The following is a 56,665-nucleotide window of genomic DNA, read 5'->3' as shown; positions in this document are numbered from 1 at the left end:
CCCAGAGCATCGAATTCTTCCCAGCTTGCGTCTGCGCCACCGGAATTCCGGTAAGCGCGGCGAACCGCGCCAGCGACTCGGCGGCACCGGAGAATGTGACGCCACCGCCGGCGACGATCAGTGGCGACCGGGCCGTTCGAATCAATGCTGCGGCGTCGGAAATAGCGGAGCGTTCCGGTGGCGGCCGACGAACGTGCCACACACGGTGCGCGAAAAGCGATTCCGGCCAGTCGAACGCCTGCGTTTGGACATCTTCGGGGATGGCAATGGTTGCCGCGCCGGTGTCGACCGGATCGGTCAGCACTCGCATCGCACCGATCAACGCGGCGGGCAGTTGCTCGGGCCGCCACACGCGATCGAAGTATCGTGACACCGGGCGGAAGGCGTCGTTCACGGTGACGTCACCGCTGCCGGGCAATTCGAGTTCCTGTAGAACGGGCGTCGCCACTCGCGTTGCGAACGTGTCGGCAGGAAGGAGGAGGACCGGCAGCCTGTTGATCGTTGCCAGGGCGGCTCCGGTCACCATGTTCGTCGCGCCTGGGCCGACGCTCGTCGTCACTGCCCAGGTCTGCAGCCGGTTCTTTGCTCGGGCATACGCGACGGCGGTGTGCACCATCGCCTGCTCGTTGCGACCGACGATGTACGGCAGGATCTTCGGGTCTTCGAGCTCCGCTGCGAGTAGCGCCTCGCCGAGACCGGCCACGTTGCCGTGGCCGAAGATGCCGAGGCAACCGGCGAACAGGCGTTGCGATTGGCCGTCGCGTTCTGTGTATTGGTTCGACAGGAACCGCACGACCGCTTGACCGACGGTCAGTCGAATAACGTTCTCACCCATCGCTATTTACCGCTCTGCCCAGCGCGGCCGATGGGCAGTCGTGGGTCGACGGCTTGGTCGTCCCAGGTCTGCCGAATCCAGGATTGGGCCGGATCGTCGGTGATCTTCCACGCGCGTTCGGCGCCCGGACCAGCCATCACGTTGAGGTAGTACATGTCGTGGCCGGGAGCCGCGATCGACGGTCCGTGGAAGCCGTGGGGGATGAGCACGGCATCACCGCTGCGCACCTCGGCGAACACGTCGATCGGCCGGTCCGGTGTGCCGTGCACGCAGTGGAAGCCGAATCCTGTTGCACCACTTGCGCCGTCCGCGATCTCGAAGTAGTAGATCTCCTCGAGGGCCGATTCGGTGGCGGACTCGGTGTCGTGCTTGTGCGCGGGATAAGACGACCAGTTGCCGCCGGGAGTGAGGACTTCGCACGCGATCAAGGAGTCGGCCTCGAACGCGTCTGCGGAACCGAAGTTGTGAATTTGCCTGCTGCAGTTGCCTGCTCCGCGTAACTCGACTGCCACGTCGTCGGCTTTGACATAGCGGAACGGCAAGCGCTTCTTGGCTCTGGCCCCGCACAGCGCGAATCGTCCGCCCTCGTCGGTCTCGATGGAGTACTCCGAATCCCTTCCGACGTAAGCGAAGTCGCTGGGTCCGTCGAACACGCTGGCTCGTCCCCGTAGCGTGTAGCGCGTTCCGTCGCAGGTCACTGTCGCCGAACCGGCGAGCGGCAAGATGATGATTTCGTCGTCACCGGTCTCGATATCGATCTCCTCGTCGGCTGCGAGGTTGACAATCCACAGACTCGACTCGGCCCAGCCGGCAGATTCGGGAGTGATGGCAACGGAGAAGTTGTCGTCGGCGGTGGACCCGGCGGGAAGGTAGTACTCAGGCATCGGGATTCTCCGCAAGCTCGGCGACTTCGGTGGCAGTGGGCATAGCGGTCGAACACTCGAGCCGGGAGGCGACGATCGCACCAGCCGAATTGGCATAGCGCAGTGTCCTTTCCAGCGGCCACCCTGCGAGCAGGCCCCGGCACAAGCTCCCACCGAACGCATCGCCTGCGCCGAGTCCGTTGACGACGTCGACGGCAACCGGTGCGACAGTGACGGATTCGTTCCGGCTTCGGCCGAGTACACCGTCCGGTCCTTGCTTCACGATGGCCAGGTCGACGCCGAGGTCGAGCAGCGCGTCGGCAGCGCGGCTGGGATCGGTTTCACCGACAGCGATTTCGCATTCCTCGCGATTACCGACCGCAACGGTCACATATTGCAGAGCCTTCTGCATCTGGGCGGTCGCGTCTGCGGTCGACTGCCAGAACGTCGGCCGGTAGTCGAGGTCCAGCACCGTGAGCGGCCTGCGCTCCCGCGCGTCCCATGCGGTGAAATGCGAGCTGCGACTTGGTTCTTCGCAGAGTCCGGTCGCCGTCGACCAATAGACACCGGCGTCGCGCACCGCGTCGGCGTCGATATCCGACGATCGAATCTGCAGGTCCGGAGCGCTCGGTCGACGGTAGAAATAGATCGGGAAATTGTCCGGCGGGAACACCTCGCAGAACGTGATCGGCGTCGGGAGGTCGTCGTGCGTCGAGACGTATCGGTTGTCGACACCCAGGTCCGCAAGCGCTGTTCGGACGAATCGTCCGAACGGATCGGCGCCGACGCCGGAGATGAGTGCGCTGCGGAGGCCGAGTCGGGCAGCCGCAACCATCACGTTCGCGGCGCTGCCACCCAAATACTTGCCGAAGGTAGTGACGTCTTCGAGGCCCACGCCGGTCTGCAACGGATAGAGGTCGACACCGCACCGCCCAATGCCGAGTACGTCGTACCCGGCGCCGCCTGCCGTCCTCACCTGTCGAACTCCCAACCGTCGTGGTGTTGCGTTCCTATCTTTCTCGCTTACGCGACCTCGAATGTGACATTGCAAAATGAACCGCGGTAGTCACCGCACGATTCGGCGAACCAGGTCTTCCCAGGCTGCTGCAACGCGCGCCAGGTCGACCCCAGGCGTCGTCAACTGCGCCATCACGAGGCTCGCGTCGAGTGAGGCGAGCAGGACATCGGCGAGGAGCGGAATATCTCCGGTGACGCCCGCGGCGCGCATCAGCATCGTGATATGCGCGTGGCAGAGCCGATGCGCAGGGTGGGTGTACCGAGTCTCGGGGGAGGCGTCGGCTGCACGGAGCACTTCACCTTCGACGCCGACGAGCGCGAGACGCGCGCAGCCGAAGGCGATCAGCCGATCGAGTGGCGCCGCTCCTGGGCCGAGTGGCGGCGGTCCGAACATGAAGTCCTGTTGCAACTGCGTCTCGGTGTGATCGAGCAACGCGCGCATGAGTCCGGCGCGGTTGGTGAAGCGGCGGAACACGGTGCCTTTGCCGACTCCGGCTTTGGCCGCCACCTTGTCCATCGTCACCGCGTCGGCGCCTTGTTCGGCCACGAGTGCACCCGCAGCGTCGAGTAGGAGCCGACGGTTGCGCGCGGCATCCGCGCGTTCGCTGGGTTCGTCCCCGGCAATATGCAGCCCTTGGCTCATCACGACAAGGATTCTACTCGGCGGGAATGAAAGTGGACTACGGTCCGTTTAGCATGGTGTACTTGAAGAACGGACAGCATCGAAAGGGTCAATGAAAATGACACAGTCTCGCGTACTCGCACTCGTCGGCAGCCTCCGCCAGGGCTCTGTGAATCGCCAGGTGGCCGAAGCTGCCGCTCATCACGCTCCCGCAGGCGCCGAGATCGTGATCTTCGAAGGGCTCGGTGACCTGCCCTTCTACAACGAAGACATCGACAACCCGGACACCGTCATTCCCGAGGTCGAGGCGCTGCGCACCGCAGCCGGCGATGCAGATGCCGTTCTGGTCGTGACGCCGGAATACAACGGAACGATCCCGGGTGTGCTGAAGAACGCCATCGACTGGCTGTCGCGGCCCTACGGAAACGGCGCCATCGTCGGCAAGCCGACGGCCGTCGTCAGCGTTTCGCCAGTGCAGTACGGCGCCAAGTGGGCCAACGAGGACACCGTGCGATCGATCGGCATCGCAGGCGGCAAGGTCGTCGAGAATGCCGTCCTCACCATTGGCCAGACCGGCGAGAAGTTCGGCGACAAGCACCCGCGCGAGAACGACGAGATCGGCAGCCTGCTCACCGGCGTCGTCGAGGAACTGGTCGGCGCATCGGAGAGCGAACTGCTTTCTGCCTGACCTCTAACAACTGTGCGCGAGTCTCACCCCTGGCGGGGTGAAACTCGCGCACAGTTGTCGTTACGGCGCCTCCTGCAAATTTCTGCGACAGTGGAATTCCCAGGATCTGTGAGGAGGCGCTTCGATGTCGGAGGGCGAACAGGAACGTCGCGAGCGAATCTCTGCGCAGGTCCGCGAGTGGTGCGAACGGCTGGAGATAGACGGTAGGCACAGAGAGCTGTCCGACGAGGCAGCCGTGTTGATCGCGGCCGGCCAGCTCGACGACGTGACCCGTTCGGTGTTGGCGAATCGGCGCCGTGAGGGGAAGGACATTCCGTCGGTCGGGGGGTTCGCTGCGCTTCGCCGTCTTGCCGACGAGCGCGGACGGCTGTTGCGCCGCGCCTCGACCGCCCGGCCCGGACCTGTACAGGCAGTCGTGAAGCTGCGGTGCGCAGACGTCGAGCGGCGGCTGCTGGCCATGCATGCCACGGTCGTGCGGTCGCAGACTCACTACGCAGGCAGCGTCCGAGCCATCCGGCGCGAGCGGAAGCTGGGAATCCACCTCGACCTCGGTCAGCGGGAAGCACTGTTCGCCGCCCTCGCGCGTACTCCGGCGCCCATCTCGTCGAATCTGCTCGCACAGTTCCGCAGCGCGGCGCTGGGTGTGGCGGTCGGCCGGATAGGTGGACTGTCGGAGACCTCTGCCCTTGGTCGCAAAGCTGTCGACTCGTTGACGGGCAAGGCAGGTCGTGAGACCGACTCCTTCGTCGATCGCTACGACACTTTGCTCTTTCTGGCTGGTTCGCTGTACGACCGGGTTGAAGGGTCCGCGGTGTGGCAGTCCGGGCATTTCGCGGTACAGCGTGCGCAGCTCGACCTCGCCGACGAACTGATGCAGATCGCGGTCGACACGGTCGCGCTGCGTGAGCTGCTTGCCGAATTGTCCGCGGCGTCCCACGCGGCGCGGCTCGACTCGGCGCGCAAGCAGATCCGCGCACGTCAGCAGGCGCTGGCTCCCGTCTGGGATCAGCTCGTCGAGCGGGTCGCTGCCCTCGCGCGCATCGGCGACCTGCTGTCCAAGGCCGAGGATCAGTTGCATTCGATGGCGGCAGTCGAGAAGACGATGAGTCTGGACGCTCGGATCGACGACCTCATCGCGCGCTCGGGCAATCGCGAGCTCTCGGCGGCGAACACCCATTTCGTCGGCGATCAATTCGACGACGTCGACGAGCTGCTGCTGAGCTATCAAAGCCTGCTGTACGCGGACATCCTCGCGCTGACATCGAGGCGCTGACGAACTGTGCGCGATTTTCACCCCTGGCGGGGTGAGACGCGCGCACGGGGTCAGGCGGCGGATTCGACTCCGCGCAGGCGCCGGGTCGGATTCGAATCCAAAGTCGGGCTCGGCGGTGCGACGACCAGCGCGGTCGCGTTGTCGGTCCCACCTGAGGCAATAGCAGCGTCGACGAGCGAACTTGCAGGATCGCGGGAGTCGCGCATGATCACGCCCATCACGCCGTGCGGAACGTGTTTGTGCACACCGTCGCTCGTCAGCAGCAACATGATCGGTCCGCGCACGGTCGCCGTGCCGACTTCGATGCGCCCCGCCGTACGGACCGTCGTGGTCACCATGTGCGCCATCCGCGGCTGCACCGGTAGTCCGCGCGAGCCGAAGTATTCGGCGACGCTGTGGTCGGTGGTGAGTTGGGTGAGGGTGTGGCCGTCCCACGAGTACGCGCGGACGTCGCCGGTCCAGGCAATGTGATAGCCATCGCCGTCGTCGTCGGAGAAATGGCGGGCGACGACGAGGCACGCATCGCCTGCCGCGTCGTCGTCGCGGACCGCGACTTGAGCGAGCATGACCGCGTCGACCGGGTCGTCGATGTCGGCGTGGACGGCCGTGGTCGCGGAAAGCTGTGCGGCATGAGCAGAAGGAGCGGAATCGCCCACCCCGTCTGCGAGCGCGAAGACGGAATGAATACGGTTGGAGGCAGCGTCGACACAGGAATCGGTGGCGTCGGCATAGAAAGTGCGAGCTCCAAGCCGTCCGACTGCGCGGGCGGTTGGCAGTGCTACCGACCAAGGACGCATCCGAGTTCCTTTCCCTACATTTGCTCCTACTTCATGGTCCGTCGCAGTTCTGTGGAACCTCTGTGAGATGCGTTAGGGGCTGCTGTGCGGTGTCGTGAGCGCGACACGCGCCCAATGTGATGTGCGACACGCCGGGGAAGATCAAGAATTTTTCGACTTCGAGGCTTACGACCAGGGAATTCCCACGATGTAACTCGCAACATGTCGTGTTCGCAACTTCTGTCGGACACAAGGTGTAGTGTCTTGAGCACTGGGAGACCACAAGGAAGCCGCACCGCAAACGGGCCGAAATCAGCCCGAATTGGGAGGGATTCCTGCGCGCTACCGGTGCTCGGCAACCCAAGGACTCGCAGGAATTCAGCGGAGAAAGAGAGACATCGATGAGCATCACCGTCTACACCAAGCCGGCTTGCGTTCAGTGCACTGCCACCTACCGTGCGCTCGACAAGGCGGGCATCGAGTATGACGTCGTCGACATCTCGCAGAACGCCGATGCGCGCGACTACGTCATGGCTCTCGGGTACCTGCAGGCGCCGGTCGTCGTCACCGAAGATTCGCACTGGTCGGGCTTCCGTCCGGACCGCATCAAGTCGCTCGTGGCAATCGCGTCCTGATCGACCGACTATCGCGGGGTGGTCGCAAATGTCTGCACCATTGGTCTACTTCTCGAGCGCGTCGGAGAACACGCACCGATTCGTTCAGAAGTTGGACCTGCCCGCAACGCGCATCCCGCTTCATGATCGAGACGGGACTTTCCGGGTCGACCAGCCGTATGTGCTGATCGTCCCGACGTACGGGGGAGGGGTTCACGTAGCCGGGCGCCCCAACGGCTACGTACCCAAGCCCGTAATCAAGTTTTTGAACAACGCGCACAATCGTGGATTGCTCCGGGCGGTCATCGCTGCCGGCAACACGAACTTCGGCGATTCGTATTGCTTTGCCGGAGAAGTGATCTCACGGAAATGCGACGTTCCGTACCTTTATCGCTTCGAACTCATGGGAACTGCTGAGGACGTCGCTACTGTCCGAGAGGGATTGGGATCATATTGGCTCCGACAATCACAGACACCGTCGCAACTGGGCGCTTGAACCGCGGTCCGGCACGGGTTTCCGAATCGACCGACGGGCTCGACTATCACGCCCTGAACGCGATGCTGAATCTCTACGGCCCCAACGGCGAGATTCAGTTCGACAAGGACCGGGAAGCGGCGAACCAATACTTCCTTCAGCACGTGAATCAGAACACCGTCTTCTTCCACAACATGGACGAGAAGCTGGACTATCTGATCAAGGAAAACTATTACGAGCGTGAGATTCTCGATCAGTACTCGCGCAACTTTCACAAGTGGCTGATCGATCACGCGTACTCGAAGAAGTTCCGCTTCCCGACCTTCCTCGGCGCATTCAAGTACTACACGTCGTACACGTTGAAGACGTTCGACGGTAAGCGCTACCTCGAGCGGTTCGAGGACCGCGTCTGCATGGTCGCATTGACCTTGGCTGCGGGCGACGAGATCCTCGCGACGCAACTGGTAGACGAGATCATCTCGGGTCGGTTCCAGCCTGCGACGCCGACATTCCTGAACTCGGGCAAGAAGCAGCGCGGCGAGCCGGTCTCGTGCTTCCTGCTGCGCATCGAAGACAACATGGAGTCGATCGGTCGGTCGATCAACTCGGCCCTGCAGCTGAGCAAGCGCGGCGGCGGAGTTGCGTTGCTGCTCTCCAACATTCGCGAGCACGGTGCGCCGATCAAGAAGATCGAGAATCAGAGCTCGGGTGTCATTCCGATCATGAAGCTGCTGGAGGATTCGTTCTCCTACGCCAACCAGCTCGGCGCACGCCAAGGTGCGGGCGCTGTGTACCTGCAGGCGCATCACCCCGACATCTACCGGTTCCTCGACACCAAGCGCGAGAATGCGGACGAGAAGATCCGGATCAAGACGCTCTCGCTCGGAGTTGTCATCCCGGACATCACGTTCGAGCTGGCGAAGAAGAACGAGGACATGTACCTGTTCTCGCCGTACGACGTCGAGCGGATCTACGGAGTTCCCTTCGCGGACATCAACATCACCGAGAAGTACTACGAGATGCTCGACGATCGCCGGATTCGCAAGTCGAAGATCAAGGCACGCGAGTTCTTTCAGACGATCGCAGAGTTGCAGTTCGAATCCGGCTACCCGTACATCATGTACGAGGACACCGTGAACCGCGCGAATCCGATTGCAGGAAAGATCACGCACTCGAACCTGTGCTCGGAGATCCTGCAGGTGTCGACACCGTCGAAGTTTAACGACGACCTCTCGTACTCGCATGTGGGCAAAGACATTTCGTGCAACTTGGGCTCGCTCAACATCGCGAAGACGATGGACTCGCCCGACTTCGCGAAGACGATCGAGACCTCGATCCGTGCCTTGACCGCTGTCTCGGATCAGACGCACATCTTCTCTGTGCCGTCGATCGAGCAGGGCAACAACGACTCTCACGCGATCGGGCTCGGGCAGATGAACCTGCACGGCTATCTGGCGCGCGAACGGGTGCTGTACGGATCCGAAGAAGGCATCGACTTCACCAACATCTACTTCTACACAGTGCTGTTCCATGCGCTGCAGGCGTCGAACAAGATCGCGATCGAACGAGGCACGTACTTCAAGGGTTTCCCCGATTCGAAGTATGCGTCGGGTGAGTTCTTCGACAAGTACACCGACCAGGTCTGGGAGCCGGCGACGGACCGAGTCCGCACGTTGTTCGCCGAAGCGGGCGTGAGCATTCCGACGCAGTCGGATTGGTTGGCGCTCAAGGCATCTGTGCAGCAGCACGGCATCTACAACCAGAACCTGCAGGCAGTGCCGCCGACCGGCTCGATCAGCTACATCAACTACTCGACGTCGTCCATTCACCCGGTCGCGTCGAAGATCGAGATCCGCAAGGAAGGCAAGATCGGTCGCGTCTATTACCCGGCGCCGTACCTGACCAACGACAACCTGGACTACTACCAGGATGCTTACGAAATCGGGTACGAGAAGATCATCGACACCTACGCTGCGGCAACGCAACACGTCGATCAGGGTCTGTCGCTGACACTGTTCTTCAAGGACACGGCCACGACCCGCGATATCAACAAGGCGCAGATCTACGCGTGGCGCAAGGGCATCAAGACGCTGTACTACATCCGTCTGCGTCAGATGGCCCTCGAAGGTACCGAGGTCGAAGGTTGCGTCAGCTGCATGCTCTAGCTGCTTGTGAGTCTTTTAGGAGTCCAGGGACTCCTAAAAGACTCACAACCCCCGTACGAAGTGAGGAAGTCAGATGGTCAAACTGATCGATCGCGTGTCCGCGATCAACTGGAATCGCGTGCCGGACGAGAAGGACGCCGAGGTGTGGGATCGCCTCGTCGGCAACTTCTGGCTGCCGGAGAAAGTGCCTGTCTCCAACGACATTCCGTCGTGGGGCACGCTCACGCCCACCGAGCAGAAGCTCACGATGCGGGTGTTCACCGGCTTGACGCTGCTGGACACCATCCAGGGCACGGTCGGCGCCGTGAGCCTCATTCCCGACGCGATCACCCCGCACGAAGAGGCGGTGTACACCAACATCGCATTCATGGAGTCGGTGCACGCGAAGAGCTACAGCTCGATCTTCTCGACGCTGTGCTCGACCCGCGACATCGACGACGCGTTCCGCTGGTCGGAGGAGAACCCGAACCTGCAGCGCAAGGCCGAGATCGTGCTCCAGTACTACAAGGGTGACGAGCCGCTCAAGCGCAAGGTCGCTTCGACGCTGCTGGAAAGCTTCCTCTTCTACTCTGGCTTCTACCTGCCGATGTACTGGTCGAGCCGGGCGAAGCTCACCAACACCGCCGACCTGATCCGGCTGATCATCCGCGACGAGGCCGTCCACGGCTATTACATCGGCTACAAGTACCAAAAGGGCTTGGAGCTGCTGACGCAGCCGGAGAAGGACGACCTCAAGAACTACACGTTCGAGCTGCTCTTCGAGCTGTACGACAACGAGGTCGAGTACACGCAGGACCTCTACGACGAGGTCGGGCTGACCGAGGACGTCAAGAAGTTCCTGCGCTACAACGCCAACAAGGCCCTGATGAACCTCGGCTACGAGGCGTTGTTCCCGAAGGACGAGACGGATGTGAATCCCGCGATTCTGTCGGCACTGTCACCCAATGCCGACGAGAACCACGACTTCTTTTCGGGATCCGGCTCCAGCTACGTCATCGGCAAGGCAGTCAACACCGAAGACGAGGACTGGGACTTCTAGCCGACTGCGAGCTCGTCGAAAACGTAGTCACCGAGGTCGTAGCGCGCACTCTGCCACATCGTCTCCAGCGTGAGTGCAGGCCGGAACGGTACGTCGCCGTGCTTGTCGAAGTAGTAGCTGTTCGACGCGGCGCAGCTGTCCTGGAAGAACACCTGACGGTGGCGTCGGTCGAGCATCGCGGCGAAGTAGTCGGCGTTGGCTTCGGCGGTGACTTCGACGCGCGTCGCGTTGATGCGGCGCGCGTGGCTCAGACAGCGGGTGATGTGGTTCATCTGGGTTTCGATGAGGTTGAAGTACGACGACCCGTTGTAGCCGTAAGGCCCGAGAATGGTGAACAGGTTCGGGAAGCCGGGCACGCTGACGCCTTGGTAGGCCTGGTAGCGGTGTTCGTCCCACCAGGTCTCCAGATCGAGCCCATCGGTCCCGGTGATGGGGAACGGTGGCATATTGCCGGACTCGAAGACCTTGAAGCCGGTCGCCAGGATCAGCACGTCGACCGTGTGTTCCGTGCCGTCGGTCGTCCGCACGCCATTCGGTGTGATGGCGTCGATGCTCGTCGTTTCGAGCAGCACGTTGTCGCGGTTGAAGGTGCGCAGGTAGTCGTTGGACGCGCTCGGCCGTTTGCAGCCGAGTGCGTAGCGCGGCGTCAGCTTGTCGCGGACGACCGGATCGTGGACCTGCCGTTTCAGGAAGTCCCGGCCAATGCGTTCGCCGATGCTCGCAGTGGGGACGAGCGTGTGGAAATGGGCGGCGAGCGGGAAGGTCGCCTCGACAAAGGCCTGACTTGCCAGGCGGGTGAGTCGACTCACTCCCGGCAACCGCATCGCCAGCCGGACCGGAAAGTGCAGCCGCGTATCGGGTTTCGGTAGGCACCAGATCGCGGTGCGCTGGAAGACGGTCAGGTGCTCGACCTCCGGCGCGATCGACGGGATCACCTGGACCGCGGAGGCGCCGGTGCCGATGATCGCTACCCGCTTGCCCCGCAGGTCGACGTCGTGGTCCCAGCGCGCGGTGTGCATCACCGTGCCGACGAAATCGTCGAGACCCTTGATTGCCGGTGGCTTCGGTTGCGTCAGTACACCGGTGGCCGACACAACGTGGCGTGCGCTGATCTCGTCGCCGTCTGCCGTGGTCAGCCGCCAGAAGTGGCCATCGTCGTCGAAGCGGGCCGCGGTGATCTTGGTGTTCAGCCGCAGGCGGTCGCGCAGACCGTATCGCTCGACGCACGAGTCGGCGTAGGCCTTCAGTTCGTTCCCCGGGGCGTACACCCGCGACCAGTCGGTCCGCGTCTCGAACGAGAACTGGTAGCTGAAGGACGGGATGTCGACCGCGACTCCTGGATAGGTGTTCCAGTGCCAAGCTCCGCCGACACCGTCACCCTCTTCGACAATCAGGTAGTCGTCGAAACCGGCGTCGTCGAGCTTGATCGCCGCCCCAATGCCGGAGAACCCGGCGCCGATGATCACAACGTTGTGCATGGCGTCTCATTTCAGATGCGTGGAATATCTGGATGCACAGAGTATCCTACGACGCATGGCAAGACTGACTCGCACGGCGAGCCAGGCACGCACCCGGCAGTTGGTCATCGAGGCGGCGACCGAGCTGTTCCTGCGTGACGGGTTCCGGACGACCTCCCTCGAGCAGATCGCTGAAGCAGCAGGCTTCACCCGCGGTGCGGTGTATTCGAACTTCGCGAACAAGACCGAGATGGGCATCGCTGTCATCGACGCGCTCTACCAGCGCGAGGAGCACCGCGCGATCGCGGAGGTCGAAGCTGTCGCCGCGCAGGGGCCGCAGGCGTGGTTCACCGCACTCGCCGATTGGGCGCAGGGCAGCTTCGGCGACCCGCGTTGGGCTCGGCTCGAGATCGAGGTCGCGGCATTCAGCAACGGCGACGGCAAGCTTCGCGCAGCCACCGCCGCACGGCAGAAGCGAATCCGGGCTCGCGGCGCCGAATTGGTTGCTGACCTCTGTCGGAGCGCTGGATACGAGCCACCCGCCGACCTCGACACGCTGAGTCTCGGGATCGTCAGTCTCGCGCTCGGACTCGGCATGCAACGCGCCTCCGATCCCGAGATTTCGGGCGCGGCGTTCGGCTCGATCCTCGCGCTGATGTTCGCGCCGCTAACCCGTCACGTAGCTGTTGAGAGTCTTCCGTAGATCCTCGACGAGGCTGCGGGCTGCGACCAGGCCGTTTCCGTTCCAGATAGCGTCCTCGACTGCGAATACTCGACGGTCCTTGGAGGCGCCGAGGTCTTCCCATGCGTCGCTGTCCAGCACGCTCTTGCCGTGCGTTAGGCCGCGATCGCCCTCGAAGCTGACGTAGATGATGTCTGCTTCTGCCTTGTCGAGGTCGCTGGTCGACACCGTGAACGATGCGCCGCGCTGGTAGCCGGGCCGTCGGACACCCGTATCGGTCAGGATCTGTCCCGCAAAGGATTCGGTGCCTTCGACCAACGCGGAGTCGGCGCTGAACCGCACGATCGACGCCTGCGTCTGGTAGGAATTCAGCGCCACACCGGTGTCGCGCGCGTCTTGTTCGTAGGCCGCGACCGCGCCGATGGCGGTGGTCCCGCGCCCGAGTGCTTGTGCGGCAAGTCCGAATTGGCGTTTCCAGCCACCGTCGACGGCGTCGAAGACGGTGGGCGCTATGGCTTTCAGCCGGTCGGCCAGCGCCGCGTCGGGCACCGCCGATCCGAGGATCAGGTCCGGATGCAGTGCTTCGATCTGCGCCGGATCCGGCGCGCCGACGACGCCGATGCCCGGGATGAGGGCAATTCCTGTGCCGAGATACTCCGGCTGCGCGACGGGACCGTCCAGCGTCGCGGCCCCGACCACTCGTTCCCACAGTCCGACCGCGCACACACTGTCGAGGGCCTGCGTGCTGAGGACGACGATGCGCTTCGGATCGGCAGGGACGACGGATTCGCCACCGGCGTGGGTGATGCGCCGCGTCGGGCCGTCGGCCGGATCGGCGGGCGCTGCAACGGGGCAGGCTTTGCTCGTGTCGCGCTCGATCCCGACCACTCCGGCGCCCGCGATCAGCGTGGTCGTGCGCGCGATCTCGTTGGCAGCATCGTCGTTGGCAGAGTTGCCGCAGCCGGCAATCGTGAACAGGGCGATCGCGGCCAAGGGCACCGCCACAAGAGCGGTCAGCTTCCGGACGGGCATGTCGAGGAGGGTACTAGCTCGCCCGGACAGGCATAGACCGCGCCGCGATCACCGATGCTGCTGGGGTCCAGCGACGTACTCGCGGAAGTTCGAATTTCGGGGTTCCATGGGGGTGACAACGAGAGGATCCGGCGATGGCGACGCAAATGTTCGAATTACTGATGCGTGGGCACAACGACCTTCGCTATCAGCCGGTCCAGAAGCGAGTGCGCGCACTGCTCGGCGGCGACACCGTTGTCGACACAGCCGGTGCTGCGCTGGTGTGGGAGCCACGTCGGGTCGTGCCGTCCTACGCCGTACCGATCGCCGACGTATCGGGTGAACTCGTCGAAGCGGCGAGTTTCCTGGCGGAGGAACACGCGGTGTCGTTGGCCGACGGCGGACCTCCCGCACTCGATCCGAGTACCGGATTCGGGTTCCACACGACGCCGGGTTTGGAGCTGATGGTTCGGTCGGGCGAGTTCAGCGGTGCCGCGTTCCGGCCCGACGACCCCGAGCTGGGGTCCATGGTGGTCCTCGATTTCGACGCGTTCGAGTGGCTCGAAGAGGACGAACCCATCTTCGGTCACCCTCGGGACCCCTTTTCCCGCATCGATCTCCGGCAGAGTTCGCGCCATATCGAGGTGGAAGTGGCAGGCACGGTCGTCGCCGACTCCCACCATCCGTTGCTGCTGTTCGAGTTCGTGCTTCCCTCGCGCTTTTACCTGCCCAAAGCCGATGTCCTCGTCCCCTTGGAGCCGAGTACGACATCGACGGTCTGTGCGTACAAAGGGCACGCGACGCATTGGTCGGCGGTCGAACTCGGCGATGCCGGCCAAGACATCGCCTGGAGTTACGAAAGTCCGCCGCCGGAGTTGGTCCAGATCACCGGGTTGATTTGCTTCTATCAAGAACGGGTCGACATGGTCGTCGATGGAGTGCGGCTGGAGCGGCCGATCACGCCGTGGTCGGCACCGCCGAATAGCGCTTAATTCGGGCAACTTCGGGTCATTGGGTGCACTGACACCGGGCAAGAGAGTTTAATTGCGACACAGGGTAGGACCGGGTCCGCCCAGTGGCGATGCAACGTCTACGATTCGATGAGCGCAAGCCAGCGATCGTTCGCTTCGCCGCATGGATGGACGCCGGAGCGGAGCCTGCGGAGCGACCAGATGGCACATCAGGAGGATTAGTGACTGCCGTAGAGCCCAAGCCAGTCCCTCAACTCGAAGGTAAACGGCCTTACCCGCCGCGAGTGGGACCTAAGGGTTCGTACCTGTGGAAGATGCTCACCACGACCGATCCCAAGGTCCTCGGGATCATGTACCTCGTCACGTCGGTGGGCTTCTTCTTGATCGGCGGCCTCATGGCGCTGCTGATGCGTACCGAACTCGCCGTACCCGGCCTGCAATTCCTGTCCAACGAGCAGTACAACCAGCTGTTCACCATGCACGGCACGATCATGCTGCTGTTCTATGCGACACCGATCGTCTTCGGCTTCGCAAACGTGGTGCTCCCGCTGCAGATCGGCGCTCCCGACGTGGCGTTCCCGCGTCTGAACGCGTTCAGCTACTGGCTGTACCTCTTCGGCGCGACGATGGCGACCGCCGGCTTCATCACCCCCGGTGGCGCTGCCGAATTCGGCTGGACCGCGTATTCACCGCTCACCAGCGGCCTGTACTCGCCCGGCATCGGCGCCGACCTCTGGATTCTGGGTCTTGCCGTCTCCGGCCTCGGCACCATCCTCGGTGGCGTGAACATGACGACGACGGTCATCGTTCTCCGCTGCCCAGGCATGACCATGTTCCGGATGCCGATCTTCACGTGGAACATCCTGGTCACCAGTGTTCTTGTGCTGCTCGCCTTCCCGCTGCTGACGGCTGCCCTCATGGGTCTGGCTGTCGACCGCCACCTCGGCGCACATATCTACGACCCGGCGACCGGGGGTGTGCTGCTATGGCAACACCTCTTCTGGTTCTTCGGCCACCCGGAGGTGTACATCATCGCGCTCCCGTTCTTCGGGATCGTGTCCGAAATCTTCCCGGTGTTCAGCCGAAAGCCGATCTTCGGATACACCACGCTCGTGTACGCGACGCTCGGCATCGCGGCGCTGTCCATCGCGGTGTGGGCGCACCACATGTACGCGACCGGCGCGGTCCTGCTGCCGTTCTTCTCGTTCATGACGTTCCTCATAGCCGTGCCTACGGGCGTGAAGTTCTTCAACTGGATCGGCACGATGTGGAAGGGGCAACTGACCTTCGAGACACCCATGTTGTTCGCGGTCGGGTTCTTGGTGACGTTCCTCTTCGGTGGTCTGTCGGGCGTCATCTTGGCGAGCCCGCCGCTGGACTTCCACGTGACCGACTCGTACTTCGTGATCGCGCACTTCCACTACGTGCTCTTCGGCACGATCGTGTTCGCCACCTACGCCGGTATCTACTTCTGGTTCCCGAAGATGACGGGCCGGATGATGGACGAGCGGCTCGGCAAGTGGCACTTCTGGGCCACCCTTGTCGGCTTCCACACAACGTTCCTCGTCCAGCACTGGCTGGGTAACGAAGGCATGCCGCGTCGGTACGCCGATTACCTGCCGACCGACGGCTTCACGACTCTGAACATCGTGTCGACCATCGGCGCGTTTATCCTCGGTGCCTCGACCCTGCCGTTCGTGTGGAACGTCTTCAAGAGCTTCCGCTACGGCGAGGTCGTGACCGTCGACGATCCATGGGGTTACGGCAACTCGCTCGAGTGGGCGACGAGCTGCCCGCCGCCGCGCCACAACTTCTACGAGTTGCCGCGCATCCGGTCGGAGCGTCCCGCATTCGAGCTGCACTACCCGCACATGGTCGAGCGGTTGCGGCACGAGGCGCACGTCGGCTGGGGCTCGGACAAGCACACGGCAGAACTGCTCGAAAAGTCTGGCGTGAAGTCGAAGTAGTTCACACGTAGAAACGCCCCGCCGAGCTTCTCGGCGGGGCTTTCTGCTGCTCAGGCGGGCGATCCCACCTGGTAGGTGAGCAGAACGTTGTCCGAGCCTGCGATGGTGCGAGCGTCGATCGGGCGCAGGGCCGGTGTGCTGTCGAAGGCTGGCGTGCCGTCTCCGACGGCCGCCGGACCGACCATCACATGCAGTTCGTCGATCAGTCCGTTCGCGAGCAGGTCGTTCCACAGCGTGCGGCTGCCGAAGATCAAGATGTCGCCGCCGTCCTGGTTCTTGAGGTCGGCAATGTGGCTGTGCGCGGCTTCGCGCGTGACGATGGTCGTGTTGTCGTGCCAGGGGAGGCTCTCATCGGGAGCGGCCGTATCGGAGACGACTACTTTATCGATGGCATTGTCACGACGCGAGATCTCGCGCTGCGCAGGAGTCGCGTCCGGATTGTCGACCACTGCGGGCCAGAATCCTCGGAACATCTCGTAGGACGTCCGACCGAGCAACAGAGTGTCGGCTGTACCCAACCGCTCCGCGCAGTACGAGTCGAACGCGTTGTCCATGTTCATCGCCATCACGTTGTTGCCGGGTCCCGCCGTGTAGCCGTCGAGCGAGGTGATGGTGAAAACGATGACTTTGCGCATGTGCTTCTCCTATTTCTGTCGAGCATTCGGTGACTTCTACTGGTTATGAGCTCCCTCGCGGTCAGAACTAATCGGTCCCGGGCAAAAACTTTTGAACGAGGTTGACACAATAGGGAGCCAAGGCTGACGACACGGCCGCATGCGACGAACGGAGTTCTCTCGGTGGGATCAACCGACGCCACTGTCCTCGTCACCGTCACAGGTAGAGACAAGCCCGGCGTGACGTCTGTTCTGCTCGCAGCGTTGTCGAGGCACGCTGTGTCACTGCTCGACGTCGAACAGGTCGTCATCCGCGGCCAGCTGACTCTCGGCGTCCTGGTGTCGTGTCCGAACGACCCCGAAGCTCTGCAGGAAGAGCTCGAAGAGGCGATGAACACCGTGGGGGTCCACGTCGACGTCGAAATCGGCGCTGACCCCGTCGGTCGCGCCAGCCTCTCGACGCACGCGGTGGTCGTGATCGGCAGTCCTGTCTCCGCGCGTGCGTTCAGCGCGGTCTCGCGGGTTCTTGCACGTCAGGGTGCCAATATCGATTCGATCCGGGGGATCGCCGACTACCCGGTCACCGGTCTCGAACTGCTGGTGACGGCGACCAACACCGGCGCGGGGGCAGACGCACAGCTGCGGACCAGCTTGGCTGAAGTCGCGGTTGCAGAGAACGTCGATGTCGCTATCGAGCGCGCCGGACTGGCCCGCCGGGCGAAGCGCCTCATCGTGTTCGACGTCGATTCGACGCTTATCCAGGGCGAAGTGATCGAGATGCTCGCTGCGCGCGCCGGTGTAGAAGCCGAGGTCCGCGCCGTGACCGAGGCGGCGATGCGAGGCGAGATCGACTTCGCCGAGTCGCTGCATCAGCGCGTCGCCACGTTGGCAGGCCTGGACGAGAGCGTGATCGACGACGTTGCCGAAAACATCCAGTTGACCCCTGGAGCCCGGACGACGATCCGCACACTGCGCAGGCTCGGCTTTCACTGCGGTGTCGTGTCCGGCGGCTTCCGTCAAGTCATCGACGACCTTGCACACGACCTAGAACTCGACTTCGTCGCCGCCAACACCCTCGAGATCGTCGACGGCAAGCTGACCGGTCGGGTGCTGGGCGAAATCATCGACCGCGAGGCCAAAGCCATTGCGCTGCGCAAGTTTGCGGCCCAGGTCGGCGTGCCGATGGAACAGACCGTCGCGGTCGGCGACGGCGCCAACGATATCGACATGCTCAACGCCGCAGGTCTCGGTATCGCGTTCAATGCGAAACCCGCGTTGCGCGAGATCGCCGATGCCGCGCTGTCGCACCCGTACCTCGATGCCGTGCTGTTCATCCTTGGCGTCACGCGACACGAGGTGGAGGCGGCAGACGCCTTCGACGGGATGGTCCGGCGCGTGCCGCTGGAAGAGCTTCCCCGCCTGTGAGCGAAATTCACCCCGCTGAGGGCGAGACTCGCACACGGGCAATGCCGTTGATCCTGCATATACCGAAAGTCGATCCGCCCCTGCGCAGCGCGTTGCTGTCGGCCGCGGCCGTCGCGACGGTGGCGCTCTGCTACGACGAACGTGTGGCCGAGGGCGGTCCGTGGCACGACGAATTCAGGGCCTGGGCCGACGACCGCATCCGCAAAGTCGCTCGTCGTGCCCGCGGTGCGCATTGGGTCGCTGCGCAAGAGGTCGACGGTGTGACCGTCGAGGTCGGCGGCGCGCAGGCTCGCGCGCTCGTGCCCGGACCTGTCGACGAACTCGATCCGCGCATCAAGCGGCTCCAAGTCGGTGGCACCGACCTCGACCACGACGATCCAGGACCGCCGGAGCCGGATGTGCCGGTGTTGTGGGTCAATTCGTCGCTGGAGATGACGGTCGGCAAGGCGGCCGCTCAGGTCGGCCATGCGTCGATGCTGTTGGGAATGGCGATGTCGAAGGCTCAGTTGGCGCAATGGGCAGCAGCGGGATTCGCCTGCTCGGTGCGGGACGCGACCGCCGCGCAGTGGGCGCAATTGGAGCGGTCGGTTGGTAGCGGTCGTGGTGTGGCGGTCCGCGACGCCGGATTCACCGAGGTTGCCGCTGGTTCGATGACGGTGATTGCGGTTCCGACTGAGGTGAGGCGACGGCGTTGGACCTGGCGCTAGCGCAACAGCGATTCGCCGCCGCCCGGGTGGCGAGGCTTGCGACCGTGGGGGCCGACGGACGTCCGCACATCGTTCCCGTGGTGTTCGCCGTCGATGCTGGGCAGGTGTATCTGACTGTCGATGCAAAGCCGAAGTCGACCCGCGATCTGCGGCGGCTGAGCAATATTGCCCAGACCGGGCACGTCAGCCTGTTGGTCGACGAATACGACGACGACTGGACCCGATTGTGGTGGGTTCGGGTCGACGGCGACGCCGTGGCTGCCGACGCCGACGCTCCCGATGGACGACGTGCGATCGATGCGTTGGTCGCGAAGTATTCGCAATACGCGGCCGAGCGCCCGGCTGGGCCTGCTGTGATCGTGACGACACTGCGGTGGCGCTCGTGGTCTTACTCAAAGGTCCAGTAGTTGCCGATTGGCTATGGTTTCTAGGGCCAGTTCTGCGCACGATGGACCAATGCTGGTACGTAGATTGATCGCGCTGTACACGGGTCTGTGGCTGTACGGATTCTCGATGGCCATGATGATTCGAGCGAATCTCGGGCTCGACCCATGGGACGTTTTCCATCAGGGCGTGGTCGAACATGTACCGCTGAGCTTCGGCCTGGTCACTGCGCTCACCGGTGCCGTCGTGTTGCTCGCATGGATCCCGCTGCGCCAGATGCCTGGCATCGGAACCGTGAGCAACGTTGTGGTGATTGCGATTTCGGTCGACGTCGGGCTCGCATGGCTACCCGATTTCGACGACATGGCGGTGCGGGTGCCCGCGATGGTGGGCGCCGTCGTGCTCAACGCAATCGCGTCGGTGCTCTACATCGCCGCAGGCATGGGACCAGGTCCGCGTGACGGCCTGATGACAGGTCTGGTCGCCCACACCGGGCGCTCGGTTCGGTTGGTGCGCACCGGAATCGAGGTGATGGTGCTGACGACCGGATGGCTTCTCGGTGGCAGCGTCGGTGTGGGGACCCTCGTGTATGCCCTTGGGATCGGTCCCTTGATTCAGCTGTTCATCCCGTTGGTGTCCGGATTCCTGCCGGGGTTCGGCGCGCGGAAGGCGAGCACTGTCGGACCGGTCACTGCGATGGTCGAACCAGGTTTGTTGGGCGTGACGTCGGTCGGCAACCCGTCTGCGGTTGTCGAATCGAAGGCGGGAGTTATCTTGCCTGCGAACCAGTCCGGACCCGCGAGCGTGACCCCCGTAGCCGTGCCGGAGTGAAAGACGAGTAGCCAACTGGAGTCCGAGCCCGGCACGCCGCCGGTCCGGACGTCGGAACCGTCGATCCACGCCTGCAGCGTCGTTCGCGAATTGTCGTGCCACCCGTCGTGATCGAGCTCGATTCCGTCGCCGCCGAACCACACCAGGTCCGGATGGCCGGTCGGAGTGGCGCGGCCTTCGAAGAATTCGGGTTGGCGTAGCGCGGGCGCGGACCGTCGAAGTTCGGTGAGGCGAGCGACGAACACGATCAAGGCCTCGTCGGCACTCGGCCAGTCCACAGCCCAGGCGTCGGCGGCCGCCGCGTCGGCCGGCACGCAGTAGGCATTGTTGTTGCCGGACTGGCTATGACCTTGCTCATCGCCCGCGAGCAGCATCGGGACGCCGGTCGACAACAGCAGGGTCGCAAGCAACGCGCGGACGTGGCGAGCGCGCGCCTCGACGACACCAGGGTCGTCGGTCGGACCCTCGACGCCATGGTTGACCGAGAAGTTATGTCCCGCACCGTCGTTGCTGTTCTCGCCGTTGGCATCGTTGTGCTTGCTGCTGTAGGAGACGAGGTCGGCCATCGTGAACCCGTCGTGCGCGGTCACGAAGTTGATCGACGCAAGCGGCGTTCGCCGGTGAAAGATATCCGCCGAACCCGCTATCCGCGAGGCGAATTGGCGGATTCCGGTCTCGCCGATCCAGAAGCGGCGCACGTCGTCTCGGTAGCGGTCGTTCCATTCCGACCACAGCGGGCCGAAGTTGCCGACCTGGTAGCCCGCCTTGGTCGCGTCCCACGGCTCGGCAATGAGCTTGCGGCGCTGCAAGATCGGGTCGGCGGTGATCGCCGTCAGCAGCGGTGCGCGTGGGTCGAACGGTCCGCCTGCGTCACGGGCAAGTGCGGGGGTGAGGTCGAATCGGAAACCGTCGACCCCCATATCGGTGGCCCAGTAGCGCAGGCTGTCGCAGACCATGCCGACGACGACGGGGGAGTAGCAGTCGACGGTGTTGCCGCACCCGGTGAGGTCGATATCGGCGCCGTCGTCGGTGAGCTGGTAGTAGCCCGGTGCGTCGAAGCCACGCCAGCTCACAGTCGGTCCGGCGATGCCGAATTCGCAGGTGTGGTTGTAGACGACGTCGAGGATGACCTCGATGCCTGCTGCATGGAGTGCGTCGACCATGGCTCGAAACTCGGCGATCTCGCGCCCGGGTGTCGTCGCGTAGCGCGCAAGGGGCGCGAAGTAGGCGCCCGTCGAGTAGCCCCAGTGGTTGCGCATGCCACGCGCCCGGACCGCCGGCTCGGTGAGGAACGCCTGCACGGGAAGTAACTCGACGGCGGTAATGCCAAGGCGCTGAAGATGTTCCACGACCGGCTCGGACGCGAGGCCGAGATAGGTGCCGCGGTGCTCAGGCCTGACGTCGGGATGGCGCGCCGTGTACGCGCCGACGTGTAGTTCCTGGATCACCGTGTCTTCCCATGGCGTTTCGAGGCGCGGTCCATCGTTGAGCGGGAGCGTCGCTGTGACGACCGAAAGCGGAACGTGGCCCAGTGAATCGATGTCGGACGGCGCGCCGAACGGATCGTCTGCGTAGCCGAGGAGCGCCTCGGCGTCGCCCAACTCACCGGCCAACTGCCGGGCGTACGGATCGATGAGCAGCTTCTTCGGATTCATCCGATACCCGCGACGCGGATCCCATCGGCCGCCAACGCGATAGCCGTACCGCTGACCAGCGCCGACACCGTCGACGATGCCGTGCCACAACCCGTACGTCTGCTGCTCGAGATCGATCCGGACTTCGCCGCCCGCGTCGATGAGGCAGAGCTGAACCCGGTCCGCGTCGGGTGCGTGGACCGAGAAGTGGGTACCGACACCGACCGTCGAAGCCCCCAATGGGAACGGCGATTCTGCGCGTGTGAGCGACACGAATCCGATACTGCCGTGAAAGGGCCACCGATGTGGGTAAAGATGGGCTCGTGCCGCAACCCGATCCCGACCTGCTCATCGATTTCAACGACGTACTCATTCGACGGTCCGGGGTGACGTTGGTCGGACCCGTCAGCTGGCAGGTCGAGCTGGATGAGAAGTGGGTTGTGCTCGGACCGAACGGTGCCGGCAAGACGTCGTTGCTGCGGATCGCCGCCGCCGAAGTCCATCCGACATCCGGTACTGCCCACGTGCTCGGCGAGGTGTTGGGTCGGGTCGACATCAACGAGCTGAAGCCGCGGATCGGGCTGTCGTCGTCGGCGCTCGCCAGTCGGGTGCCTGCGGACGAAAAGGTCAGCGACCTGGTTGTGTCCGCTGGTTATGGAGTCTTGGGTCGTTGGCGGGAGCGATACGACAAGGTCGACACCGATCGCGCGCTCGACATGCTGGAAAGCCTGGGTGCAGAACATCTCGCTGCCCGCGCATACGGGACGCTCTCGGAAGGTGAGCGCAAGCGGGTGCTGATCGCGCGAGCGCTGATGACCGACCCCGAACTCCTGCTGCTCGACGAACCCGCCGCCGGCCTGGACCTCGGCGGTCGTGAAGAACTTGTCGCACGCCTGACGCATCTCGCGATGGACCCGGACAGCCCGGCGACCGTGCTCGTCACCCACCACGTCGAAGAAATCCCGCCAGGTTTCACCCACGGACTGCTGCTCAAGGAGGGCGAGGTCGTCGCACAGGGTTTGCTCGACACCGTGCTGACCAGTGCAAACTTGAGCGAGGCCTTCAGCCAGTCGATCGCTCTCGACAAAGTCGACGGTCGATACTTCGCCCGGCGCTCGCGGTTGCCCGGTAGGCATCGGCACCGGTAGGCGCCTCGATCGTGGCGAGTACGGTGCCTGATGTGAGCACTGTGCCTGATTTGAACGAGCGCGAGATTCCGGTTAAAGACGCATCAACGGTGATGCTGCTGCGCGACGGTGAGCCGGGCCTGGAGGTGTTTCTGCTGCGCCGCGTGCGCGGGATGGACTTCGCGGGCGGCATGACGGTGTTCCCCGGCGGTGGCGTAGACCTGTCCGACGCGGACGCGAACCTGGCGTGGGCGGGTCCGCCGGTCTCGTGGTGGGCGCAGAAGTTCGGCGTCGACGAGCACCGGGTCAAGGCGCTCGTGTGCGCTGCAGTCAGGGAGACGTTCGAGGAATGCGGCGTATTGCTGGCCGGTCCGACGCCTGACACGGTTGTCGCCGATACCTCGGGTTACCGCGCCGCACGCACCGCGCTGGAGAAGCGCGAGCTCACGTTCGGCGAGTTCTTGACTGCGGAGGGCCTTGTCCTGCGCGCCGACCTGCTGCGGCCGTGGGCGAACTGGATCACGCCGGTCGGCGAAACGACGCGACGGTACGACACGCGGTTCTTCGTCGCCGTCGTCCCAGAAGGTCAGCATGCCGATGGCGACACGTCGGAGGCGGCAGCGGTCGCATGGTCGACGCCGTCAGCAGAGTTGGCCCACTGGAAGGCCGGCGGAAGTATCTTGATGCCGCCGACGTGGTCCCAGCTGACCGCGTTGGCCGGTTACGCCACGACCGCCGAGGTTCTTGCCGCCGAGCAGGTGATCGAGCCTATCCAGCCCGATCTGCTGGTTGTCGACGGAAAATACAAGATCGATTTCCCGGGCGATGAGAACTACCACCTCCCGGCGTCGCTCTGAGGTGCGCCTAGGCTCCGCGTATGGCTGAATTCGTGACGCTCGACGTTACCGACGGCATCGGGACGATCCGAATCGCTCGTCCACCCGTGAACGCCCTCGACCTGCAGACTCATCGTGAGCTGGTGGCTGCGGCACGGGAGGCGGACGGGAACGCCGAGGTCAGGGCCGTGATCGTCTACGGCGGTGAGAAGGTGTTCGCCGCAGGTGACGACATCAAGGAGATGGCGAGTTTCAGCCCTGGTCAGGCTGCGCTGCTTGCCGGCGACGTCCAGACAGCGCTGGGATGCATCGCGACTATCGGTAAGCCGACTGTCGCCGCGATCAGCGGATATGCGTTAGGAGGCGGACTCGAGGTCGCGCTCGGCGCAGACCGCCGCATCATCGGCGACAACGTCAAACTCGGTCTGCCGGAAATCTTGTTGGGAGTGATTCCTGCAGGTGGCGGCACACAGCGGCTGGTACGGCTGATCGGGCCCAGCAAGGCGAAGGACTTGATCTACACCGGTCGTTTCGTCGGCCCGGAGGAAGCCCTCGCTATCGGGTTGGTCGACGAGGTGGTCGCCCCCGATGAGGTGTACAACGCCGCGCGAAAGTGGGCCGCGCAGTTCGTGAATGGCCCTGCCCGGGCGTTGGCGGCGGCAAAAGCGGCGATCGATGGGGGCCTCGCCGGCGACCTTGCATCCGGCCTCGACATCGAACGACGCGAGTTCTCGGCGCTCTTCGGAACCAACGATGTGGAAATTGGAATGCGGTCGTTTCTCGCCGAGGGACCGGGTCGGGCCAAATTCACCGGTGAATGACGATCCTCCTCTAAAAGGTAGGCTGCGCTCATGACTGCAAGTCCCACCGAGCCCACCCGTCGTCTTGCGGCCGTCCCGGATCTGGATCCGGCGCCGAACCCGCACGCCACCCAGGAGGAGGTGGAAGCTGCGCTGAAGGACACCAAGCTTGCGCAGGTTCTCTACCACGACTGGGAAGCAGAGACCTACGACGACAAGTGGCACATCTCGTACGACGAGCGGTGCATCGACTACGCGCGCGGTCGCTTCGACGCGGTCGCCGGTGAGCAGGATCTGCCCTACGAGCGTGCGCTCGAACTCGGCTGCGGCACGGGATTCTTCCTGCTCAACCTGATGCAGGGCGGCGTCGCCAAGCGCGGCTCGGTTACCGACTTGAGCCCCGGCATGGTGAAGGTTGCGTTGCGCAATGCCGACCACCTCGGCCTCGAAGTCGACGGTCGCGTCGCCGACGCAGAGACAATTCCGTACGCGGACAACACCTTCGATCTCGTCGTCGGGCACGCTGTGCTGCACCACATTCCCGATGTCGAGCAGGCGTTGCGAGAGTGCTTGCGCGTGCTCAAGCCGGGCGGCCGATTCGTCTTCGCCGGTGAGCCGACGACGGTGGGCAACTTCTACGCGCGGTGGCTGGGGCGCATCACGTGGGAGAGCGTCACTCGCGTCACCAAGCTGCCGTTCCTCGCCGACTGGCGGCGTCCGCAAGAGGAGCTCGACGAATCTTCTCGCGCGGCCGCGCTGGAGGCCGTCGTCGATCTGCACACCTTCGAGCCGACCCAGCTGGAAGAGATCGCCGTCGCTGCCGGAGCCGTCGAGGCCAAGGCAGTGACCGAGGAATTCGCCTCCGCACTGCTCGGCTGGCCGTTGCGGACCGTCGAATACGCGGTCCCGCGCGAGAAGCTGGGTTGGGGCTGGGCGCAGTTCGGTCTGCAGAGTTGGAAGAAGCTGACCTGGGTCGACGAGAACGTGCTGCGGCACGTCGTCCCGCGTCGCTTCTTCTACAACGCCCTGATCACCGGCGTAAAACCCTGAGCTACGGCTTCACTGAGGCCGACGTCGACTACCTCGTCGGCTCGGCCGGTACAGCGGCGTTGGCCAAGGCCGACGAGCTGGAATTGTCTTCGGCCAGCCTGTTGCGCGACCTCGGTCGAGCCCGTGAGCTGTTCGGAACGTACGCGTCTGCCGTCGTGGAGACGGTCCTGCTGCGTCGACGTTCGGCGGCAAAGATCGCTGACGGTGAACGTTGGTTGTTCACCGACGACGGTCTGCAGCAGGCGACGCCGACCCTGGTGGCCCGGCATCGGGCACAGCGGTTCGCCGGCCGCACGGTCCATGATGTGACGTGTTCGATCGGTGCGGAGTTGGCCGAGCTCGTCGGAGTGGCTGCCGGCGTCGTCGGTAGTGACCTCGATGCGGTCCGGCTGCGGATGGCGGCACACAACGTCCCTGGCGCGAGTCTGGTCCGGGCCGATGCCCTGGCGCCGGTGACCGTGGGGACGGTCGTCATCGCCGACCCAGGACGGCGGTCCGGCGGCAAACGTACGCACGACCCGGCTCAGTTGCAGCCTCCGCTCCCAGACCTTCTCAATGCGTATCCCGGTCGGGATCTGGCGGTCAAGTGTGCCCCTGGCCTCGACTTCGACCGCCTCGGCTGGGCAGGCGAGGTCGAGGTGACGTCGCTCGACGGCGGAGTTCGCGAGGCGTGCCTGTGGTCGGAAGGGCTCGCCACTGCGCGACGGAGGGCCACAGTGCTGAGCTCCGACGGCACCGGGTGGTCGATCAGCGACGCCGAATCCGACGATATTCCCGAGCGGGAACCAGGGGAGTGGATCGTCAATCCCGACGGCGCGGTGGTGCGGGCGGGCTTGGTCCGGCATTACGCGGCCAAGCACGGTCTGTGGCAACTGGACCCGCGGATCGCCTACCTGACCGGCGACTCCGTGCCCGACGGTGTCCGCGGCTTCCGGATCCTCGAGCAAGTCAAGTATTCGGAGAAGGTAATTCGGCAGGAGTTGGCCCGCCGCGATTGCGGGACGCTCGAGATTCTGGTCCGGGGCGTGGACGTCGACCCTGCGGTCCTGCGGCCGCGGCTGAAGCTGCGCGGGTCCGCGTCGTTGGCGCTGGTGATCACGCGCATCGGTCGCTCGGCCACGGCGTTCGTGTGCGCACCCCCCGTGCGCGCGTCTTAGCCGCCCAGGGGTGAAAATCGCGCACAGTTGTTTTAGGCGAAGACGAACAACTCACCGATGAGCGTCGGCGTCAGGACCTCACCCTTCGGCCCGATCGACGTCCCGACCGTGATCCCTTTGGCTCCCGGCAACGGATCTTCATCGACGGTTGCGCCGGTCTCGGTGTCGAAAGTGAGCATGGTGAGGTCCGCGTTTTCGCCGCGACCCTTGCTGACCACTGTGTATCCGGTCGATCCCGCGGTTTGCGCGGGTACGCCGAGCTGAACGAGTTCGGTCCGCTCCCAGACCTTCTCGGCATGATCACCCTTGTCGCGCACTGCGAGAAGATGACCGTCGCGACCGCCGGCCGGGATGATCAACCCATCCGCCGAGACGGATGCACTCCCCAGCGGCGTGAACCCCAGGTCGTAGGTCCACTTCACGGCGCCGGTGGCTGCGTCGACTGCCAGCAGCTTGTTCACGTTGTCGCTGACGTAGACCGTCGAGCCGTCGGCGGAGAGGTTGGGGCTGGTCGCGGACCCGCCTTCCAGGATGTCGGCGTTCCATTCGTAGGTGACCTTCGGGTCGTCGCCGCCGGAGTACTTCAACGCAATCAAGGAGGCGTTCGGGGCGCCCGGGCGCCACAGCGTCACGAAGAATCGACCGGAATCAACATCCAGTGCGGGTGTGTTGGCCACGGGGCAACCCGCCGTGCCGGCGAAACACTCCTGCAGCCCCTGGTCGTCGGGTGGCGGCACCAAGTTCGGGTTTGCGAGGTAGTCGGGATGGCCGAGCAGCTCGAACGGCGAGGTCACGCGTTTGCCGGTCTGGCGCTCCATGACGTTGACCTGGCCGAGCTGCGAAACCGAGAGCACATTGCCGTCGTGCGTGAACTGCGCGGAGATCGGTGTGCCGAAAACCTGTGTGCGCCAACGGGGCTGACCGTGGTCGTTGAACGAACTCATGCCTCCGCTGTCGCCGACGTAGGTGTTGACCGCTGCGTCCACGATCGGCGTCGACGCGACGACGCCCGGGTTGAGCCGGTTGCAGAAGCGCATGCGACCGCTGTCCATCTCGTAGGAGAAGAGGTTGCAGCCGTTCTCGGTTTTCGTAGTGACGAACAACTGGCCCGTCGACGCGATCGACGCATACGCAGCGACCGGTCCGCCGATCGGCCGTGACCACTTCAACTCGATCGACCGCGACCCAGTGACCGAGCTCGTGTCGCTGTTGCGCGCGTCTGCATGGATGCCGGGCCAGCCTTCGTCGGAGATGCCGACAGACGAGCTGGTGCTTGCACCGCAGCCGGTCATGACGAAAGCCGCGATGATTGCCAGCACCGCCGTCGCCGACCGAGCGACCCCGTACCGACCTGAAACGCCCCGCATGCACTCTCCTTATCAGGATGTCTGCCCCCGAGAGACTATCCCGCCCGCTTCCACGCTCGGGTATCGGACGAGCCGACTGAGGACGAAAGTAGGCTGACTCCCCATGACCAGCATGTGGGGCGCGCCTTTGCGCTCGAGGTGGCGCGGTTCGCGGCGCCGCGACGCCGACCAGGCGAAGTTTTTGACGATCGATTCGTTGCGGTGGGTGATCGCGAATCGCGCGTGGACCCCGTGGTACCTCGTTCGGTACTACCGCCTCGCGAAGTTCAAGGCGACGAACCCGCACATCATCCTGCGCGGCATGGTCTTCCTCGGGAAGGGCGTCGAGATCCACGCGACGCCGGAACTGAGCCGCATGGAAATCGGGCGGTGGGTGCACATCGGCGATGGCAATGCGATCCGTTGCCATGAGGGTTCGCTCAAGATCGGCGACAAAGCGGTCTTCGGCAAGGACAACGTCGTCAACTGCTACCTCGACATCGAATTCGGGGAATCGGCGCTGGTGGCGGACTGGTGCTATATCTGCGACTTCGACCACCGCATGGACGACATCAACATGCCGATCAAGGACCAGGGCATTCTGAAGAGCCCGGTGCGCATCGGTCCGGACACCTGGACTGCGGCCAAGGTGACGATTCTGCGCGGCACCCGCATCGGTCGCGGGTGTGTGCTCGGTGCCCATGCCGTGGTCAAGGGCGAGATTCCCGATTACAGCATCGCTGTCGGTGCGCCGGCGAAGATCGTGAAGAACCGCAAGGAATCCTGGGAAGCCGGCGCTGCCGAGCGCGCCAAATACATTGCGGCGCTGGAAGATATCGAGCGCAAGAAGGCTGGGCTCCCCAAAACCTCGTGAGTCTTTTTGGAGTCTATAGACTCCAAAAAGACTCACGAGCAGGTCGGCTATGGGCCGAGGGTGGAGGTCGGATCAGCAGTGTCGGCGATCGTTCGCAATACGTGTTTGAGCGTCGACATCCCGTCGCGGCCGATGGCCTTCTCATACCCGGCTTCGATGTCGGCCATCTCGCGAAGCGCGTCGTTCAACAGTCGCCGACCGACGGGCGTGTGGCGGACCAGTGCCGCGCGACCGTCGTCTGGATCGGGCGTGCGCTCGACGTAGCCGCGGCGCTCGAGTTCGCTGACCAACTGACTGACCGCTTGGCGGGTTGTGCTGACCCGTTCCGCAAGGACGATCAGTCGGGTGCCCTCGGTGTCGACGTTGCCGAGCAGTCGAATGTGGCTCGGTTGCACGGCCTCGTGGCCGAGTGCGTGCAATCGGCCGGCCAGTTGTTCGGTCTCGATCTGCGAGACTCGAAGCAGTAGCCGCAGCAAGACACTCTCCCGGTGGATTCTTATCTCGGTCGGCGACATCTCGTCGAACGACGGCACTAGGCTTCCCCTCCATTTTAGGCAAGGCACTTGACAATAAAAGGCAAGTCACTTGACAATAGATGAGTCCGATCAGAATGGCGAAGGAATGCAGATGAACACCCACTCCGTCCGATCAACTGTTGTCGAGACCACCGTGGCCGGCTTTCCCGCGCTGCATGGGGCGCCGGGCTCCAAGACGGAGAAGCCGCCGATTCTGTTCCTGCACGGCGCCTTTGCCGACCACTTCACCTTCGAGAGGTGGGTCGGCGCATTTGCCGACCTGGGTTACGAGACCTTTGCGCCTGCCCGACGTGGTCGAGCGGGCGTCGGCCCGGACCGCGCGGCCGGACTCGACTTCGACGACTACGTCGACGACACCCGTGCTGTACTCGCCACCCTCGACCAGCCGCCGATCATCGTGGGTCACAGCCTTGGCGCGCTGATCGCGCAGCGGCTCGCCGCCCAGGGCGCGGCCCGCTCGATCGTTCTTCTCGCACCGGCCCCGCCTGCAATGCTCACGGCACAAGCGGTGGCTTTGCCCAAGTTCGGACCGCAGATGCCGAAAATCATGGCTGGGAGGCCGTTCGTCGTCGGCAACAACGCCTGCTCGGTCCTAGCGCTCAATCGGGTTCCGGCGGACGCGCGTCCGCCGATCCATGCACGACTCACCCACGAGTCGGGCAAGGTGTACCGCGCTCTCATGTTCGGGACCGTACGAGTCGACGCGAGCAAAGTCGCCGTCCCGGTCTTCGTCGCAGGCGGCACCGACGATCGGATCATCTCGACCGCACTCACTCGCAAGACGGCCAAACACTATGGCGTGCAAGCGCACATCTATCCCGACCACGGTCACTGGATCGTCGACGAGCCTGGCACCGACGCGGTGATCCGCGACGTCGCCGACTGGCTCGCATCCCATTGGTCGTGAGTCTTTTTGGAGTCCCTGGACTCCAAAAAGACTCACGAGGGGTCAGGTGCCCGGGGACAGGACGACCACCGAGTTGTGACCGCCCAACCCCAGCGACGACTTCACCGTGAGCCCGTCGAAGCTTCGGGTCAGCCCGTCCAGCAACTGGGGATGAGCGTCCGCGACGATCGGCGGCGCGGGGATGACGCCTCGCTCGTGACTCAGGACCGTGACCGCTGTCTCGACGGCGGCTGCGGTGGCCTGGCAGTGACCGGTGAGGGGCTTGACGGAGAAGACGCGGGTGGTCTCGGGGAACATCGATGCCAGAATCGCTGCCTCGGCGGCGTCGCACTGCGCCGTGCCCGGACCGTGCGCATTGAGATAGGCCACGTCCGCAGCGCCGACGCCGGCCGAGAAGAGCGCCTCATCGAAGCAACGCCGAACATGGGTCAGCGACGGATCCACCGAGGTGACGTGGAAGCCGTCGTGCGACATTGCTCCGCCGAGCACCGTCGAATACGCATTACCCGTTCGATTCGACAGGACGTAGCCGACCGCCGCTTCGCCGAAAACGAAGCCGCGGCTACCACTTTGGAACGGTCGGCAGGCATCGAGCGGCTCCGCATCGGTGATCGCGACCCCGAGCCTGACGAACACGTCGACGACGTTCGGGGTCGCCGACAGATCGGTCGTGACGAAGACGACGTCGTCGACGAAGCCCGCGTCGAGCCAGAGCTTGGCAGTCAGCAACCCAGCCGTTCCGGACGTGCACATCGCCGACACGTTCATCGCCGGACCGTGGAATCCGTACTCCTGCATGAGCAGCGATGCCGGTGTCGACGGAAACACGCCGAGATGCTCGCGGACCGACAACGGATGTAATGGATCGGGCTCGGTCGAGCGAATGAGCTCAGGATCGCCCATGACGACAGCGTGCAGCAGCCCCACGCGCCGACCAGGGACCCAGCCGCGGTCGAGTGCGTCGTCGATCGCTTCCCGTGCGGCACCGCGCATCGCGCGAGCGAAGCGGGTTGTGCCGTCGGCAGGTTTGCCGCCCTCGGGAACGCGCACGATCCAACCGGGCTCGTCGACCGTGGAGCCGTAGCCGCCGACGAGTGTCGCAGCAGGCTTGCCCGACAGCAATCCGGTCCACAATTGTTCGCGTCCCCAGCCGTAGCCGGTCACTGCGCCGACGCCGACGATGCCAGTGTGCTCAGTGTTCATCGATGGTTCCTTTCCTGAATCGAGCTGATTGCGTCAGACGGCGGTGCCGCCAGCCCCTGTCGGAGCCCCGAGTTCTGATACGTTCGAATCTCGAGCCGTGCAGTTAGGTTCACCTACCTAGAGCGGACCACCTGGCGAGGGGGTTGCTGTGCAGGATCACATCTCCCCGATTGTTGTCCCAGCGGAGGTCAGCGGCCTCCCGGCGGGAACAGTCGCCGAAAGTCGGGCGCTCGCCGACCTGGCCGAGCGGTATCAGCTGCTCGTGGAATTGAGTCCGGATGCCATCGTCGTGCACGAGGGCGGCCGGATCGTCTACATCAATCCGGCAGGCGTGCGGTTCTCCAGGGCGCCGTCGCGAGCGTATGTCATCGGACGCCCGATCACCGATTTCGTTGCGCCGGAAACGATTCCCGATATGGTGCAGCGGCTCGTCAAATTGACCTCGCCCGGATCGGCCACCGAACCCGCGGACGCGGTGATGCTGCGCGCCGACGGCGAGACGGTCGTGATGGAGGTCGTCTCGGTCCGGACCGTGTGGGAGGGGCGTCCTGCGTTCCAGGTGATCATGCGCGACAAGTCGGTCCAGAAGGCCGCCGAGGAGGCTGTCCGGTCGAAGGCGGCGCTCGTCGAGAACGTCAGCGACGCGATCATTGCGGTGTCGGGCGACGGGCTCGTCCAGTCCTGGAACCCGGCAGCCGAGCGCGTGTACGGACGTAGCGGTGCCGAGGCCGAGGGGCGTGCCGTCGGCGAGCTGGTCGGAGCCACGCTCGATCCGGCTGCGATCGTGGCGCAAGGTGGCGTCATCGAAACCACGCACTACAGGGCCGACGGCGCGGCTGTCGAGGTGCGGGTTTCGGCGGCGGAAATGGCAGGCGGCTACGTCCTCGTCTGCGCGGACGAGACCATTCGGCGTCGCGCCGAACAACGATTCGGCACGGTCGTCGCGTCGATGCACGAGGGCGTCGTCGTGGTCGACGGGAACGGCGTTGTCGAGTCGGCGAATCCGGCGGCGGTCCGGATGTTCGGTGGCGCGATCGTCGGAATCGCCGTGACACGCCTGGCGCTGTGCGATTCGGAAGGTCACGCCGTCGCCGAAGGCGAGCAGCCGATCGCGAAGACGCTCGCCACGGGTGAATCGGTGACCCGCCAGATCCTTCGGCTGGATCCAGGCGGACGAAATCTGTGGCTGTCGGTCAGTTGCCGCCAACTCGATCCCGGCGAGACCCACTCGGCGGTCGTCATGTCGTTTGCCGACATCACCGAGCAGACGATTGCGGGGGAGCGCCTGCGGTACGACGCGACACATGACGCTCTCACCGGTCTCGCGAACCGCGCGACGATCGTGTCGCTGCTCGACGCGGTGTTGGCCGAAAAAGACCGAACTGCGCTGATCGCAGTGCATTTCATCGATGTCGACCGTTTCAAGATCATCAATGACTCGCTCGGCCACAGCACCGGCGACGAAGTGTTGCGCATCGCAGGCGACCGACTTCGCCGTTCGGTCCGGCTCGACGACGTGGTCGGCAGATTGGGCGGCGACGAGTTCGTCGTCGTCACGACCTCCGCGCGCAACCATGACGGGATCCGGGCGCAAGCGGAGCGGTTGCGGCGAACGATGTCGGAGCCGATCACACTCCTCGGAGGTCAGCAGCTCAACGTCGACGCGAGTATCGGCATCGTCGCGGCAGCACCGGACGACACCCGCGCGAGTGCCGACCTGCTTCGCGACGCCGATATTGCGATGTACCAAGCCAAGACGTCCGGTCGTGCGCGGTGTGTGTTCTTCAGTGTCGAGCTGCGCGAAAAGCTGCAACGCAAGCTGCAACTCGAACAAGACCTTCGGGCCGCGCCGGATCTCGGCCAGCTCTCGGTTGCCTACCAACCGATCGTCGAGCTGCGCACGAATGAGACGGTCGGGGTCGAAGCGTTGGCGCGTTGGCTGCATCCCGTGCTCGGCACGGTCCCGCCGGTGGAATTCATCCCGTTGGCCGAACAGAGCGACCTGATCAACACCATCGGCGCCTACGTCATGTCCGAAGCGACCCGGGAAGTTGCGGGCAGGCGCAGGGTCGACGGCCGCCAGCTCCAGTTGGCGGTCAACATCTCGGCGCGTCAGACCGACGATCCCGGTCTGGTCGAGCACGTGCGAGATGCGCTGGCCGTCTCGGGTTTTCCCGCGCAGTCGTTGTGCGTCGAGATCACCGAAAGCACGCTGATGAACGACCCGGAGGCCACTGGTCGCACGTTGGATGCGCTACGGCGTCTCGGTGTCCGCCTTGCCATCGACGACTTCGGAACGGGCTATTCCTCGCTTGCCCAACTACAGCGACTGCCACTCGACATCCTCAAGATCGGGCAGCCGTTCGTCGCCGAACTCGGGTCGTCGACGGACGCCGAAGCGATCGTCACCAGCATCATCGCCATGGGCCATGCAACCGGACTCACCGTTGTTGCGGAGGGCGTCGAGACACCAGAACAACTCGATGTGCTGGCCCGGCTCGGCTGTGACCAAGCGCAGGGCTACTTCCTCGGCCGTCCTGGCCACGCCGACGACCTCACAGTTGAGGTGAGCCCGGATCCCGTTCGGGCAGTGGACGTTCGATGATCACGGGTCGACCGAGCGGATGCCGGACCCGCCGTTTGGCGCTCTGATACACCTGCGTGGTTTCGGCGGCGACGACGTGCCAGTCGAAGTCGGCAGTCAAGCGGTCGCGCGCTGCCTCGGCACGAAGTTGAGCGGCGGCGGGGTCGTCGAGGGTCTCTCGGACCGCCGAGGTGAGGCCGGCAACGTCGCCCGGTTCGAACGACAAGCCCGTCACGCCGTCGACCACGGCTTCGCCCAAGCCGCCGGCCGTCGAGACCACCAACGGCGTCCCAGCCGCGGCGGCTTCGAGGGCGATGATGCCGAACGGCTCGTAGCGGCTGGGCAGGACGATTGCGTCCGCACCGTGCAACCACCCCAGCAGTTCGTTGTGCCCGAGGCTGCCGAGGAATTGCACGGACCGCGCAACCCGGTAGGTCCGCGCGAGTTCGGCGAGCCATTCGAACTGGGTGCCTTCGCCTGCGATCGTCAACGTCGTCCCAGGGTGGCTTCGCCGGATTCGGGGAAGCGCGGCGATCGCGTCCTGAATGCCCTTCTCGTATTCGAGGCGCCCGACATACAAGAGGCGAGCCGGTCCGGACCGCGGTTCACGTTTGCGAAAATGCCACGTCGTGACGTCGATTCCGTTGCGTATCACCGTGATCGGCGCCAGCTTGCTGCCGTACAGCCTGCTGACCTCGTCCTTCATCGACGACGAACACGTGATGACGGCGTCGGATTCGTTGGCCAGCCACCATTCGACCGAGTGGACCTGCTTGTTGATCCGGCCCGAGACCCAGCCGCTGTGCCTGCCCGCTTCGGTGGCGTGCAACGTCGACACGAGAGGGACGTCGTAGAACTCGGCAAGAGCGATCGCGGGGTGGGCTACGAGCCAGTCGTGGGCGTGAACCACGTCGGGCTGCCAGCCTTCGCCGACGCCGGGCTTGCCCAAGGCGATACCTGCGCGGACCATCGCGTGGCCCATCGCGAGGGTCCAGGCCAGCATGTCTTCGCCGAAGACGAAGTGCGGCGAGTCCTCGGCGACCGCGACGACGAGGACGCCGTCGGCGATGTAACTATGTGTGGGGTGGGTGACCGAATCGGTCCCTGACGGTCGGCGGGACAGCACAACGACCTCGTGACCTGCGGCAGCGAGCTCGACCGCGAGGTGGTGCACGTGCCGACCGAGGCCGCCGACGACCACCGGTGGGTACTCCCACGACACCATCAAGATCTTCATAGCGCTCCCTGGCCGACGCATCAGGCCTGCGCCATCGACTCTCGAACGGGCAATCTGCGAGCATCGAGTCCCGGGAAAAGCCCGTCCGCCACGGTCCATCCTGCCGCTAAACGGTGCGATCGCGCGACTTGGCCAGAATTAAGTGCTTCCGCAATCTCCCGCACGGCGTGTGCGTGCAGGTGAGCGCGGTCGCGGGCGTAACCGGCGGCGGAGTCCTTGCTCACCATGAACGCCCAGTCGCTCGAGACCGCGAGCAGTGCTTCGCGCAGGATCTGATCGTTGACGCGGTCGCGAAGCTCGACGGTTCCGTGCCGGCCGTCGCGTGACTTGTCGATCGTGTCGAGCGCGGTCGCGACGACCTCGTCGTTGAGTTTCACCAGGTCGGCGACCTGCTCGCCCGCCCACACACGCCAATCCTTGCCAGAACCCCACGAGGAGGCGGGCAAGGCGACCGGTTCGCCGACGTAGCCGCGCTCGCGGGCTTGGGCGAGGGTCCCGACGTCGATGCCTGCCTCCGGCAAGGCGCGAAGCACGTGCTCCAGCCATTGCGGGCCTTCGTGCCACCAGTGCCCGAAGAGTTCGGTGTCGAATGCTGCGACGACCAACGCGGGACGGCCGATTCGCTTGGACTCGGAGTGCAAGCGCTTGCGGACCGTCTCGACGAAGTCCTCGACGTGGCGTGCGATGGCTTTCTCGGCCAGCTCGGGATCGTACGGAGCCTTGTCCTCGCTCGACACCTTTCGCCCGGTGACGCGGGACGGCTTGAGTCCGGTGTCGTGGCAGTAGGTGTGGAAGTCGCGATAGGCGGAATGGCCTGGGTAACCGGATTTCGGTGACCAGACGCGATAGCTGACCTGCAAGTCACGGCCGAAGGCGACGACGTCGGCGTCACGCACCGGGCGCCCGAGCGAGGTGTCACCACGCAATGCCGGCCCGTCGACCATGAAATGCCGCACACCTGCCGCGTCGTATCCGATTTCCATGCCGGGGGAGTACGCGCATTCCGGTGCCCAGATGCCGGTGGGTGCGGTGCCCCAGCGTGACTTCGCGTCGGCAAGGCCTTCTGCCAGTGAAAACGCGCGCAGCCTCGGGTCGAGTAGCGGCTGGAACGGGTGAGCCAGCGGTCCGCCGAGCAGTTCGATGGTCTGGGCGTCGATCAGTTCGCGCAGGACCGGGGCAGCGCCGTGGCGCCAATTGGTTTCGAAATCAGCCAACGCGGCCGAAGCGTTGCGGTGCTCGCGGGCGCCGAGCTCGCGGTGCGAGGGGTTCGCCATCAGCGCTGCCTCGTGCGCACGCAACTGCCAGTTTCCGAGCCAATGGTGCATGCCTGCGAGGCAATGTGGATCGTCGAGCTGGGCGGCAAGGACCGGCGTGATTCCCAGGCTCACCTGGTTCGTGTAGCCCTCGGCGGCAAGCCTTTTCAACGCGGCGAAGACAGGTAGGTACGACGCCGCCCACGACTGGTAGAGCCATTCTTCGCCCACCGGCCACCTGCCGTGGTTGGCGAGCCACGGCAGGTGGGAATGCAGGACCAGGCTGAACATGCCTGGAGACTTGGTGGTCAAGGCTTCACCGCAATCGCGACGAGGTCGAGGCTGTCGTCGATGTCGGGTTCGCGAAGCTCGAAATCGTCGACGCTGACGGCTGCGACGTCGGCAGTCAGGTCGGCGGGCCACGGCTCACCGGCGAGCGCGCGCTCGATCTGCGCATCGATGAACGAACCACCATGTTTGGCGTCGAGGGCCTTCAACGTCGGTCCGTGATGGACGCCGGTCATCAGCTCGATGTCGAATCCAGACTCGACGAGCAGTTCGGTGAGCTCGGCGGCGTTCAGTTCGCGCGTATGAAATGGATTGAGCGGGGTGTCGCGGCCGGGGGAGAACGTGATCCGGTTGGGTGTGCTGATCAGGAGGCGTCCGCCCGGTTTCAGCACTCGGAGGCATTCGCGGATGAACTGCGGCTGGTCCCAGAGATGTTCGATCACTTGGAAGTTGACCACGACGTCGACCGAGGCGTCGGGGAGCGGCAGTTCGGCGAGGTTGCCGTGGCGCATGTCGACGCGTGGATACCGTGCGCGGACGTGCTCGACCGCGCTGACGTCGTAGTCGAGACCGATCACGCTGCTCGCGACGTCGGCGATCATGTTGGCGCCGTAGCCTTCTCCGGAGCCTGCCTCGAGCACGGCGGCTCCGGCGCAGCGGCCGAGCAGGTCGCGATAGACCACCTCGTGGCGCCGAAACCAGTAATTCTCTTCGGCAATTCCGGGTACCGTGCGCTCGCCAGTGAGTGGTAGCGGTTCGACGGACTGTGGCTCGCTCATCCGATCGACGGTAGCTGCAGCGCGGTATGCGCAGGTGGAGTGGTCCTCATCACGACCCCTTTTTCGCCTAAGTTACTGGCGAGTAGGTTAGCATAGAGTAATCTCTCGCAGAGCAATCACGAGACCACACGATGCAGCTACCACAGGAGGGTCGACGTAGACCGATGCCTAACATTGTCGTTTTGATCAAGCAGGTCCCCGACACATGGTCCGAGCGCAAGCTGAGGGAGAGCGACTACACCCTCGATCGCGAGTCTGCAGACCCGGTGCTCGACGAAATCAACGAGCGCGCCGTCGAAGAGGCGCTGCTGCTGAAGGAAAAGCACGGCGGCGAGGTGACCGTGCTGTCCGCAGGTCCCGACAAGGCGACCGACGCAATCCGCAAGGCACTCTCGATGGGCGCTGACAAGGCCATCCACGTCAACGACCCCCAGATTCACGGCTCCGACGCGGTGCAGACCGCGTGGACTCTGGCCGGCGCGATCGGTCAGATCGAAGGCGTCGAGCTCATCATCGCGGGTAACGAAGCCACCGACGGCACCGTCGGTGCTGTGCCGGCCATCATCGCCGAGTACCTCGGCATCCCGCAGCTCACGCACGTGCGCAAGGTCGCCATCGACGGTGACACCATCACCGCCGAGCGCGAGACCGACGAGGGCGTTTTCGGCCTCGAGGCCACGCTGCCCGCGATCATCAGCGTCACCGAGAAGATCAACGAGCCGCGTTTCCCGTCCTTCAAGGGCATCATGGCCGCGAAGAAGAAGGAAGTTCTGACCTTCACCCTCGCGGACCTCGGCATCGACCCGGAGACGGTCGGCGTCGCGAACGCGGGAACTGCGGTCACCGCCGCAACCCCGAAGCCGCCTCGTACGGCTGGTGAGCGGATCGTGGACGAAGGTGACGGCGGCACGAAGATCGCTGCCTACCTCGTGTCCAACAAGATCATTTAATCCCGCTCACACAGACTCAGGAGACAGAAGCAATGGCAGAAGTTCTTGTGCTCGTGGAGCACGCAGAAGGTTCCATCAAGAAGGTCACGACCGAACTCCTCACCGCCGCTCGTGCACTGGGCGAGCCGTCCGCGGTCGTCGTCGGTCCGGCAGGCACGGCTGACGGCTTGGCCGAGTCGCTCGCCGCGGCAGGCGCAGAGAAGATCTACGTCGCCGAAGGTGACGCGGCCGAGGGCTTCCTCGTGACGCCGAAGGTCGACGTTCTCGCGGGGCTCGTCGAGTCCGCGGGTCCGGCAGCGGTCATCACCGCCGCCACCGCAGAGGGCAAGGAGGTGTCCGGTCGGCTTGCAGCACGCATCGGCTCCGGACTGCTCAGCGATGTCATCGACGTGAAGTCCGACGGCACCGCCATCCACTCCATCTTCGGTGGCGCGTTCACCGTCGAGGCCAAGGCGACCGGTGACGTTCCCGTCATCTCTATCCGTCCGGGCGCGGTCGAGGCCGCACCGCAGGCCGGCGCAGGCGAGAAGGTCGCCGTCGAGATCCCGGCGCAGGAAGACGGCGTCGTCAAGATCACGTCGAAGGACCCGATCGTCGGTGGCGACCGCCCCGAGCTCACCGAGGCTTCGGTCGTCATCGCAGGTGGCCGTGGTGTCGGCAGTGCCGACAAGTTCTCGGTCGTCGAGGAATTGGCGGACTCGCTCGGTGCCGCTGTCGGCGCGTCGCGTGCGGCTGTCGACTCTGGCTACTACCCGGGCCAGTTCCAGATCGGTCAGACCGGCAAGACCGTGTCGCCGAACCTCTACATCGCACTCGGCATCTCGGGCGCGATCCAGCACCGCGCCGGCATGCAGACGTCGAAGACGATCATCGCCGTCAACAAGGATGAAGAAGCCCCGATCTTCGAGATCGCGGACTACGGCATCGTGGGCGACCTGTTCAACGTTGCCCCGCAGTTGACCGAAGCGGTCAAGAAGCACAAGGGCTAGTCTGCAGCTCCGCTTTACAACTGTGCGCGAGTTTCACCCCTCCGGGGGTGAAACTCGCGCACAGTTCTATGTTCGGGGTATGGACTTCGACGAAGTAGCAACCACGACCCGCGCCGTGCGCAAACGCCTCGACCTCGATCGGCCGGTCGAGCGGGAGGTCATCGACGAATGCCTCCAGATCGCGATTCAGGCTCCGACCGGCGGTAATGCACAGGGGTGGCGCTTCCTGGTTGTGACTGATCCGGAGAAGAAGCAGGGTCTCGCCGAGTGCTACCGCGTCGGTTGGGAACAGAATTACGCGGCTAAAGGTGAGTCGATCAACGACGACACCCCCGCGCAGGAGCAGCGGTCCTACTCGTCGGCCGACTACCTCGCTCAGAACATCGAGAAGGTGCCCGCGCTGGTCATCCCATGCGTGCTCGGTCGACTTCCGGAAGGCGCACCGACGATGGCCTGGGCCGGCTTTCTCGGTTCGATCATTCCCGCGGTCTGGTCGTTCCAGCTCGCATTGCGTAGCCGTGGCCTCGGCTCGGTCTACACAACGTTGCATTTGGCGGAGGAGCGCAAAGCTGCGGAACTGCTCGGCATCCCCGACAAGGTCACGCAGGTCGCGATGATTCCGGTCGCCTACACCAAGGGCACAGACTTCAAACCTGCTGTGCGACGGCCGGTTCGCGAGGTCACCTACTGGGACGGCTGGAAGCAGACGCTCTAGACCCCGTTGCGTTGCACGGCAATACTTTGTGCCATGACGCCGCTGCAGCGCTACGTAGCCGAAGAGATCGCCACCGACCACGCCGACGGACTGATGCCGCGCCGGGAAGCTCTGCGCCGCCTCGGCCTGCTCGGGCTGAGTGCGGCCGCTGCGACGACGTTGCTGGCGGCGTGTGCGTCCGACGACGACAAACCCGCCGCCGCATCGACCACCCCGTCGGCGAACCCCAGCGGACCGCCCGGCATGGACGAGGCGGTCTCGACCGAGGCGATCACGTTCGGCTCCGGGTTACAGGGTGCGTGGGCCGCCGCAGCCGACCCCAAAGGATCGCTGCTCGTCATCCATGAGAACAAGGGCCTGACCGACCACATTCGTACGGTCGCAGGTCGATTCGCGGGTGCCGGGTACTCGGCGCTCGCGATCGACCTGCTGTCCGAGGAAGGTGGCACAGCGAAGTTCACCGATCCCGCCGAAGCGACCGCCGCGTTGGCGAAAGTTCCGCCTGCCCGCTTCGTGGCCGACATGAAAGCCGGCATCGACGAGTTGCAGCGCCGCGTACCGGACAAGAAGGTCGCAGCGATCGGCTTCTGCATGGGCGGCGGACTCGTGTGGCAACTGCTCGCCGCGGGTGAACCGCGACTGGCGGCAGCGTCCCCCTTCTATGGACCGCTACCCGAGGGGGCCGACTTGGCAGGCTCCAAAGCCGCGGTCCTGGCTGTGTACGGCGAACTCGATGCGAGAGTGAACGCATCCCGCGACGCGGCGACCGCCGCGCTCGAGAAGGCAGGCCTACCCCACGAAATCGTGACCGAGCAGGGCGCCGATCATGCGTTCTTCAACGACACAGGTCCGCGTTACAACGCCACAGCCGCCGCGGACGTGTACGCCAAGGTCCTCGACTGGTTCGGTCGGTACGCCTAGGCGACTGCGGCACCCGGGCCGGGCAGCAGATCGACGTTGTCCCCGTGCATCGGCTCGCCGCAATGGCTGCAACGCAGCTCGACCCGGCCGATCTCGCCGCACGTGTGGTGGCGGTACAGCACCGGCGGCCCGGCTTCGCCCGCTAGCCAGTGGTCGCCCCAGTTCGCCATGGCCATGAGCATGTCGAGAAGTTCGGTCCCCTTCTGCGTCAGCACGTACTCGTAGCGTGGTCGCCGATCGTAGGGGCGACGGTCGAGCACGCCGTGGTCGACGAGGTGGTTCAACCGCTCCGTCAACACTTTTCGTGAGATGCCCAGATCGGCCTGGATCTCGTCGAACTTGGCGAAACCGGCCCACACGTCGCGCAGGATCAGCGGCGACCATGGCTCGCCGATGACGTCGAGTGTGCGCGCGATCGAGCAGGCCATGTCGTGGAAGTTCGTGCGTTGCATGAAACAAGTCTAACAACTGGGGTTCCCTAAGGGAACTCAAGCTGCTACGGTTTTGGAGTCTCCTCAAGGAACCCCGAAAGGATTGCAATGAGCAAAGTCTTCAGCGCACACTCGGTGTCGGTCGACGGCTACATCACCGGCCGTGATCCGAGACCAGGTCACGGACTTGGGGACGGGGGAATGCTGTTCGACTGGTACTTCGACGGCGACACTCCGAGTCAAGTGTTCGACGGCTTCAAACTGAGTGCGGAGAGTGCCCGGGTCTTCGACGTCGCGGCAGCACGTTCCGGTGCGATCGTTGCCGGCCGCAACACCTATGAGGACTCCGACCACTTCGGGGGCGGCAGTCCGCACCCGAGGGCCCACTTGGTGGTCCTCACCAATCGACCCGCACCGGAGATCAGCGAGCGGCAGACCCTCGTCACCACCGGCATCGAGGACGCGATCGCCGCGGCTCGCGAGGCAGCAGGCGGTAAGGATATCGGTCTGATGGGCGGGGGAGTACTCACTGCGGCATTGGAAGCGGGGCTCGTCGACGAGGTGATCCTGCATCAGGTGCCGGTTGTACTCGGTGGCGGCCGACCGTTCTTCCAAGCACTGCCCGACCACGTCCAGCTACGTCTGATCGAAGCCGTTCCCGCACCGGGCGTCACCCACCTCCACTACGCGGTGCAGCGATGAACCTCGACGCCGACCTCCGCCGCATCCTCGACGGCACCCCGATCGCCCACCTTGCCACCGTGCTTTCCGACGGAGCGCCGCATTCGGTCCCGGTGTGGATCGGCACCGAGGGCGAGCACGTCGTCATCCTCACCGGTCCGGGCTCGCAGAAGGCTCGCAACATTCGGCGCGATCCGCGAGTGGCAATTTCGCTGACCCCGCCCGACAACCCGTTCATGCCGGTGATCATTCGCGGCACAGTTGTCGAGTGGGTCGACGGCGACGCGGGGTGGGCGATCGTCGACCGCATCGCGACAAAATATATCGGCGGTCCGTATTCGCGGACCGACCTGCGGGTTGTCGCTCTCATCGAGCCAGATCAGCAGAGCGTCGGATAAATTCTGGCGCCGGATGTCGAAGTCATGACGCCGTCCCCGACCCATTGGCGAGGATCGCAAGGAGCGGTCACCGACGAGAGGTAGAGATCATGGGACGCGTATTTTCCAACATGTCGATGTCGTTGGACGGCTTCATCGAGGACGCGAACGGCAGCGTCGCCGAGCTGTTCGAGTGGTACACGGCAGGTCCGGTCGTGACGGAGACCGCCAACTCCGACCTCGAATACCGTCAATCCGAGGAAGACGCCGAGCACATGCAGAGCGTCGTACCGAAGATCGGTGCGCTGATCACAGGGCGCGCACTGTTCGACCTGACGAACGGCTGGGGAGGGTCCCATCCCGTCGGCGCTCCGGTCGTCGTTGTCACCCATAACGCCCCGACCGCCGAGGAGTGGCCGCACCAGGACGCGCCCTTCACCTTCGTCACCGATGGCATCGAGGCCGCGATCAAGCAGGCCAAGGAAATTGCGGGCGACAAGGACGTCGTCATCGCTAGCACCACCATCGCCCAGCAAGCACTCGACGCCGGTCTGCTCGACGTGATCACCGTCGACCTGGTGCCCTACCTCCTCGGCGCTGGAAAGCCGTACTTCACCAACCTCGCCAACAAGCCGGTCCGGCTATCCAACCCCACCATTCGCCGGGGAAATCGCGCCACCCACCTCAGCTATGAGGTCGAGTACTGATCTGCCTCGCCGCCGCACGGCCTTTTGTTCCCCACAGACGCAATTGCCCTTGCGTCGAACAAAAGGCCCTGCGGCGGGGATTAGGCGGCGAGGATGAACACTCCGACGGGCGCTCCGATAATCGCGCGACGTTCGAAGGCTCGCCGCAACTTCGCCAGGATGAGGTGCGGGCGTTGCAGTTCCGCCCACGTCCAGCGGACGACGATCCAGCCCATATCGCGCAACCGATCCTCGCGCAGCTTCTCCCGGTAGACCGCTTCGCCAGCGTCTTCGCCTGGCCGTAAGTATTTGCCGTACTTCACCTTGCCGTCGAATTCGCCGATGACGCCGAATTCCTCGAAGAAGAAATCACCACGACCGATCGAGTGGCCGTCATGATCGAGAAACGACGTCTGCAGCTCGGGCTTCGGACCAGCCAATCCGGCGAGCACAACGCGGCTTCGCGATTCACCGACGCTTCCGCTTTTCCCGTCGAGCATCTCGATCGCATGGACAGCGCGTCGATGGCCGGGCCGCTTTTCGGCATACGAAAGCGCAGCGAGCAAATCGTCCTTGGTCGATCCCTTGCGCAGTGCGGCGTCGCCGATCACGACCGCCTGCTCGAGCGGCACTGTCCGCGCGAGGTCGGCAAACGCGCGCTCGAGCGTGAACACACGAACTCCGCTTACCTCGACCACGTCGGCTTCGTCGAACGGCGCGCTGTGAACATGAAGCTGCCTGGATCGTCTGCCGCCATTCGCGCGATTGCGAGTCACATGAACGCGATCGAGCGGTACGTCCCACACGGGCACCGGATGCATGACAGTCGCGGACTGATGGCTCACGACCGCGTCGGGTGACAACGCGGGAACCGTCGCACGAATCAATTCGCGATGGACGTCGGCTGACTCGCGTCCGTCGTCGTATCCAGGCGGCAGGTAGAAACCGGGACGCAGCTGAGTCCATCCTTGGCGCGTATAGAGGACACGCAACTCGCCGTCCGTGTGTCCGCGCGACAGCGCGTCAGGTCGGCGGACGGGTGTTGGCTCGGCGGTCATAGGAAATACGATGGCGCACCAGAAGACCCCCAAGCCGGCAATGGAATCTGTGGATAGATCGGGCCTTGTGGATAACTCGCCCCGCAGGGCGTTTTGTTACCCGCAGACGCAATTGCCCTTGCGTCGAACAAATAGCCCTGCGGCACTACCCAAAACACCCCAAAAGGCCACCCACCTAAACCGCAAATGAACGCAGGTATGCCCTGCGACCTGCGTTAACCCAAGCTAAATCGACACGACGCTCAAGCGATGCTGTTTAGCATTTCAGGCTCCGTAGACAACGGGTTATGACAACTTTGTCGGTTCTGACTCCACCCAGCCGGATCATCGACGACGTCGAAGCGCGGCCCAGGTACTCCCTGGTCGTGACGTCTGATCGGGAGCACCGCGTAGCGGCGCAAAAGCTGCGCTACGAGGTATTCACCAGCGAACCTGGTTTCGATATTCCCTTCAGCGAAGCAGGAGTCGACGCGGACCGCTTCGACGATCACTGCGACCACCTCCTCGTCCGCGACGACCGTTCGGGTGACTTCGTGGGTTGCTACCGGATGCTTCCGCCCGACGCGGCGAAGGCGGCCGGCGGGTACTACACGGCGACCGAGTTCGACCTGTCGGCGCTCGCGCCGCTGCGGTCGCAGATCGTCGAGATGGGTCGCGCGTGTGTCCGCGAAGACCACCGCAACGGCTCGGTCCTCAGCCTCATGTGGGCGGGCATCCTGCACTACATCCAGTTGACCGGGTACGAGTACGTGATGGGCTGCGTCTCGGTGCCGATGCAGGAGACGGCGGGTGATCCCGAAGGCTCCAACGTCCGCGGCGTCCGCGACTTCCTGCTCAACAAGCACGCGTCGCCCTACAAGGTCCGCCCGTACAACCCGGTCGTCCTCGACGGACGCACGCTCGACGACATCGCACCCCCGGCGGGTCGGCCGAAGGTGCCGCCGCTCGTGACCGGCTACCTCCGCCTCGGTGCGTCGATCCTGGGCGAGCCGGCACACGACCCGGACTTCGCGGTCGCGGACTTCGTCGCACTGCTCGGACTGCACGAGGTGAACCGCCGCTACCTGGACCGGCTGCAGGCGGCAGCATCCGCTCTCGAAGGCGGCCTCTAGATGACCGCCATCGAGGAAATGACCTGGCAGGACGCGGCTGGCGACAGCACGCACGCATGGATGCCGTCGAGTCCGTGCGGCACAAAATGCGTCGACCGCGACAACATGACCGTCGGCAATGTCGCAATGGCGACCCGAGTTGTCGGTATCGCCGGACTGTTCCTGACTTTCCCTATCGCGAACGCGGCAGTGCCTCGTGTGTGGAAAGACGAGGTCCAGCAGCGATACGCACGAGCGCTGCTACGTTGCTGCGGCATCGACGTGAAGGTCATCGACAATCGCGGCGACACGTGGCCCGGACTGCGTTATGCCTCGCCGGGTGACGGTGCGTTCATCGTCAGCGGCCACGTCGGCTGGACCGACATCCTCGCGATTGCCGCTGTTCAACCGGTGAGTTTCGTCGCACGCGCAGACATGACCGAGTGGCCGCTGCTTGGCCAGCTCGCCAAGCGGATGCGCGTCATTCCGATCGATCGAGCCAAGCTCAAAGCCCTGCCAGGCGTCGTCCGCCAGATCGCGGACCGCATCTCGGCAGGCGAACGAATCGTCGCATTCCCCGAAGGCACCACCTGGTGCGGACGGGCATACGGCAGCCTGCGACCAGCGCTGTTCCAGGCTGCCATTGACACTGCAACACCGGTCCAGCCGATTGCGCTGACCTATCGCCGGGCGAACGGGACGCTGACCACGCTGTCCAGTTTCGTCGGCGACGACTCGATGGTCGATTCGCTGCTGCGGATCCTGCGGTCCGACGGCATCGTCGCCGAGATCGTATTGCAGCCCATCGAACAGCCCGGTACGGACCGTCGTGACCTCGCTGCCCGCTGCGAGCGCGCGGTGCGAGGCGAAATGGAGCTCGACTTCGCTGACCACGGCGTTCTCGACTCGGCCGAGGCTCGCAACACTCCGAAGCAACCCGACGAGTTGGTCGCCCGAATCGCGTGATTTTGGACCACCCGCTCGCCGGGTATCCTTGCTGGGTCATGATTTCGGATACCCAGGCTCCGGTCTACCTCGATCACGCAGCTACAACGCCGATGCTGCCGGCGGCGATCGAGGCGATGACCGCTGTCTTCGGCACTGTCGGTAACGCCTCGTCGCTGCACGGCTCAGGCCGTGCAGCGCGTCGTCGTATCGAAGAGGCGCGCGAATCGATCGCGGCGTGCCTCGGTGCTCGCCCCTCGGAGGTCATCTTCACCTCGGGTGGCACCGAGAGCGACAACCTCGCCGTCAAGGGCATCTACCGGGCACGCCGGGACGCCGATCCATCGCGCACTCGGATCATCGCGAGCGCGGTCGAGCACCACGCGGTCATGGATGCTGTCGAAGCGTTGGTGAAGTCCGAAGGCGCTGCGGTCACGTGGCTGCCGGTCGACAGCGAAGGCTCGGTCGCACCCGACGATCTGCGCGCTGCGTTGGCGTTGCACGCGAACGACACCGCGCTTGTCACCGTCATGTGGGCGAACAACGAGGTCGGCACGATCATGCCGATCGGCGAGCTTGCGCAGATCGCCCGCGAGTTCGACATCCCGATGCATAGCGACGCGGTCCAGGCTGCGGCGCAATTGCCCATCGATTTCGCTGCCAGCGGGCTGTCCGCGGCTAGCGTCGCGGCGCACAAGTTCGGCGGACCGCAGGGTGTGGGCCTGCTGTTGCTCGGCCGTCAGGTCCCGTGCGTTCCGTTGCTGCACGGCGGCGGCCACGAGCGCGACCTGCGCGCAGGCACCCCCGATACTGCGTCGATCGTCGGGATGGCGGCAGCGCTTCGGGCGACCGTCGCCGAACTCGACGAGCGACGGACCCAACTGACCACGTTGCGTGACCTGCTGATTGCCGGTGTGTACAACGTTGCGCCCGATGCGGTGCTGAACGGTCCGGTCGGAGTGCGGCGACTTCCGGGTAACGCGCACTTCACCTTTCCGGGTTGCGAAGGCGATTCACTGCTGATGCTGCTCGACGCGGCCGCGATCGAATGCTCCACCGGCTCGGCTTGTACGGCCGGGGTCGCGCTGCCGAGCCATGTGCTGATCGCGATGGGTGTGAACCCCGCCGATGCGCGTGGCTCGCTGCGTTTTTCGTTGGGACATACGTCTACTCGGGCAGACATCGATGCGCTGCTCGCCGTGTTGCCGCAGGTTCTCGAGCGCGCAAAAGCCGCCGGACTTGCCGGAGCGGGATCTCGGGGAGGAATCCGCTGATGCGAGTACTTGCCGCAATGAGCGGCGGAGTCGATTCCGCCGTGGCCGCAGCACGCGCGGTCGATGCTGGGCACGATGTGGTCGGTGTTCACCTTGCGTTGTCCGAGGCACCCGGCACGCTCCGGACCGGCTCGCGAGGCTGCTGCTCCAAGGAGGACGCGGGCGACGCTCGTCGTGCCGCCGACGTCCTCGGAATCCCTTTCTACGTCTGGGATTTCGCTGAACGCTTCAAGGAAGATGTGATCGACGATTTCGTCGAGTCGTATGCGGCGGGCGAAACCCCGAACCCGTGCTTGCGCTGCAACGAGAAGATCAAGTTTTCCGCGCTGGCCGACCGCGCGCACGCGCTGGGGTTCGATGCTGTCGCAACCGGGCACTACGCGCGACTCGAAGACGGCGTGCTTCGCCGCGCGGTCGATGCGGACAAGGACCAGTCCTATGTGCTCGCAGTCCTGACGGCGCAACAACTTTCGCGCGCCATGTTCCCCGTCGGAGATACCCCGAAGCCCGATATTCGCGCAGAGGCCGCCGCACGCGGACTTGCGGTCGCCGACAAGCCGGACAGTCACGACATCTGCTTCATTCCCTCCGGTGATACTCGCGCGTTCCTCGGTGCGAGGATCGGGGTGCGGACCGGCAATGTAATCGACGCCGACACCGGTGAGGTGCTTGCCGAACATGCCGGCGTGCACGGCTTCACGATCGGTCAGCGCAAGGGGCTCGGTGTCGCAGGGCCTGCTGCGGACGGTCAGCCGCGCTATGTCACCGAGATCGAACCCGAGACGGGAACGGTCAAGGTCGGTTCGGCCGAGCGGTTGCAGGTGTGGACCATCGACGCCGACCGTGCGGTCTGGACCTCCGGTTCGGCACCCGACGGCCCGATCGAATGTGTCGTGCAGGTCCGCGCACACGGTGGTTTGGCGCAGGCCGTTGCCGAAGCGGTAGGCGATGGCATCAGCGTGCGGCTGCGTGAGCCGCTGACCGGTGTCGCACGTGGCCAGGCCTTGGTCGTCTACCGACCGGACGAATCGGGCGACGAAGTGCTCGGCAGCGGAACGATCGCGCGGACCGGCAACACTAGGTGACCGAAATTCTGGCCGGCATTGCTACCGGCATCGGGTCGTGGCCCGGCACCAACCCACGTGAGGCCGCTGCCACCGTCGTCGGTGAGCTGGGCGAGTTGCCTCATCTCGTCGAACTGCCTGTCCGCGGTGTCGGCGCGGACATGATCGCGCGGACCGGTGCGCTGCTCGTGGACCTGCCTTTCGACACGACGACTCGTGGCTATCGCCTGACCGCTCGACGTGGCGGGGTCGCCAAGCGCTCGCACGACTACCTCCGTGAGGACCTCGACGCTCTCGAAGAAGCGTGGGAGACGGCGGGTCTGCGCGGCACAGGCAAGACGGTCAAGCTGCAGGCGTGCGGTCCGCTGACGTTGGCTGCCGAGGTCGAGCTTGCGAACGGTCACCGCGTTCTGACCGATCCGGGCGCGACGCGCGACTTCGCCGACTCGCTCGCCGAAGGTCTCGCGCGGCACGTCGCGGAGATGCGACGACGCCTGGACTGCGACATTGTGCTCCAAATCGATGAGCCGCTGCTGCCGGACGTGCTCGACGGCAGGCTGCGCGGGGTCAGTCGGATGGACACCGTCGCCGCAATGCCCGGGCCCGACGCTCTCGACAACATCAACAGGGTGATCGACGCAGCAGGTGCGCCGGTGCTGGTGCACAACTGCTCGGCATCGCCGCCATTGGAGCTGCTCCGACGTAGCAACGCGACCTATGTCGGCGTCGATCTCACGTTGGTGAAACCAGCCGACCTCGATGGGATCGGCGAGCTGTTCCAAGCCGGCAAGGGTGTTGCACTGGGTCTCGTTCCGACCACTGCACCGACCACGCCGCTGAAGTGGGACGATGCGGCGGCTCCGGCGTTGAAACTTGTGGACCGCCTCGGCTTCGGCCGCGCGATCCTGCGCGAACAGGTCATCGTCACCCCGACCTGCGGACTTGCCGGCGCATCGAATGCCTGGGCCCGGCAGGCGCTGAAGTTGTGTTCCGAGGTCGCGCGGTCGTTCGCCGAGGCCTGACCCCGTGCGCGCGTATCACCCCCGCAAGGGTGAAATTCGCGCACAGTTCGGGGTGTCGGAGGCCTCGACTAATCTGCGGTGGTGACGGAAAACGAGGCACGTGAGCAGTGGCAGAAGCTCGCGGAAGAGGTTCGCGAGCACCAATTTCGCTACTACGTCCGCGATTCGCCCACCATCAGCGACGGTGAGTTCGACGCGCTGCTGACACAACTGAACGCACTGGAAGAGGCCCACTCCGAGCTCCGGACGCCGGATTCACCCACGCAACTCGTCGGTGGGGGATTCGCGACGGAGTTCACTGCAGTCGATCACCTCGAACGAATGTTGAGCCTGGACAACGTCTTCGACGAAGAGTCGATGCGGGCGTGGGTCAAGCGCGTGGAGGCCGATGCCGGGACCGACTTGCACTACTTGTGTGAAGTCAAGATCGACGGGGTCGCGCTCAATCTCGTGTACGAGAACGGGAAGCTGGTCCGGGCGGCGACGCGCGGCGATGGCCGGACCGGCGAGGATGTCACCCTCAACGCGAAGACCATCAGGGAGATCCCGCACCAACTCACTGCCACAGACGAATTCCCGATTCCGGCCGTGCTCGAAGTCCGGGGTGAGGTCTACTTCCGGCTCGAAGACTTCGAGATTCTCAACGCGGCGATTGTCGCGGAAGGCAAACCGCCGTATGCCAATCCGCGCAACACCGCGGCCGGTTCGCTTCGACAGAAGAATCCGGCGGTCACGGCGAAGCGAAACCTCGGGATGATCTGTCACGGCCTCGGCCGGTCCGAAGGTTTCGCTCCGGAGACGTTGTTCGAGGCGTACGTAGCGCTTGCGGCATGGGGGCTGCCGGTGTCCACGCACACGACACGCGTACAGGGTGCCGACGCGATAGTCGACAAGGTTGCCTACTGGGGCGAGCATCGCCACGACATCGAACACGAAATCGACGGCATGGTCGTCAAGGTCGACGAGGTCTCGTTGCAACGTCGGCTCGGCACCACCTCGCGGGCACCTCGCTGGGCCATTGCGTACAAATATCCGCCGGAAGAGGTCACGACCAAGCTGCTCGATATCCGGGTGGGCGTGGGACGAACCGGCAGGGTCACGCCATTCGCGTTCACCGAGCCGGTCACGGTTGCAGGGTCGACTGTGTCGCGCGCAACCCTGCACAACGGGTCCGAGGTCAAGCGCAAAGGCGTGTTGATCGGCGACACGATCACGATCCGCAAAGCCGGTGACGTCATCCCGGAAGTGCTCGGTCCGGTGGTCGACCTACGGACCGGCGACGAGCGCGAATTCGTCATGCCGACGCACTGCCCGGAATGCGGAACGGAGCTGGCGTTCGAGAAGGAGGGCGACGCCGACATTCGTTGCCCCAACGCACGGACGTGTCCAGCGCAGTTGCGCGAGCGCGTGTTTCACGTCGCAGGCCGGGGCGCGTTCGATATCGAGGCCATGGGTTACGAGGCCGCGATCGATCTGCTCAAGAGCGGCGTCATCACCGACGAAGGCGACCTGTTCTCGCTGACCGAAGAAGACCTGATGAAGACGACGCTGTTCACCACGAAGGCGGGTGGGCTGTCGGCGAACGGAAAACGGCTGCTGGACAACCTGGCTTCTGCCAAGGACCGCCCGCTGTGGCGGGTTCTCGTCGCGCTGTCGATACGGCACGTTGGGCCGACGGCCGCGCGGGCGCTCGCGGCACACTTCGGGAGTTTGGACGCCATCATGGCGGCGTCGGGTGAGGAGATCGCCGCAGCAGAAGGTGTCGGTCCGACGATTGCGGTCTCGATCGCGGAGTGGTTCGAGGTCGATTGGCATCGCAGCATCGTTGAGAAATGGAAAGCCGCGGGAGTCCGGATGGAGGACGAACGCGATGCGTCGATCGAACGCAACCTCGAGGGCATGTCGATCGTGGTGACGGGATCGCTGGAAGGCTTCTCGCGCGACGAAGCGAAGGAGGCAATCCTCGCAAGAGGCGGCAAGGCGGCTGGGTCGGTATCGAAGAAGACCGCGTATGTCGTCGTCGGCGATTCGCCAGGAACGAAGGCCGAGAAAGCGGGCGAGTTGGGGGTGCCGGTGCTGGACGAAGAGGGTTTCCGCAAGCTGCTGGAGGGTGGTCCGGACGCTGTCGCTTGACCTCAACTAAGGTTTAGGTCGCACGATGGGTTCATGAATCAATTCCCCACTGCCCTGATCACCGGCGCCTCTGCAGGGCTCGGCCGAGCACTATCGCGCTCGCTCGCTGAAAAGGGCTGGCGCATCATTGGAACGGCGCGCGGCGCCGAGCGGCTCGACCTGCTGCGCGACGAACTCGGACCGACCTTCGTTCCCGTCGTCGGCGATGTCACGGACCCGACGCACCGCGGCAAGCTCATCGACCCAGTGCGCCAGTTCGGCCGCCTCGATCTGGTCGTCAACAATGCCAGCGCGCTCGGACCCAGTCCGATGCCGAGGCTGTCGAAGTATCCGCTCGACGAGCTGACCAAGGTCTTCGAAGCGAATGTCGTTGCCCCTCTTGCCGTTCTGCAGCTGACCCTGCCGCAGCTACGCGCAAGCGGCGGCATTGCCATCGACATCAGCTCCGACGCAGCGGTGTCGCCCTACGAGGGGTGGGGTGGCTACGGATCGTCGAAGGCAGCGCTCGACCACCTCACCGCCATCCTGGCCGCGGAGAACCCGGACCTGCCTGTCTACTCGTTCGATCCTGGCGACATGCGGACCGCTATGCACCAGGCCGCATTCCCCGGCGAAGATATCTCGGATCGTCCCGAGCCGGAGACCGTCGTACCCGCGCTGTTGGAGCTGATCGACCGCCGACCGCCGAGTGGACGCTACATCGCCGCGGACCTGCTCTCGGGGGCCGCGCGATGACCGTTGTGGTCCTGGACCCTGCCTTCGATCTGCCTGCGAACCGGGAAGCGACCGCGCCGCCGGAGGCGCGTGGTCTCACTCGCGATGGCGTGAAGCTGCTGGTGTCGGACCGTGGCACGTTGACCCACGCCACTTTTCGCGAGCTATCGCAGCACCTGCGGGCGGGCGACCTTGTCGTGGTGAACAATTCGGCCACGATGACGGCGGCGGTACCGGGGAGAATCGGTGCGCAACGGGTGATTTTGCATTTCTCGACCTGGCTCGACGACGGGTCGTGGGTGGTCGAGGCGCGGACCATCGATGGGCACCCGCACGACTCGGCCCTCGTCGCGGGTACCACCATCGCCTTGCCCGACGGCGTCGTCGCCACCCTGCAGCACCCATGGCTCCCGCCCGCGCAACGGCTGTGGATCGCGCACGTCTCGGGGACCGGCAGCGTCACGCGGTTTCTCCGAAACCATGGCCGACCGATCACGTACGCGTATGTGCGGCAGCACTGGTCGGCGACCTATTACGAGACGATCTTCGGTCGCGAGTACGGCAGCGCAGAAATGCCGAGTGCGGGAAGGCCGTTCACAGACCGCATGGTGACCGACCTCGCGGTCCGCGGCGTCGCCGTCGCACCGATCACACTGCATACCGGGGTCTCGTCACCGGAAACGGGTGAGCCGCCAAGTCCGGAGCGGTTTGCCGTGCCGGAAGCGACGGCTGCGCTGGTCGAGCACACGCGCCGCAACGGCGGCAGAGTGATCGCGGTCGGGACAACCGTCACGCGTGCGCTCGAGTCGGTGGCCGATACCGATGGGCACCTGCACGCACGAACGGGATGGACGAATCTGGTGCTGTCGGCGGACCGCCCGACCCGAGTGGTCGACGGACTGGTCACTGGCTGGCACGCACCCGGCGCGTCACATTTGATGTTGCTGGAAGCCGTCGTCGGCGCCACCGCAGTGCGAACTGCGTATGACGCCGCCCTCGACACCGGCTATCTCTGGCACGAGTTCGGCGATAGCGCTCTACTGCTGCGCTGACCGAATCAGGCCTGCTGCTTGAGCGGAACCCATTCGTTGGTCGCGTCACGAACATCGAGCGCAATCGTGCCGAGCGCAAGCAGCAAAATCGGCGCAGTGCCGAGAGCCGCGGTTAGGTAGCTGATCATGTGAACCCCACGCCTTTCTCTTCGTTTCGAGCGTGCTTGTCGTATCGCCCGCTATGACTATTTCGTCACACGAATCTTGGAAGACGCTGAAAATAGCCTTGCAGTCGTCAACGAACCGGCTGTGCATCTGCTGCTCGGCGCCGAGCGAGAGCGACCGCCTCGCGGCGAGTCGACACCTCCAGCTTCATCAGAATTGCTGAAACGTGGTGGTCAACGGTCCGGACAGACAGCACGAGGCGCTGCGCGATCTCGGTATTCGTCAAGCCGTCGCCGATCAGCGCCAGCACCTCCGATTGGCGCTCGGTCAGACCGGACGGGTTCGCCCGCGTCGTTGCCGCCGGACCGCGCGGCAGCCGTTGGACGCCCATATCGCGGAGCCGCTTGCGCACGACCACCGCCGCGGCGTCGGCACCCAGGCCTTCCAGAATCGACAACGACTGGAACATCGGACCGAGTTCGCCGGAGTCCCCGAGCTCGAGCGCCTGCTCGTACGGGTCGCCGATTCGCGCCCAGGCGTCTGCTGCTGCGCGCCAGTGTCCCTTCAGTGCGCTGGCCCAGGGTTCGGGGCAGCCTGCGAAGACCGCGACGCGCTGGCCGCCTCGTTGCGCGTGTCGCAGGAACTCCGCATACATCGGGGTTGCGACTGGGTGGGCCGAATTGGGCGTCCACCTCGGCCCTGAGGCGTCGCTGGCGATCGGCTGACCCGACAGCCAGCTCCATTCCGCGTGCGCAAGCCCCGCATACGCCAGGGGGAGGTTGATGCGCGCTGCCTTTGCCCGCTCGAACGTACTGTTCACGAGCTCCGCGGCATCCGCCGAACCACGGCGCGCGAGGATCTTGCCGAGATGAGCCGACGCGATTACGCCGACCATGCTGCCCGCGTCCACCGTCTCGAGAACTGCGCGCAGTTCACGCTCTGCCGCATCCCACTGACCGCGCCGAATCATGTGCTGGCACCGCATGATGTCGAAACGCAGCGAGTACACCGGTAGGTCGTGGTCGACCATGTATGCCGACCCCTCGGCGATGCACTCCTCCAGCTCGTTCAAGTAGCCGAAGCGGTTGAGGAGTTCGGCGAGGATCGTGTAGCCGCGTCCCGCGCCCTCGTGATCGCCGTTCGCCGCCGCATCGAGGACGCCCTGGCGAATCATCGCGATCCGCTCGTCGTTCGCGAGGTCCTCGCGGCAGAGACCGAGGTAGATCGAGCACATGGCCTGCAGGTCCGGGCGCTCGGCTTCGGCGGCCAATTTGAGCGCTCGCTCGAGGATCGGCACAGCCATCGCCAGCACTTCCGCTGTGCCGAGCATGCAACCGTAGTAAGTCGTCACGTAGGCGCGTGACGACACGGACCCAATCTGTTCGAGGATCGTCAAGGCCTCTGTGATCGTGGAAAAGGCCTGCGCTGGTTCGCCGTTGAGGAGCAGCTGATGGGCCAGCGACACCATGGTGACGCCTGCTGCCTCGCCGTCGTCGTTGCTGCGGTGCAACTCGACCGCTTGCCGGGACGCGCCGACGGCATCGGCAACTCGGTGCGCGTTGTAGAGCTCCCAGGCGTACTCGTCGAGCACGGCGGCACGGTCGATCGGACCGAGCAGATTGGTCCGAAGCGCTGCCTCGTAGTGGATCAACGCCTGCCGGTGCGAACCGACTTTCGCGGCCTCGCGTCCCGCCGCCGGTGCGTACGCGACGACTGTACGGTCGTCGCCTGCGCCGGAGGCGTGGTGCACGAGACGGGCGAGGTCCAGCGGCTCGGTCTCGAGCAACACGCGAATGATCGATCGGTTCGCCGACCGCCGGACTATCGCGGGCAGGCTGTGTTCCAGCGCGCGCCGGGTCAGCTCGTGGCGGAATCCGATTCCGGTGGGGCGCATTTCGATGATCCGACGTTCTTCGGCCTCGCCGAGCAAGTCGATCGAGCGGCCGAGCAACTCTTCTGCCAGTTCGAATTCGATCGTCCCTGGGACGACGCACAGTTGCTCCAGCGCCTTCTGGCAGCCCGGTGACAGGCGATGCACACGCGCGAGCACGGTCGCTGCGACGGTGGGTGACACATCACCCGGCGCGGCCGCCAGGGCCTCCACCACGTAGAACGGGTTGCCGCCAGTGGTCGAGTGCAGGGCAGCGGCGTCACGGCCGTCGTCGTTGGCAAGTTCGCGGACGGCGCCGATCGTCAGCGGTTCGAGGCGTAGCCGAGTCGGTGATGCGGCGGAGAGAATCCCGAGCAGACGACGCAACGGATGTGCGCCGGAGAGCTCGTCGTCGCGGAACGTGAGAACGACCAGCGTCGGCGAGCTTTCGATCCGGCGAGCAAGGTGACCCAACACGTCCAACGTCGCGTCGTCGGCCCAATGGAGGTCCTCGATGACGAGGACTGTGGGAGCGGGACCGGCGAACTCGGCAACCGCGC

At 64.7% G+C, this 56,665-nt stretch carries 54 protein-coding genes and 1 pseudogene (2 of these 55 cut by a window edge); 36 read left to right on the top strand and 19 right to left on the bottom strand.

Features of this window, described 5'->3' with window-relative positions; translation table 11 throughout:
• The 4 genes from iolD to FGL95_RS05470 all read right to left on the bottom strand — a co-directional run.
• Positions 1-835 carry the 5' end (the start) of a 3D-(3,5/4)-trihydroxycyclohexane-1,2-dione acylhydrolase (decyclizing) gene (iolD, locus tag FGL95_RS05485; RefSeq protein ID WP_169585124.1) on the bottom strand. Its footprint begins 1,070 nt before the window's first position, so 835 of the gene's 1,905 nt are visible here — the first part of the coding sequence; it begins with the start codon at positions 833-835; its stop codon lies off the left edge, out of view.
• 2 nt (positions 836-837) lie between these two features.
• Positions 838-1,719: a 5-deoxy-glucuronate isomerase gene (gene iolB, locus FGL95_RS05480; RefSeq protein WP_169585123.1), complete on the bottom strand. Its 882-nt coding sequence runs from the start codon at positions 1,717-1,719 to the stop codon at positions 838-840.
• Positions 1,712-2,674, bottom strand: a complete 963-nt coding sequence (iolC, locus tag FGL95_RS05475) for a 5-dehydro-2-deoxygluconokinase (protein ID WP_169585122.1) — start codon at positions 2,672-2,674, stop codon at positions 1,712-1,714. Before iolC ends, iolB begins: the two co-directional genes overlap by 8 nt.
• 90 nt (positions 2,675-2,764) lie before the next feature.
• Positions 2,765-3,358: a TetR/AcrR family transcriptional regulator gene (locus FGL95_RS05470; RefSeq protein WP_169585265.1), complete on the bottom strand. Its 594-nt coding sequence runs from the start codon at positions 3,356-3,358 to the stop codon at positions 2,765-2,767.
• Between the two features lie 97 nt (positions 3,359-3,455).
• On the opposite strand from FGL95_RS05470, the gene FGL95_RS05465 reads away from it, so the two are divergent.
• Positions 3,456-4,025: an NAD(P)H-dependent oxidoreductase gene (locus tag FGL95_RS05465; protein WP_169585121.1), complete on the top strand. Its 570-nt coding sequence runs from the start codon at positions 3,456-3,458 to the stop codon at positions 4,023-4,025.
• A gap of 124 nt (positions 4,026-4,149) precedes the next feature.
• Positions 4,150-5,298: a hypothetical protein gene (locus tag FGL95_RS05460; protein ID WP_169585120.1), complete on the top strand. Its 1,149-nt coding sequence runs from the start codon at positions 4,150-4,152 to the stop codon at positions 5,296-5,298.
• A gap of 50 nt (positions 5,299-5,348) precedes the next feature.
• On the opposite strand, the gene FGL95_RS05455 is transcribed toward FGL95_RS05460, so the two are convergent.
• Positions 5,349-6,095: a PP2C family protein-serine/threonine phosphatase gene (locus tag FGL95_RS05455; RefSeq protein ID WP_169585119.1), complete on the bottom strand. Its 747-nt coding sequence runs from the start codon at positions 6,093-6,095 to the stop codon at positions 5,349-5,351.
• A gap of 380 nt (positions 6,096-6,475) precedes the next feature.
• Between FGL95_RS05455 and nrdH the strand changes: the two genes are divergently transcribed.
• The 4 genes from nrdH (at position 6,476) to nrdF (ending at position 10,367) form a co-directional block, all read left to right on the top strand.
• Positions 6,476-6,709, top strand: a complete 234-nt coding sequence (gene nrdH, locus FGL95_RS05450; protein WP_169585118.1) for a glutaredoxin-like protein NrdH — start codon at positions 6,476-6,478, stop codon at positions 6,707-6,709.
• Between the two features lie 28 nt (positions 6,710-6,737).
• On the top strand, positions 6,738-7,184 hold the full coding sequence (gene nrdI / locus FGL95_RS05445) for a class Ib ribonucleoside-diphosphate reductase assembly flavoprotein NrdI (protein ID WP_169585117.1): 447 nt from the start codon (positions 6,738-6,740) through the stop codon (positions 7,182-7,184).
• Positions 7,142-9,328, top strand: a complete 2,187-nt coding sequence (nrdE, locus tag FGL95_RS05440; protein WP_420838013.1) for a class 1b ribonucleoside-diphosphate reductase subunit alpha — start codon at positions 7,142-7,144, stop codon at positions 9,326-9,328. Before nrdI ends, nrdE begins: the two co-directional genes overlap by 43 nt.
• 73 nt (positions 9,329-9,401) lie before the next feature.
• Positions 9,402-10,367 carry a class 1b ribonucleoside-diphosphate reductase subunit beta gene (gene nrdF, locus FGL95_RS05435; protein ID WP_169585116.1) on the top strand — a complete coding sequence of 322 codons (966 nt, stop codon included), beginning with the start codon at positions 9,402-9,404 and terminating at the stop codon, positions 10,365-10,367.
• Here the strand turns inward: nrdF and FGL95_RS05430 are convergent.
• On the bottom strand, positions 10,364-11,845 hold the full coding sequence (locus FGL95_RS05430) for a flavin-containing monooxygenase (RefSeq protein ID WP_169585115.1): 1,482 nt from the start codon (positions 11,843-11,845) through the stop codon (positions 10,364-10,366). The two genes, nrdF and FGL95_RS05430, sit on opposite strands and share 4 nt — an antisense overlap.
• A 55-nt stretch (positions 11,846-11,900) precedes the next feature.
• Between FGL95_RS05430 and FGL95_RS05425 the strand changes: the two genes are divergently transcribed.
• Positions 11,901-12,527, top strand: a complete 627-nt coding sequence (locus FGL95_RS05425; RefSeq protein WP_169585114.1) for a TetR/AcrR family transcriptional regulator — start codon at positions 11,901-11,903, stop codon at positions 12,525-12,527.
• Here FGL95_RS05425 and FGL95_RS05420 read toward each other — a convergent pair.
• Positions 12,492-13,538 carry an ABC transporter substrate-binding protein gene (locus FGL95_RS05420; protein ID WP_169585113.1) on the bottom strand — a complete coding sequence of 349 codons (1,047 nt, stop codon included), beginning with the start codon at positions 13,536-13,538 and terminating at the stop codon, positions 12,492-12,494. The genes FGL95_RS05425 and FGL95_RS05420 overlap by 36 nt on opposite strands.
• Before the next feature lie 134 nt (positions 13,539-13,672).
• Between FGL95_RS05420 and FGL95_RS05415 the strand changes: the two genes are divergently transcribed.
• Positions 13,673-14,509, top strand: coding sequence for a DUF427 domain-containing protein (locus FGL95_RS05415; RefSeq protein ID WP_169585112.1), 837 nt, complete (start codon positions 13,673-13,675; stop codon positions 14,507-14,509).
• Positions 14,510-14,709: 200 nt separating this feature from the next.
• Positions 14,710-16,455, top strand: coding sequence for an aa3-type cytochrome oxidase subunit I (gene ctaD / locus FGL95_RS05410; RefSeq protein ID WP_169585111.1), 1,746 nt, complete (start codon positions 14,710-14,712; stop codon positions 16,453-16,455).
• 50 nt (positions 16,456-16,505) lie between these two features.
• Here the strand turns inward: ctaD and FGL95_RS05405 are convergent, their stop codons facing one another.
• Positions 16,506-17,090, bottom strand: a complete 585-nt coding sequence (locus FGL95_RS05405; protein WP_169585110.1) for a dihydrofolate reductase family protein — start codon at positions 17,088-17,090, stop codon at positions 16,506-16,508.
• Positions 17,091-17,252: 162 nt separating this feature from the next.
• Between FGL95_RS05405 and serB the strand changes: the two genes are divergently transcribed.
• Genes serB through yczE form a run of 4 tightly spaced genes read left to right on the top strand, consistent with a single transcriptional unit; the run spans position 17,253 to position 20,416 of the window.
• Positions 17,253-18,494 (top strand): phosphoserine phosphatase SerB, encoded by a 1,242-nt coding sequence (gene serB / locus FGL95_RS05400; RefSeq protein ID WP_169585109.1) that lies wholly within the window; start codon positions 17,253-17,255, stop codon positions 18,492-18,494.
• Between the two features lie 41 nt (positions 18,495-18,535).
• A complete protein-coding gene (locus FGL95_RS05395; protein WP_169585263.1) occupies positions 18,536-19,201 on the top strand; it encodes an aminoacyl-tRNA hydrolase in 666 nt (221 codons plus the stop codon).
• Positions 19,186-19,608, top strand: coding sequence for a TIGR03668 family PPOX class F420-dependent oxidoreductase (locus FGL95_RS05390; RefSeq protein ID WP_169585108.1), 423 nt, complete (start codon positions 19,186-19,188; stop codon positions 19,606-19,608). The genes FGL95_RS05395 and FGL95_RS05390 overlap by 16 nt, the downstream gene beginning before the upstream one ends.
• Before the next feature lie 49 nt (positions 19,609-19,657).
• Positions 19,658-20,416 carry a membrane protein YczE gene (gene yczE, locus FGL95_RS05385; protein WP_338079714.1) on the top strand — a complete coding sequence of 253 codons (759 nt, stop codon included), beginning with the start codon at positions 19,658-19,660 and terminating at the stop codon, positions 20,414-20,416.
• Here the strand turns inward: yczE and glgX are convergent.
• Positions 20,395-22,323, bottom strand: a pseudogene (gene glgX, locus FGL95_RS05380) (glycogen debranching protein GlgX); the annotation flags it as partial. The gene yczE and the pseudogene glgX overlap by 22 nt on opposite strands.
• A 50-nt stretch (positions 22,324-22,373) precedes the next feature.
• On the opposite strand from glgX, the gene FGL95_RS05375 reads away from it, so the two are divergent.
• The 5 genes from FGL95_RS05375 to FGL95_RS05355 all read left to right on the top strand — a co-directional run bounded on the left by FGL95_RS05375 (position 22,374) and on the right by FGL95_RS05355 (position 27,020).
• Complete coding sequence (locus FGL95_RS05375; RefSeq protein ID WP_169585107.1) at positions 22,374-23,198, top strand: ATP-binding cassette domain-containing protein; 825 nt, start codon at positions 22,374-22,376, stop codon at positions 23,196-23,198.
• Between the two features lie 92 nt (positions 23,199-23,290).
• Positions 23,291-24,034, top strand: coding sequence for an NUDIX hydrolase (locus tag FGL95_RS05370; protein ID WP_240962792.1), 744 nt, complete (start codon positions 23,291-23,293; stop codon positions 24,032-24,034).
• Between the two features lie 20 nt (positions 24,035-24,054).
• The gene (locus FGL95_RS05365) at positions 24,055-24,834 is read left to right on the top strand and encodes an enoyl-CoA hydratase/isomerase family protein (RefSeq protein WP_169585106.1); all 780 of its coding nucleotides are present in this window, start codon (positions 24,055-24,057) and stop codon (positions 24,832-24,834) included.
• A gap of 30 nt (positions 24,835-24,864) precedes the next feature.
• Positions 24,865-25,863 carry a class I SAM-dependent methyltransferase gene (locus FGL95_RS05360; RefSeq protein WP_169585105.1) on the top strand — a complete coding sequence of 333 codons (999 nt, stop codon included), beginning with the start codon at positions 24,865-24,867 and terminating at the stop codon, positions 25,861-25,863.
• Positions 25,860-27,020 carry a THUMP-like domain-containing protein gene (locus FGL95_RS05355; RefSeq protein WP_169585260.1) on the top strand — a complete coding sequence of 387 codons (1,161 nt, stop codon included), beginning with the start codon at positions 25,860-25,862 and terminating at the stop codon, positions 27,018-27,020. The genes FGL95_RS05360 and FGL95_RS05355 overlap by 4 nt, the downstream gene beginning before the upstream one ends.
• A gap of 32 nt (positions 27,021-27,052) precedes the next feature.
• Here the strand turns inward: FGL95_RS05355 and FGL95_RS05350 are convergent, their stop codons facing one another.
• Positions 27,053-28,387 (bottom strand): outer membrane protein assembly factor BamB family protein, encoded by a 1,335-nt coding sequence (locus FGL95_RS05350; protein ID WP_169585104.1) that lies wholly within the window; start codon positions 28,385-28,387, stop codon positions 27,053-27,055.
• A gap of 103 nt (positions 28,388-28,490) precedes the next feature.
• Between FGL95_RS05350 and FGL95_RS05345 the strand changes: the two genes are divergently transcribed.
• Positions 28,491-29,240, top strand: a complete 750-nt coding sequence (locus tag FGL95_RS05345; protein WP_169585103.1) for an acyltransferase — start codon at positions 28,491-28,493, stop codon at positions 29,238-29,240.
• Positions 29,241-29,287: 47 nt separating this feature from the next.
• Here the strand turns inward: FGL95_RS05345 and FGL95_RS05340 are convergent, their stop codons facing one another.
• Complete coding sequence (locus tag FGL95_RS05340) at positions 29,288-29,773, bottom strand: MarR family transcriptional regulator (protein ID WP_169585102.1); 486 nt, start codon at positions 29,771-29,773, stop codon at positions 29,288-29,290.
• Positions 29,774-29,867: 94 nt separating this feature from the next.
• Between FGL95_RS05340 and FGL95_RS05335 the strand changes: the two genes are divergently transcribed.
• Complete coding sequence (locus FGL95_RS05335) at positions 29,868-30,683, top strand: alpha/beta hydrolase (protein ID WP_169585101.1); 816 nt, start codon at positions 29,868-29,870, stop codon at positions 30,681-30,683.
• A 42-nt stretch (positions 30,684-30,725) separates the two neighbouring features.
• Here the strand turns inward: FGL95_RS05335 and FGL95_RS05330 are convergent, their stop codons facing one another.
• Positions 30,726-31,886, bottom strand: coding sequence for a beta-ketoacyl synthase N-terminal-like domain-containing protein (locus FGL95_RS05330; protein WP_169585100.1), 1,161 nt, complete (start codon positions 31,884-31,886; stop codon positions 30,726-30,728).
• A 148-nt stretch (positions 31,887-32,034) separates the two neighbouring features.
• Here FGL95_RS05330 and FGL95_RS05325 point away from each other — a divergent pair, with 148 nt between their 5' ends.
• On the top strand, positions 32,035-34,491 hold the full coding sequence (locus FGL95_RS05325; RefSeq protein WP_169585099.1) for an EAL domain-containing protein: 2,457 nt from the start codon (positions 32,035-32,037) through the stop codon (positions 34,489-34,491).
• Here the strand turns inward: FGL95_RS05325 and FGL95_RS05320 are convergent.
• The 3 genes from FGL95_RS05320 to FGL95_RS05310 are packed head-to-tail and all read right to left on the bottom strand — an operon-like array spanning position 34,442 to position 38,027.
• Entirely contained in the window at positions 34,442-35,707 is a 1,266-nt protein-coding gene (locus FGL95_RS05320; RefSeq protein WP_169585098.1) for a glycosyltransferase family 4 protein, read from the bottom strand. The two genes, FGL95_RS05325 and FGL95_RS05320, sit on opposite strands and share 50 nt — an antisense overlap.
• Positions 35,708-35,727: 20 nt before the next feature.
• Entirely contained in the window at positions 35,728-37,251 is a 1,524-nt protein-coding gene (locus FGL95_RS05315) for a 1,4-alpha-glucan branching protein domain-containing protein (RefSeq protein WP_169585259.1), read from the bottom strand.
• A gap of 17 nt (positions 37,252-37,268) precedes the next feature.
• Positions 37,269-38,027 carry a class I SAM-dependent methyltransferase gene (locus FGL95_RS05310; protein WP_169585097.1) on the bottom strand — a complete coding sequence of 253 codons (759 nt, stop codon included), beginning with the start codon at positions 38,025-38,027 and terminating at the stop codon, positions 37,269-37,271.
• A 164-nt stretch (positions 38,028-38,191) separates the two neighbouring features.
• Here FGL95_RS05310 and FGL95_RS05305 point away from each other — a divergent pair, with 164 nt between their 5' ends.
• From FGL95_RS05305 to FGL95_RS05290, 4 genes are all read left to right on the top strand, one after another.
• Entirely contained in the window at positions 38,192-38,977 is a 786-nt protein-coding gene (locus FGL95_RS05305) for an electron transfer flavoprotein subunit beta/FixA family protein (RefSeq protein ID WP_169585096.1), read from the top strand.
• A 32-nt stretch (positions 38,978-39,009) separates the two neighbouring features.
• On the top strand, positions 39,010-39,966 hold the full coding sequence (locus tag FGL95_RS05300; protein WP_169585095.1) for an electron transfer flavoprotein subunit alpha/FixB family protein: 957 nt from the start codon (positions 39,010-39,012) through the stop codon (positions 39,964-39,966).
• Between the two features lie 79 nt (positions 39,967-40,045).
• Positions 40,046-40,681 carry a nitroreductase family protein gene (locus FGL95_RS05295; RefSeq protein ID WP_169585094.1) on the top strand — a complete coding sequence of 212 codons (636 nt, stop codon included), beginning with the start codon at positions 40,046-40,048 and terminating at the stop codon, positions 40,679-40,681.
• Positions 40,682-40,714: 33 nt separating this feature from the next.
• Positions 40,715-41,602: a dienelactone hydrolase family protein gene (locus FGL95_RS05290; RefSeq protein ID WP_169585093.1), complete on the top strand. Its 888-nt coding sequence runs from the start codon at positions 40,715-40,717 to the stop codon at positions 41,600-41,602.
• Here the strand turns inward: FGL95_RS05290 and FGL95_RS05285 are convergent.
• On the bottom strand, positions 41,599-42,054 hold the full coding sequence (locus FGL95_RS05285; RefSeq protein ID WP_169585092.1) for a winged helix-turn-helix transcriptional regulator: 456 nt from the start codon (positions 42,052-42,054) through the stop codon (positions 41,599-41,601). The genes FGL95_RS05290 and FGL95_RS05285 overlap by 4 nt on opposite strands.
• 87 nt (positions 42,055-42,141) lie before the next feature.
• Between FGL95_RS05285 and FGL95_RS05280 the strand changes: the two genes are divergently transcribed.
• The 3 genes from FGL95_RS05280 to FGL95_RS05270 all read left to right on the top strand — a co-directional run bounded on the left by FGL95_RS05280 (position 42,142) and on the right by FGL95_RS05270 (position 43,798).
• Complete coding sequence (locus FGL95_RS05280) at positions 42,142-42,735, top strand: dihydrofolate reductase family protein (RefSeq protein ID WP_169585091.1); 594 nt, start codon at positions 42,142-42,144, stop codon at positions 42,733-42,735.
• Positions 42,732-43,112 (top strand): PPOX class F420-dependent oxidoreductase, encoded by a 381-nt coding sequence (locus FGL95_RS05275; protein WP_169585090.1) that lies wholly within the window; start codon positions 42,732-42,734, stop codon positions 43,110-43,112. The genes FGL95_RS05280 and FGL95_RS05275 overlap by 4 nt, the downstream gene beginning before the upstream one ends.
• Before the next feature lie 89 nt (positions 43,113-43,201).
• The gene (locus tag FGL95_RS05270; RefSeq protein WP_169585089.1) at positions 43,202-43,798 is read left to right on the top strand and encodes a dihydrofolate reductase family protein; all 597 of its coding nucleotides are present in this window, start codon (positions 43,202-43,204) and stop codon (positions 43,796-43,798) included.
• 80 nt (positions 43,799-43,878) lie between these two features.
• On the opposite strand, the gene FGL95_RS05265 is transcribed toward FGL95_RS05270, so the two are convergent.
• Positions 43,879-44,835 (bottom strand): hypothetical protein, encoded by a 957-nt coding sequence (locus FGL95_RS05265; RefSeq protein WP_169585088.1) that lies wholly within the window; start codon positions 44,833-44,835, stop codon positions 43,879-43,881.
• 287 nt (positions 44,836-45,122) lie between these two features.
• On the opposite strand from FGL95_RS05265, the gene FGL95_RS05260 reads away from it, so the two are divergent.
• The 8 genes from FGL95_RS05260 (at position 45,123) to FGL95_RS05225 (ending at position 54,130) form a co-directional block, all read left to right on the top strand.
• Positions 45,123-45,947 carry a GNAT family N-acetyltransferase gene (locus FGL95_RS05260; RefSeq protein ID WP_169585087.1) on the top strand — a complete coding sequence of 275 codons (825 nt, stop codon included), beginning with the start codon at positions 45,123-45,125 and terminating at the stop codon, positions 45,945-45,947.
• Entirely contained in the window at positions 45,948-46,892 is a 945-nt protein-coding gene (locus FGL95_RS05255) for a lysophospholipid acyltransferase family protein (RefSeq protein ID WP_240962659.1), read from the top strand.
• A gap of 38 nt (positions 46,893-46,930) precedes the next feature.
• Positions 46,931-48,145 (top strand): cysteine desulfurase family protein, encoded by a 1,215-nt coding sequence (locus tag FGL95_RS05250; RefSeq protein WP_169585086.1) that lies wholly within the window; start codon positions 46,931-46,933, stop codon positions 48,143-48,145.
• Positions 48,145-49,230 carry a tRNA 2-thiouridine(34) synthase MnmA gene (mnmA, locus tag FGL95_RS05245; RefSeq protein WP_169585085.1) on the top strand — a complete coding sequence of 362 codons (1,086 nt, stop codon included), beginning with the start codon at positions 48,145-48,147 and terminating at the stop codon, positions 49,228-49,230. Before FGL95_RS05250 ends, mnmA begins: the two co-directional genes overlap by 1 nt.
• Complete coding sequence (locus FGL95_RS05240; RefSeq protein WP_169585084.1) at positions 49,227-50,231, top strand: uroporphyrinogen decarboxylase/cobalamine-independent methonine synthase family protein; 1,005 nt, start codon at positions 49,227-49,229, stop codon at positions 50,229-50,231. The genes mnmA and FGL95_RS05240 overlap by 4 nt, the downstream gene beginning before the upstream one ends.
• Positions 50,232-50,312: 81 nt before the next feature.
• A complete protein-coding gene (ligA, locus tag FGL95_RS05235) occupies positions 50,313-52,364 on the top strand; it encodes an NAD-dependent DNA ligase LigA (RefSeq protein WP_338079713.1) in 2,052 nt (683 codons plus the stop codon).
• Positions 52,365-52,397: 33 nt separating this feature from the next.
• Positions 52,398-53,099: an SDR family NAD(P)-dependent oxidoreductase gene (locus FGL95_RS05230; RefSeq protein WP_169585082.1), complete on the top strand. Its 702-nt coding sequence runs from the start codon at positions 52,398-52,400 to the stop codon at positions 53,097-53,099.
• A complete protein-coding gene (locus FGL95_RS05225) occupies positions 53,096-54,130 on the top strand; it encodes an S-adenosylmethionine:tRNA ribosyltransferase-isomerase (protein WP_169585081.1) in 1,035 nt (344 codons plus the stop codon). The genes FGL95_RS05230 and FGL95_RS05225 overlap by 4 nt, the downstream gene beginning before the upstream one ends.
• Positions 54,131-54,135: 5 nt before the next feature.
• Here the strand turns inward: FGL95_RS05225 and FGL95_RS32725 are convergent, their stop codons facing one another.
• The gene (locus tag FGL95_RS32725) at positions 54,136-54,258 is read right to left on the bottom strand and encodes a hypothetical protein (protein WP_277351729.1); all 123 of its coding nucleotides are present in this window, start codon (positions 54,256-54,258) and stop codon (positions 54,136-54,138) included.
• 107 nt (positions 54,259-54,365) lie between these two features.
• Positions 54,366-56,665 carry the 3' portion of an ATP-binding protein gene (locus tag FGL95_RS05220; RefSeq protein WP_169585080.1) on the bottom strand. 298 nt of this gene lie beyond the right edge of the window, so 2,300 of the gene's 2,598 nt are visible here — the last part of the coding sequence; its start codon lies off the right edge, out of view — the gene reads right to left on this strand; the stop codon is at positions 54,366-54,368.

The organism is Antrihabitans stalactiti, assembly GCF_012932915.1.
Lineage (GTDB): Bacteria > Actinomycetota > Actinomycetes > Mycobacteriales > Mycobacteriaceae > Antrihabitans > Antrihabitans stalactiti.
Note: the sequence above shows the minus strand (reverse complement) of the source record. Positions and strands in the feature narration are given on the sequence as shown.

Bases quoted from the DNA above. Each gene is read 5' to 3' on its own strand.
- iolB (WP_169585123.1), bottom strand. From the start codon at position 1,719: ATGCCTGAGTACTACCTTCCCGCCGGGTCCACCGCCGACGACAACTTC.
- FGL95_RS05470 (WP_169585265.1), bottom strand. From the start codon at position 3,358: ATGAGCCAAGGGCTGCATATTGCCGGGGACGAACCCAGCGAACGCGCG.
- FGL95_RS05465 (WP_169585121.1), top strand. From the start codon at position 3,456: ATGACACAGTCTCGCGTACTCGCACTCGTCGGCAGCCTCCGCCAGGGC.
- FGL95_RS05460 (WP_169585120.1), top strand. From the start codon at position 4,150: ATGTCGGAGGGCGAACAGGAACGTCGCGAGCGAATCTCTGCGCAGGTC.
- FGL95_RS05455 (WP_169585119.1), bottom strand. From the start codon at position 6,095: ATGCGTCCTTGGTCGGTAGCACTGCCAACCGCCCGCGCAGTCGGACGG.
- nrdH (WP_169585118.1), top strand. From the start codon at position 6,476: ATGAGCATCACCGTCTACACCAAGCCGGCTTGCGTTCAGTGCACTGCC.
- nrdI (WP_169585117.1), top strand. From the start codon at position 6,738: ATGTCTGCACCATTGGTCTACTTCTCGAGCGCGTCGGAGAACACGCAC.
- nrdF (WP_169585116.1), top strand. From the start codon at position 9,402: ATGGTCAAACTGATCGATCGCGTGTCCGCGATCAACTGGAATCGCGTG.
- FGL95_RS05430 (WP_169585115.1), bottom strand. From the start codon at position 11,845: ATGCACAACGTTGTGATCATCGGCGCCGGGTTCTCCGGCATTGGGGCG.
- FGL95_RS05425 (WP_169585114.1), top strand. From the start codon at position 11,901: ATGGCAAGACTGACTCGCACGGCGAGCCAGGCACGCACCCGGCAGTTG.
- FGL95_RS05420 (WP_169585113.1), bottom strand. From the start codon at position 13,538: ATGCCCGTCCGGAAGCTGACCGCTCTTGTGGCGGTGCCCTTGGCCGCG.
- FGL95_RS05415 (WP_169585112.1), top strand. From the start codon at position 13,673: ATGGCGACGCAAATGTTCGAATTACTGATGCGTGGGCACAACGACCTT.
- FGL95_RS05405 (WP_169585110.1), bottom strand. From the start codon at position 17,090: ATGCGCAAAGTCATCGTTTTCACCATCACCTCGCTCGACGGCTACACG.
- FGL95_RS05395 (WP_169585263.1), top strand. From the start codon at position 18,536: ATGCCGTTGATCCTGCATATACCGAAAGTCGATCCGCCCCTGCGCAGC.
- yczE (WP_338079714.1), top strand. From the start codon at position 19,658: ATGCTGGTACGTAGATTGATCGCGCTGTACACGGGTCTGTGGCTGTAC.
- FGL95_RS05370 (WP_240962792.1), top strand. From the start codon at position 23,291: ATGCTGCTGCGCGACGGTGAGCCGGGCCTGGAGGTGTTTCTGCTGCGC.
- FGL95_RS05365 (WP_169585106.1), top strand. From the start codon at position 24,055: ATGGCTGAATTCGTGACGCTCGACGTTACCGACGGCATCGGGACGATC.
- FGL95_RS05360 (WP_169585105.1), top strand. From the start codon at position 24,865: ATGACTGCAAGTCCCACCGAGCCCACCCGTCGTCTTGCGGCCGTCCCG.
- FGL95_RS05350 (WP_169585104.1), bottom strand. From the start codon at position 28,387: ATGCGGGGCGTTTCAGGTCGGTACGGGGTCGCTCGGTCGGCGACGGCG.
- FGL95_RS05345 (WP_169585103.1), top strand. From the start codon at position 28,491: ATGACCAGCATGTGGGGCGCGCCTTTGCGCTCGAGGTGGCGCGGTTCG.
- FGL95_RS05335 (WP_169585101.1), top strand. From the start codon at position 29,868: ATGAACACCCACTCCGTCCGATCAACTGTTGTCGAGACCACCGTGGCC.
- FGL95_RS05330 (WP_169585100.1), bottom strand. From the start codon at position 31,886: ATGAACACTGAGCACACTGGCATCGTCGGCGTCGGCGCAGTGACCGGC.
- FGL95_RS05320 (WP_169585098.1), bottom strand. From the start codon at position 35,707: ATGAAGATCTTGATGGTGTCGTGGGAGTACCCACCGGTGGTCGTCGGC.
- FGL95_RS05315 (WP_169585259.1), bottom strand. From the start codon at position 37,251: ATGTTCAGCCTGGTCCTGCATTCCCACCTGCCGTGGCTCGCCAACCAC.
- FGL95_RS05310 (WP_169585097.1), bottom strand. From the start codon at position 38,027: ATGAGCGAGCCACAGTCCGTCGAACCGCTACCACTCACTGGCGAGCGC.
- FGL95_RS05305 (WP_169585096.1), top strand. From the start codon at position 38,192: ATGCCTAACATTGTCGTTTTGATCAAGCAGGTCCCCGACACATGGTCC.
- FGL95_RS05300 (WP_169585095.1), top strand. From the start codon at position 39,010: ATGGCAGAAGTTCTTGTGCTCGTGGAGCACGCAGAAGGTTCCATCAAG.
- FGL95_RS05295 (WP_169585094.1), top strand. From the start codon at position 40,046: ATGGACTTCGACGAAGTAGCAACCACGACCCGCGCCGTGCGCAAACGC.
- FGL95_RS05290 (WP_169585093.1), top strand. From the start codon at position 40,715: ATGACGCCGCTGCAGCGCTACGTAGCCGAAGAGATCGCCACCGACCAC.
- FGL95_RS05285 (WP_169585092.1), bottom strand. From the start codon at position 42,054: ATGCAACGCACGAACTTCCACGACATGGCCTGCTCGATCGCGCGCACA.
- FGL95_RS05280 (WP_169585091.1), top strand. From the start codon at position 42,142: ATGAGCAAAGTCTTCAGCGCACACTCGGTGTCGGTCGACGGCTACATC.
- FGL95_RS05275 (WP_169585090.1), top strand. From the start codon at position 42,732: ATGAACCTCGACGCCGACCTCCGCCGCATCCTCGACGGCACCCCGATC.
- FGL95_RS05270 (WP_169585089.1), top strand. From the start codon at position 43,202: ATGGGACGCGTATTTTCCAACATGTCGATGTCGTTGGACGGCTTCATC.
- FGL95_RS05265 (WP_169585088.1), bottom strand. From the start codon at position 44,835: ATGACCGCCGAGCCAACACCCGTCCGCCGACCTGACGCGCTGTCGCGC.
- FGL95_RS05260 (WP_169585087.1), top strand. From the start codon at position 45,123: ATGACAACTTTGTCGGTTCTGACTCCACCCAGCCGGATCATCGACGAC.
- FGL95_RS05255 (WP_240962659.1), top strand. From the start codon at position 45,948: ATGACCGCCATCGAGGAAATGACCTGGCAGGACGCGGCTGGCGACAGC.
- FGL95_RS05250 (WP_169585086.1), top strand. From the start codon at position 46,931: ATGATTTCGGATACCCAGGCTCCGGTCTACCTCGATCACGCAGCTACA.
- mnmA (WP_169585085.1), top strand. From the start codon at position 48,145: ATGCGAGTACTTGCCGCAATGAGCGGCGGAGTCGATTCCGCCGTGGCC.
- FGL95_RS05230 (WP_169585082.1), top strand. From the start codon at position 52,398: ATGAATCAATTCCCCACTGCCCTGATCACCGGCGCCTCTGCAGGGCTC.
- FGL95_RS05225 (WP_169585081.1), top strand. From the start codon at position 53,096: ATGACCGTTGTGGTCCTGGACCCTGCCTTCGATCTGCCTGCGAACCGG.
- FGL95_RS32725 (WP_277351729.1), bottom strand. From the start codon at position 54,258: ATGATCAGCTACCTAACCGCGGCTCTCGGCACTGCGCCGATTTTGCTG.